The sequence below is a fragment of the Streptomyces diversicolor genome, from assembly GCF_057537855.1.
Genome location: NZ_BAAJXA010000012.1, coordinates 171,633 through 227,867 on the forward strand (window position 1 = coordinate 171,633; position 56,235 = coordinate 227,867).

A 56,235-nucleotide genomic window follows, 5' to 3' on the forward strand; every position below is an offset into this window, starting at 1 on the left:
GCGATACGCGCGGGACGTCCGGATTCCGCGGATAGCGAAGCCGGATGGGACACCGGTTCGCGCGGCGCCGGCGGCTGCACCACTCGTACCGATTCGCCCCGTTGGGGCTGATGTGATCCGTGCGACTGGTGTGACGGCTCGTGCCGTCGGTGGTCCCGCTCGGGCTCCGGGTCCAGTTCGGGCTCGAAGTCGTCGTCGGGGTCGAATCCGCGGCCGTCGTACCCATCGTCCTCCACGAGGCCGAGGTAGACCGCCATCTTGCGCATCGCGCCGGCCATGCTCTGAGTCCTCCGCTCTGTGGTGGATCGACTGACGACTGCCAAGTGCCCGCGATCCACGAGGTCGTTGCGCCGCCTTTCGGCGACATTGACCATATTTTCTGCTGTGGTCCGACTTCTTGGCGACGTTACCCGAGCCTGGGGCGGACTCCGAGTACCGCGGTGCCGACGCGCACATGTGTCGCCCCGGCCGCCACGGCCTGTTCGAGGTCCGCGCTCATCCCTGCGGAGACCATGGTGGCAGCCGGATGGGCTCGGCGCAGGTCAGTCGACAAATCCATCAACCGCTCGAAGGCGGCGCGTTGACGGCCGGCGTACTCGCCGGCGAGCGGAGCGACGGTCATCAGCCCGTCGAGCCGAAGCCCCGGCGCGCCGGCGACGAGGCCGGCCAACTCTGCGATTCCGCCCGGCGCCACACCGCCCCGCTCGCCTCCCGGAACCCCGCCCCGCGCCGGCGCCGCCGTGCCCACGGGCTCCGTCGCGTCGAGGGCGACCTGGATGAGGCAGCCCACCTCGCGTCCGGCGCGCGCGGCCTCCTTCGAGAGCGCCGTGACGAGCCGGGAGCGATCGACGGACTGCACGACATCGGCATAACCGACCACGGAACGCACCTTGTTGGTCTGCAACTGACCGACAAAGTGCCACACAAGGGGCAGATCCGAGCAGGCGGCCGCCTTGGGTGCGGCGTCCTGGTCGCGGTTCTCCGCCACATGACGCACACCGAGTTCCGACAGGATCCGTACATCGCTCGCCGGGTAGGTCTTGGTGACCACGATCAGGGTCACCTCCTCCCGCTTGCGTCCGGCCGCCGCACAGGCCGCGGCGATCCGTTCCTCCACTGTCGCCAGATTCGCGGCGATCTCATCCCTACGGTCCGTCATGCCCCATCAGTCCAGCCACACATAGCCCGCGAGCCGCCCGGTGGTGCGGTCGCGGCGGTACGAGAAGTGATCATCCGACTCCAGCGTGCACACCGGTGACTGCGCCCGGTCGCGCACCCCGAGCCGATCGAGTTGCGCGTGCACGCCGGCGCTCACGTCGACCGCCGGTGTGCCCCAGCTCGTCTCGGAGTGCGCCGCCGGTTCGACGGCACTCACCTCGGCGCGCATCGCCTCCGGCACCTCGTAGCACCGGCCGCAGACGGCGGGCCCGGTGCGGGCGACGATCCGGGACGGGTCCGCGCCCAGTTCCATCATCGCCCGGACCGCGGCGGGGACCACCCCGGCGACCAGGCCGGGCCGGCCCGCGTGGGCCGCGGCGGCGACCCGGGCGACGGGGTCGGCGAGCAGGACGGGCGTGCAGTCGGCGGTGAGCACGGCGAGCGCGAGCCCGGGCCGGACGGTGACGATGGCGTCGACCTCCGGCGCCGGCCGGTCCGCCCAGGGGGCGTCGACCACGGCGACACCGGCGCCGTGGACCTGGTTCATCCACACCACCCGCGCCGCGTCGAGCCCCAGCGCCTTGGCGGCCAGTTCGCGGTTGGCGCGTACGGCGTCGGGGTCGTCACCGACCGCTCCGCCGAGGTTCAGCTCCTCGTACGGAACGGCGCTCACCCCGCCCCACCTGTCGGTGAAGGCGAAGTGCGCGCCGTTCACGGTGTCGCGCTGTCCTATCACTTCAGGAAGTCCGGCACGTCCAGCTCCTCGGCCGCGCTGTCCGCGTAGGTGCGCGGCGCCGGGGGGATGGGCGGTGCGACCGGCGCCTCGCTGACCGGGGCGGGCGCGGGCTCCGGCTCCTCCTTCGGGGTCACGCTGCCGAGCGAGCCGAAGGACGGGCGGCTCTCGGGCTGCCGGGCCGGTGCGGGCTCCTCGCGGCGGCCCGATGCGGAGGCCGAGCCGAGCATGTTCTCCCGTCGGGCCGGCGGCTGGCCGCCGTCGAAGCCGGCCGCGATCACGGTGACCCGCACCTCGTCGCCGAGGGCGTCGTCGATGACCGCGCCGAAGATGATGTTGGCCTCGGGGTGGGCCGCCTCGCTGACCAGCTGGGCGGCCTCGTTGATCTCGAACAGACCGAGGTCGGAGCCGCCGGAGATGGAGAGCAGCACGCCGCGGGCGCCGTCGATGGACGCCTCCAGCAGCGGCGAGGAGATCGCCATCTCGGCCGCGGCCACCGCGCGGTCGTCGCCGCGGGCCGAGCCGATGCCCATGAGGGCGCTGCCGGCCTCGGACATGACCGACTTCACGTCGGCGAAGTCGAGGTTGATCAGGCCGGGCGTGGTGATGAGGTCGGTGATGCCCTGGACACCGGAGAGCAGGACCTGGTCGGCCGACTTGAAGGCGTCGAGCACCGAGACCTGGCGGTCCGAGATGGACAGCAGCCGGTCGTTCGGGATGACGATGAGGGTGTCGACCTCTTCGCGGAGCTCGGCGATGCCGTCCTCGGCCTGGTTGGCGCGGCGCCGGCCCTCGAAGGTGAAGGGGCGGGTGACCACGCCGATGGTGAGGGCGCCCAGGGAGCGTGCGATGTTGGCCACGACGGGCGCGCCGCCGGTGCCGGTGCCGCCGCCTTCACCGGCCGTCACGAAGACCATGTCGGCCCCCTTGAGGACCTCCTCGATCTCCTCGCGGTGATCCTCGGCGGCCTTGCGGCCGACGGCCGGGTTGGCGCCCGCGCCGAGCCCGCGGGTGAGTTCGCGGCCGACGTCGAGCTTGACGTCGGCGTCGCTCATCAACAGCGCCTGCGCGTCGGTGTTGATGGCGATGAACTCGACGCCCTTGAGACCGACTTCGATCATCCGGTTGATGGCATTGACACCACCGCCGCCGACACCGATGACTTTGATGACTGCGAGGTAGTTCTGCGGTGCTGCCACGTCGAAGGCCTCTCGCCTCGATTACGTGTCGCCGCCTCGCGGCCTTGCCGCGATCCGACGACTGATGCCGAATGGGACGGTCCGAGAGCCGACCCGAACCCTAACGCTGAAGTTTAGGGTTACCAGTGTGCCTGTTCCTTGGACTCTTCCGGACAGGACACTAAGTCGACAAGTGGCGCACGTTCAACGAACACGCCGAACCTCCCGTTTTTCTTTTCACCCTATGTGATCAGCCGTAGCGCTGCCCACCCAGGGTGCTGGCCTGCGCTGATGTGCGTCAACTCCCCGATGACGCCGGTGCGGTGGGCACCGTGACGTCGAAGTGCCGTGCGTCGGGAGCGGCTTTCATGAGGGCGGTGAGCGTGCGGGCCTTCGCCGGGCCGTTCTCGGCGCTCCCCCACGAGACCGTCCGGCCGCCGCCCAACTCCAGTGAGATGTTGTCGTAGGAGCGGACCTTGAGGGTGCGGGTGGTACGGGCGACGGCGGGCGGAATGTCGGCGGCGATCCGCACCGCCTCGCGCACCAGGCCGTCGGTGCCGAAACGCCGCAGGCCGGCCGCGGCCGTACCCGTCCGGGAGATGGCCAATTCCAGTACGGGAACGCCTTTCGGCGCCTGCGCGACCGTGGCGAAACGGACACCCTCGTGGTCCACTTCGACGAAGTCCCCGCCCTTGTGCATGACGAGAACCGCAGTGCGCTCGGTCACCTTCACGCTGATTTGGTGCGGCCATGACCGGACGACGTCGACGGAGTCAATTCGCGGCAGTTTCCTGCACAGTCGGGCCTCGATCGCGGCGGCGTCGATGGACACCAGCGGTGCCCCGACCGGAACGGCGGCGGTGGAACGCACCTGCGCGGGGGTCAGTACCCGGGTCCCGGAGACGGAGACGCGCTCCACGCGCAGCCACGGTGAGCCGTACAACAGCCAGACAGAACCACTCGTGAGGAGGACGGCGGCGACGGCCAGAATGACGATCGTACGAAGGCGGGGCCTCCTCGATCGCCCGGCGGGCGGCGGGCCGGACGACTCCTGCTGGCGTTCCCCGCGCTCGGCGGTGGTCGGTCCGGCCACGCTTGCTCCCTTTCTGGGCTCGGTTCACCTCCGGGGCGCCTCGGCCGGTCGCGAGAGCCCGGCCGTGCTCAGCCCTTCGGGCCTCCCCGCGCCCGACCTCTCGACACCGGCGCGCCCCTTCGGCTCACTCGCCGATCCGTTATGGGCGACGCGAGGCGATCGCCTCGTACACCATGCCGACGAGCAGGTCGTCGGCGTCCCGGCGGCCGAACTCGCCCGCGGCGCGGGACATCTCGTACAGCCGGTGCGGATCGGCGAGCACGGGCAGGACGTTCTGCTGCACCCACTCGGGCGTGAGTTCCGCGTCGTCGACGAGGAGCCCGCCGCCGGCCTTCACCACCGGCTGGGCGTTCAGGCGCTGTTCGCCGTTGCCGATGGGCAGCGGGACGTAGACGGCCGGGAGCCCGACGGCGGAGAGTTCGGCGACGGTCATCGCGCCCGCACGGCAGAGCATCATGTCGGCCGCGGCGTACGCGAGGTCCATCCGGTCCAGATAACTTACCGGGATATAGGGGGGCATCCCGGGCATCTGGTGGACCTGCGGCAGTTCGTTCTTCGGGCCGACCGCGTGCAGGATCTGGATGCCGGCCTGCTGGAGCCAGGGAGCGACCTGCTGGACCACCTCGTTGAGGCGGCGGGCGCCCTGCGAGCCGCCGGAGACGAGCAGCGTCGGCAGGTTCGGGTCCAGGCCGAACATCGCGCGGGCCTCCGGGCGCGCGGCGGCCCGGTCCAGCGTGGCGATGGAGCGGCGCAACGGGATGCCGATGTAGCGGGCGCCGCGCAGCTTGCTGTCCGGTGTGGAGACGGCGACCTGGGCCGCGTACCGGGAACCGATCTTGTTGGCCAGGCCGGGGCGGGCGTTGGCCTCGTGGATCACGATCGGCACGCCGAGGCGCTTGGCGGCCAGATAGCCGGGCAGGGCGACATAGCCGCCGAAGCCGACGACGGCGTCCGCTTTGGTGCGCTCCAGGATCTGCTCGGCCGCCTTGATGGTGCCGCGCAGCCGGCCCGGCACGGTGATCAGCTCGGGTGTGGGCTTGCGCGGCAGCGGCACCGCGGGGATCAGCGCCAGCTCGTAGCCGCGCTCGGGAACGAGCCTGGTCTCCAGGCCGCGCTCCGTGCCCAGGGCCGTGATCCCCACGGTCGGGTCCTGCCTGCGCAAGGCGTCCGCGAGGGCGAGCGCGGGCTCGATGTGGCCCGCGGTGCCCCCGCCGGCGAGTACGACATGCACCGAAATTCACCGCTCTCCGGACGAACGCGCCGCCGAGGCACGCCGTCGCATCGTGTTCCATCTCCGAGGCTCCCGGCCGAAGCCGGAGCCCCCCGCCCGCTTTCTACCAAAGCGAGGTTGCCGCATCGCAAGCGCCGCTCGCGCAGCGGGCTCGTCGCGCGCGAAGGCGATCAGCAGCCCGATGGCGAACATGGTCGGCAGCAGGGCGGATCCTCCGTAGGAGAACAGCGGGAGGGGGACGCCGGCGATCGGCAGCAGGCCGAGCACCGCACCGATGTTGATCACCGCCTGGGCGGTGATCCAGGTCGTCACGCCTCCCGCGGCATACCTCACGAAGGGATCCTCCGTGCGTCCGGCCACGCGGATACCCGCATAGCCTAGAGCCGCGAAGAGGGCCAGCACCGACAGCGTGCCCGCGAGGCCCAGTTCCTCACCGGTCACGGCGAAGATGAAATCGGTGTGGGCCTCGGGGAGTTGGCCCCATTTTTCCACGCTCGCGCCGAGCCCGGAGCCGAAGAGTCCGCCGGAGGCGAGGGCGTAGATGCCGTGCACGGCCTGCCAGCAGTCGGCGACGCCCTCCTTGGGTTCCGTGGCGCCGATGCAGGCGAGGCGGGCCATCCGGTTGTCGCTCGTCTTGATGAGGATCACACCGAGCGTGGCGGCGATCGACAGCACGCCGACGAACAGCCGGGTCGGCGCCCCCGCGACCCACAGCAGCCCGAACAGGATCGCCGTCAGGATGATCGCGGTCCCCATGTCGCCGCCGAGCATGATCAGCCCGAGCAGCAGGAAGGCGACCGGGACGAGCGGCACCAGCATGTGCTTCCACTGGGCCAGCAGCTTCTTGTCCTGCTTGCGCGCGATCAGGTCGGCGCCCCACAGCACCAGCGCGAGCTTGCCGAACTCGCTCGGCTGGATCTGGAACGAGCCGCCGAGGGCGATCCAGTTCTGGTTGCCCTTGACCGCCATTCCTATCCCCGGCACCTGCACCAGGGCCATCAGGAAGACGGCGCCCGCGAGGATCGGGTAGGCCAGCGCCCGGTGCAGCTTCACCGGCATGCGGGCGGCGGCGAACAGCAGCCCGCCGCCGATGGCGGCGGCCAGGAACTGCTTGCGGAAGAAGTACGAACCGGGCAGCGACAGTTGCAGCGCGGTGATCTGGGAGGCCGAGTAGACCATCACCAGACCGAGCACGGTGATCAGCAGACTGCCGCCGAGGATCAGGTAGTACGCGGTGAGCGGCCGGTCCCAGGCCCGCTTCGCGCGGTGGCGCAGGGCGCGCAGGGCGCGCAGCGGATGGTCCCTTGGGCCCTTGGGGGGTGCCGCGGGCCGCCGTACGGACCGCTGCACCGGAGGGCGCCCCGTGCGGCTACCGGGCATCGCCGGCTCCTGACCAGCCGCGGGGGGCACGCCCGCCGGGGGGCGCTCCGGTCCGTCCGGGCGCCGCCAGCCACTTCCGAGTCACGCGTCCCTCCATGGGTCCCGGAGCACCCGCCGTGGCCGAGAACCGCCGTCAGGCGCCCGCGCCGAGTTCGCGTACCGCCTCCGCGAACGCGTCACCGCGCTTGTTGTAGTTGGTGAACATGTCCATGGAGGCGCAGGCGGGCGCGAGGAGCACCGTGTCGCCGGGCCGTGCGAGCCGCTTCGCCTCCTGGACCGCCTGGAGCATCGCCCCAGTGTCGGTCCGGTCGAGGTCGACGACGGGTACTTCCGGCGCGTGTCGCGCGAGGGCTTCCCGGATCAGGGCGCGGTCCGCGCCGATCAGGACCGCGCCGCGCAGCCGCGCCGCCGCCCCGGCGACGAGTTCGTCGAAGGTCGCGCCCTTCGCGAGGCCGCCGGCGATCCACACGACGGACTCGTAGGCGGCCAACGAGGCTTGTGCCGCGTGCGTGTTGGTGGCCTTGGAGTCGTCGACGTACGCGACGCCGTCCACGTCGGCCACGTGCGCGATGCGGTGGGCGTCCGGGGTGAAGGCCCGCAGGCCGTCCCGTACGGCCTTGGCGGGCACGCCGTAGGCGCGCGCGAGGGCCGCGGCGGCAAGGGCGTTGGCGATGTTGTGCGGCGCGGGCGGGTCGATGTCGCCGACCTCCGCGAGTTCCTGGGCGTTGCGCTGCCGGTCCGCCACGAAGGCGCGGTCGACCAGGATGCCGTCCACGACGCCGAGTTGGGAGGGGGCCGGGGCTCCGAGCGTGAAGCCGATGGCCCGGCAGCCCTCCTCGACGTCCGCGGCGCGCACCAGGTCCTCGGTGGCCTTGTCGGCCGCGTTGTAGACGCAGGCGACCCGATTGCCCTGGTAGACGCGGCCCTTGTCGGCGGCGTACTCCTCCATGGAGCCGTGCCAGTCGAGGTGGTCCGGTGCCAGGTTCAGGACGACAGCGGAGTGGGCGCGCAGCGAGGGCGCCCAGTGCAGCTGGTAGCTGGACAGCTCCACGGCGAGGACGTCGTACTCGGCCTGCTCGGGGGAGCCGAGGACCGCGTCGAGCAGGGAGACGCCGATGTTGCCGACGGCGGCGGTGCGCAGGCCCGCCGCCCGGAGGATGGCGGCGAGCATCCGTACGGTGGTGGTCTTGCCGTTGGTGCCGGTGACGGCCAGCCAGGGCGGGGCGTCGGGGCCGCGCAGCCGCCAGGCCAGCTCCACGTCGCCCCAGACGGGCACGCCGGCCTGCTCGGCGGCGGCGAACAGCGGCTTGTCCGGCCGCCAGCCGGGCGCGGTGACGATGAGGTCGGTGCCCTCGGGCAGGGTGTCGCCGTCACCGAGGCGCACGGTCACGCCGAGTGCCGTCAGCTCGGCCGCCTGGGCGCGGGCCCGCTCGTCGTCGCCGTCGTTGACGACGGTGACGTGCGCGCCGAGGCCGTGCAGCACCCTGGCCGCGGGGACGCCGGAGACGCCGAGTCCCGCGACGGTGACGTTCCTGCCCTGCCAGTCGGTCACTTGTCCGCTGCCCATCCCGCATAGAAGAGGCCCAGTCCGACAATCACACAGATGCCTTGAATGATCCAGAACCGGACCACCACAAGGACTTCGGACCAGCCTTTGAGTTCGAAGTGATGCTGGAGTGGTGCCATCCGGAAGACCCGCTTCCCGGTGAGCCTGAAGGAGCCGACCTGGATGACCACCGACATGGTGATGAGCACGAACAGGCCGCCGAGGATGGCGAGCAGCAGCTCGGTGCGGGAGCAGATCGCGAGGCCCGCGAGCACACCGCCGAGCGCCAGCGAACCGGTGTCGCCCATGAAGATCTTCGCCGGCGAGGTGTTCCACCACAGGAAGCCGAGGCAGGCACCCATCAGCGCGGAGGAGACGACCGCGAGGTCGAGCGGATCGCGTACCTCGTAGCAGGCGTTGGGGTTGGTCAGGGTCGTCGCGTTGGCGCAGGACTCCTGGAACTGCCACACCCCGATGAACGTGTACGCGCCGAAGACGAGCACCGAGGCGCCGGTGGCGAGGCCGTCGAGGCCGTCGGTGAGGTTCACGCCGTTCGACATCGCGAGGATCATGAACAGCGCCCAGACCACGAACAGCACGGGGCCGATCGTCCAGCCGAAGTCGGTGATGAACGACAGCTTCGTGGACGCCGGGGTGTTGCCGCGGGAGTCCGCGAACTGGAGCGAGAGCACCGCGAAGGCGATACCGCCCAGCAGCTGGCCCGCCATCTTCGCCTTGGCCCGCAGACCCAGCGAACGCCGCTTGACGATCTTGATGTAGTCGTCGAGGAAGCCGACCAGGCCCATGCCGACCATCAGGCCGAGCACCAGCAGACCCGAGTAGGTCGGGGGGTAGCCGGTGATCACCTTGCTCAGGAAGTACGCGGCGACCGTCGCCAGGATGAAGGCGATGCCGCCCATGGTCGGCGTGCCGCGCTTGCTCGCGTGCTCGCGCGGACCGTCGTCGCGGATGTACTGGCCGTAGCCCTTGCGCGCGAGGAGCTTGATCAGCAGCGGGGTGCCGATCAGGGTCAGGAAGAGACCAATGACGCCCGCGAACAGGATCTGCTTCATCATCGCGCGGCGACCTCACCCTCGGTGCCGGCCGCGAGCAGCGCCTCGGCGATGCCCTCCAGGCCGACCGAACGGGACGCCTTCACGAGTACGACGTCTCCCGGGCGCAACTCGCTGCGCAACAGGTCGACCGCCGCCTGTGCGTCGGACACGTGCACCGACTCCTCACCCCACGAACCCTCGTTATATGCGCCCAGTTGCAGCCAGGACGCTTCCCTGCCCCCGACCGCGACGAGCTTGCTGACGTTGAGCCGGACGGCGAGCCGCCCGACCGCGTCGTGCTCGGCGAGCGCCTCGTCCCCGAGCTCGGCCATCTTGCCGAGCACCGCCCACGTGCGGCCCCCCTTTCGCCGTGAGGCTTCACCCATGGCTGCCAGCGCGCGCAGGGCGGCCCGCATGGACTCGGGGTTGGCGTTGTAGGCGTCGTTGACGATGGTCACGCCGTCCGGGCGCTCGGTGACCTCCATCCGCCAGCGGGAGAGGGTGCCCGCCTCGGAGAGCGCGGTGGCGATCTCTTCCGCGGACATGCCCAGCTCATGGGCGACGGCGGCCGCGGCGAGCGCGTTCGACACGTGGTGCTCACCGTACAGGCGCATGGTCACATCGCTTGCACCGGAGGGTGTGTGAAGCCTGAAGGAGGGCTGTCCGCTGTCCGTGAGTCGCACGTTCTCGGCGCGTACGTCCGCTTCGCCTGACTCTCCGAAAAGGATCACCTTCGCCTTCGTACGGGAGGCCATGGCCCGTACGAGGGGATCGTCGGCGTTCAGCACCGCCGTGCCGCCGTCCGCGGCCGCCGGCAGCGCCTCCACGAGTTCTCCCTTGGCCTGCGCGATCTGCTCCCGGCCGCCGAACTCGCCGATGTGGGCGGTGCCGACGTTCAGGACGATGCCGATCCTCGGCGGGGTGAGGCCGGCGAGGTAGCGGATGTGGCCCATCCCGCGGGCGCCCATCTCCAGCACGAGGAACTTCGTCTCCTCGGTGGCGGACAGGGCGGTCAGCGGCAGCCCGATCTCGTTGTTCAGTGAGCCCGGCGTGAACACGGTCGGCGCCTTGCGGCGCAGCACCTGCGCCACGAGGTCCTTGGTGCTGGTCTTGCCCGCGGAGCCGGTGAGGGCCACGAGGGTGGCGCCGAGGCGGGCCACCACGTGCCGGGCGAGGGCACCGAGGGCGCTCTGCACGTCCGCGACGACGATCGCGGGCACGCCGACGGGGCGCGACGCCAAAACGGCGACCGCGCCCGCCCCGACGACCGCTTCCGCGAAGTCGTGGCCGTCCACGTGCTCACCGACGAAGGCGACGAACAGGCTGCCGGGCTCCACCTCACGGGAGTCCCGGACCACCGGCCCGGTGACCTGGACGGACGGATCCGGTATGTCGTGTGTCTGCCCGCCGACGACTGCTGCGATCTCGGCGAGGGAGAGGGCGATCACAAGTTCATCCCTGGGTCTGCTGGATAGCTTCGCGAAGCACCTGGCGGTCGTCGAAGGGACGGACCACCCCGGCGATGTCCTGGCCCTGCTCGTGGCCCTTGCCCGCGACCAGCACGGTGTCCCCGGGCCGCGCCCGGCCGACCGCCGCGGCGATCGCGGCGGCCCGGTCCTCGAAGAGCAGCACCTCGCCCCGCTCGTGCGCGGGCACGGACGCCGCGCCTTCGAGCATGGTGGCGAGGATCGCCAGGGGATCCTCGGAGCGTGGGTTGTCGGAGGTCAGTACGGCCGTGTCGGCGAGCCGGGCCGCGGCGGCGCCCATCGGGGCGCGTTTGGTCTGGTCGCGGTCGCCGCCGCAGCCGAGGACCACGTGCAGACGGCCCTTGGTGACCTTCCGCAGGGCCTTGAGGACCGATTCGACGGCGTCGGTCTTGTGGGCGTAGTCGACGACCGCCAGATACGCCTGTCCGGCGTCCACCCGCTCCAGCCGGCCGGGCACGCCCGGCACGGCGGCGACGCCGTCGGCCGCGGCCTGCGGGTCGAGCCCCGCGGCGGCGAGCGCGACGACCGCGGCGAGGGTGTTGGCCACGTTGAACGGGCCGGGCAGCGGCGACCTGGCGGCGATCCGCTCGCCGTGCGGGCCGAGCACAGTGAACGTCGAGTCCAGGGGGCCGATCCGCACGTCCTCGGCGCGCCAGTCCGCGTCGGGGTGGCCCTCGGCGGAGTAGGTGACGACCGGCACGGACGCCTCCTGGGCGAGCCGCCGGCCGTACGCGTCATCGGTGTTGACGACGCCGAGCCTGCTGCGCGCGGGGGTGAACAGCTGCGCCTTGGCCTGGAAGTAGTCCTCCATGCCGGAGTGGAACTCCATGTGCTCCGGGCTGAGGTTGGTGAACACGGCGACGTCGAAGACGCAGCCGTCGACCCGGCCGAGGACCAGGGCGTGGCTTGAGACCTCCATGGCCACCGCCTCGACGCCGCGTTCGCGCATGACGGCGAACAGGGCCTGCAGATCGGTGGCCTCGGGGGTGGTGCGCTCGGACTTGATGCGCTCGTCGCCGATGCGCATCTCGACCGTGCCGATCAGCCCGGTGGACCTGACCGTCCGCAGGCCGCCCTCCACGAGGTAGGCGGTGGTGGTCTTGCCCGAGGTGCCGGTGATGCCGATCTGGAGCAGGTCGCGGCCCGGGTCGCCGTAGATCGTGGCCGCGAGCGCGCCCATCCGCGCCCGCGGGTCGTCGACCACCACGACCGGCAGACCGGTGGCGGCGGCCCGGTCCGCACCCGCCGGGTCGGTCAGCACGGCGACCGCGCCGAGACCGGCGGCCTGGCGGACGAAGTCGGCGCCGTGCAGGCGGGCCCCGGGCAGGGCGGCGTACAGGTCGCCGGGGCGTACGGCTCGCGAGTCATGGGTGATGCCGGTGACCTCGGCGGCGCCGGCCGGCGCGGCGGCACCCAGCTGATCGGCGAGTTCCGCGAGGGGTGTGGCGGAAACCCGTACCGGTCGTGGCGGCCCCGGCGATGTCACGGATGCGCCCTTCTGGGTGGTTTGGGACTGATCAGCGTGTGGCACGGCGGTGAGCGTACCGGGCGCGACCGCCTCGGAGCGAAGCGAGGCCGCGGGCGGTGTGTGGTTCCCGGGGTCGGGAGTGATCGTTGTCACGGGCTGGTTCCTGGTGGTCGTTCCCGGAGGTGCTGATCAGGGCTTGTAGGTCACCGGCAGGTTGGCGGCCCTGGCGCCGGTCGGCGGGACCTGGAGGGTCTTCAGGGCGAACTCCATCACCTCCTTGTAGATGGGCCCGCAGATCTGGCCGCCGAAGTAGCTGCCCGAGGTGGCGTTCTGGATCGCGCAGTAGACGGTGACCCGGGGCTTGTCCGCGGGTGCGAACCCGGCGAACGACGACGTGTAGCCGCGGTACTTCCCGGTGGCCGGATCCACGCGGTTGGCGGTGCCGGTCTTGCCCGCGACCCGGTAGCCGGGGATGCGGGCCTTGACGCCGGTGCCCTGCTCGTCGTCGACCACGGACTCCAGCATCTGGGCGAGGGTCTTGGCCGTCTTCTCGCTGACCACCCGGGTCTTCTTGGGCTCCGGGGCCGGGGCGAACCGCCCGTCGGCCCCCCGTTCGCCGCGCACCAGGGTCGGCTCGACGCGGACGCCGCCGTTGGCGATCGTCGAGTACACGGAGGCGGCCTGCATGGCGTTGATGGAGAAGCCCTGGCCGAAAGGGATCGTGTACTGCTGCGATGTCGACCAGTCTCCCGGGGCGGCCAGGATGCCCCTGGTCTCGCCGGGGAAGCCGAGCCCGGTGTAGCCGCCGATGCCGAACTTGCGCAGGTACGAGTAGAGGACCCGGTTGGCCTCCGGCTGGGTCTTGCCGAGCTGGCCGGTGGCCAGGATGGTGCCGATGTTGCTGGACTTGGCCAGCACGCCGTTGAGCGTGAGGTACCAGGTCGCGTGGTCGACGTCGTCCTGGAAGAGCCGGTCGCCGCGGTGCAGCCGGTTGGGCACCTCGACGTGGGTGAGGGGGGTGGCGGCGCCCTCCTCCAGCACGGCCGCCATCGACATGACCTTCGCCGTGGAGCCGGGCTCGTAGGCGTCCTGGAGGGCCGCGTTGCCCATCGCCGACGCATGGGCCTTCGACAGGTCGTTGGGGTCGAAGCCGGGTGAGTTGGCCATGGCCAGGATCTCGCCGGTGCGGGTGTCCTGGACGATCACATAGCCGCGGTCGGCCTTGGACTTCGCGACCTGCTCCGTGATGGCCTTCTGGGCGGCCCACTGGATGTCGCGGTCGATGGTCAGCTCGATGTCCGCGCCGGGCACCGCGGGGGTCTCGGTGGAGCCCGCGGTGGGCACCTGACGGCCGCCGGACTGGGCGTAGCGGATCTTGCCGTCCTTGCCGGCCAGCTTCTTGTTCAGCTGCTGCTCGATACCGCCGCCGCCCTTGCCCTCGGCGTTGACCCAGCCCAGTATCCCGGCGGCGAGATCACCGTTGGGGTACACGCGCTGGCTGCTGGGGTCGGAGAACACCCCGGCCAGCACGTTGACGGTGGACTTGTCCGCCTCGGCCTTCTTGGCGAGCGCGCTCCTGAGGTCCTTGATCTGCTTCCAGACCTGCGGTGTCTGCCGGCCGGCGAGCTTGACGTACCGCAGCTCCTTGTTCGCCGGGCGCAGCTTGCGGACCAGGTCGGCCTGGTCCTGACCGAGGATCGGCGCGAGGAGCGCGGCGGCCTGCTCGGGGCCGTCGTCGATGCCCAGCTGCTTGCGGGTGAACATCGTCGGGTCGGCCGTGATGTCGTCGGCGTCCTCGCTCACGGCGAGGGAGACGCCGTTGCGGTCGGTGATCCCGCCGCGCTCGGCGGTCAGGGTGTGCGCCACGTAGCGGTTCTGCTCGGCCTTCGCGGCGTACGCGCTGGCGTCGACGGCCTGGACCTGGAGCAGCCGGACGACGAAGGCGAGCAGGACGAGGGTCAGGGCGAGGCTGACCATGCGCAGACGGGGGCGGGGGCTGCCCAGCCTGAGGGCCGACGGTGCGGGCCGCGGCGGGCTCGGGCGCCGGGCCGGGCGGGCCCCGGGGCCTGCGGGGCGCCGGCCGCCGGGCCCGGCGCGGTGCGGGTCGCCCCGGTCCGCGCGGATCCGGGGCGGGACGGGCTTGGCGGGGCCGGGCACGCGGCGGCGCGGCGGTTCCCTGTCGGACACTTCCGTCACCTGCCGGGGGTCGGGGTCGAGACGGACCGGGGGGCGGAGGAGGGCGGGGCAGACGCCGACGCGGCGGACGCCGCGGCAGGCGGACCGGCCGCCGGGCCCGCGGGGCTCGCGGCCGGGCCGGACGGGCTCGCGTACGGGGAGCCCGCGCCGGCGTACGGGGCGCCCCGCTCGGCGTACGAGGGGGACGGACTCGCTCCGGGGGCAGCCGTGGGCGCGCCGGAGGCGGCCGGGCTCGCGCCGGGGGTGGCGCCGGTCAGTGCCTCCGGGGGCGCGGGCGAGCGCGGCGCGGACTGCCGGGCGGCCGGGCTGGGGACGCCCTTGACGGAGCCGTCCGGGCCGAGGAAGGCCGGGTCGCCGCCGGGCACCATGCCGAGCTCGCGGGCCCGCCGCTGAAGGGCGTCGGGCGCGGAGTAGGCGTCGATGTCGCGCCGCAGGGCCTGTTCCTCGTCGGTGAGGCTCTTGGTGCGCTTTTGCAGGTCGTCGAGCCGGAACGAGCCTTCGCTGAGTGCCGAGTTCAGCACGAGCAGACCGATGAGGCCACCGCCGAGGAGCAGGACGACGAGGAGGACGAACGGGGTGCGGGCCGCCCGGGCGCGGCCGGCCGGCAGCAGCCGGGCGAGCCGGGCGGCCCTGCCCCTCACTTCGGGTTTCCTACGCACATGTCCTCCGGTCGGTCCGGGGACCCCACTCGCTCACTCGGCGTCCTCCCTGATGCGCTCGGCACCGCGCAGCCGCGCCGGGGCCGCCCTGCGGTTGTCGGCGACCTCTTCCTCGGTGGGAAGTTCGGCACCGCGCGTGAGCAGCTTGAGCCGGGGCTGGTAGCGCTCGGGCACGACCGGCAGCCCAGGCGGCGCCGTGGAACCGGCACCGGCCGCGAACACCTGCTTGACCAGGCGGTCCTCCAGCGAGTGGTACGACAGGACGGCGATCCGGCCGCCCACGGCGAGCGCCTTCACCGCCGCGGGTACCGCACGCTCCAGGACGGCCAGTTCGCCGTTGACCTCGATGCGCAGCGCCTGGAAGGTGCGCTTGGCCGGGTTGCCGCCGGTGCGCTTGGCGGCCTGCGGCAGCGCGTCCCGGATCACCTCCACCAGGCGCGCGCTGGTGGTGAAGGGCTCCTTGTCGCGCTCGCGGACGATCGCGGCGACGATGCGCCTGGCCTGCTTCTCCTCGCCGTAGGCGCGCAGGATCCGGACGAGTTCGCCGGCCGGATAGGTGTTGAGGACCTCGGCGGCGCCGATCCCCGTCGACTGGTCCATGCGCATGTCGAGGGGGGCGTCCTGGGCGTAGGCGAAGCCGCGGTCGGCCTCGTCGAGCTGCATGGAGGAGACGCCGAGGTCGAACAGGACGCCCTGCACGCGCGCGAGGCCGAGCCGCGCGAGGACGTCGGGCAGCTCGTCGTAGACGGCGTGCACGAGGGTGGCGCGCTCGCCGTAGGGCGCGAGCCGCCGCGCGGACAGGCGCAGGGCCTCCTTGTCGCGGTCCAGGGCGACGAGCCGGGCCTGCGGGAACCGGCTCAGCAGCGCCTCGCTGTGCCCGCCGAGTCCCAGCGTGCAGTCGACGACCACGGCTCCCGGCCGCTCCAGGGCGGGCGCCAGCAGGTCCAGGCACCGCTGGAGCATCACCGGGACGTGTCGACTCTGGCTCAAGGGGCCCTCTCAGATCCGGCGCGGGCCGTACGCACCGCCGGGTCCCCGCCCGCTCGTGAAGGGGAGACCTGCCGGCGCCGAAAGCGTCGGCCGGCCGGGAGCGGGAGGAGGCCGAGCCGTACGTACGCGCCGCGCACGTGGGGAGACGGACCGCGCGCGTGCCGGGGTCTCCTGGTGAATTCAGTCCAGCGGGGAGAGATGCGCCTCCCGCTTCGCGTCACTTTAGTCGACCGTCTGTCGCGGTCAATCAACCGGCCTGCGCGTCGCGCAGCGCACTCCGGTCAGCGGCGCGATCCGGGAAGAATCACCTGTACGACTCGGCATTCTCCTCCGTGTGGGTTAATTCACACCACGCGATGATGACCTTCTTTGTCCCTCCCCTAGCAGGACCGATCGCCCAGTGACCAGTACCGTCGTGACTATGACGACTTCTGCAGCAGTTCCCGCCGGGTCCGAGGGCGCCACAACGGGCAAGGGCACCGTGACGGACCGTCTCGTAGAGGCCAACGAGCGGTACGCCGCCGCGTTCACCGATCCCGGGATGGACGCCCGTCCCGTTCTGCATGTCGCGGTCGTGGCCTGTATGGACGCCCGTCTCGACCTGCACGCCGCGCTCGGTCTGGAGCTCGGCGACTGTCACACCATCCGCAACGCGGGCGGTGTCGTCACCGACGACGTGATCCGCTCCCTGACGATCAGCCAGCGGGCCCTCGGTACCCGCAGCATCGTCCTCATCCACCACACCGGCTGCGGCCTGGAATCCCTCACCGAGGAGTTCCGGCACGAACTGGAGATGGAGGTGGGCCAGCGCCCCGCCTGGGCGGTGGAGTCCTTCCGGGACGTCGACCAGGACGTGCGGCAGTCCATGCAGCGGGTGCGCACCTCGCCGTTCCTGCTGCACACCGATGACGTGCGCGGTTTCGTATTCGACGTCAGGTCGGGCCTGCTGCGCGAGGTCGACCCCGCCTGAGCGCCCACGGCCGCCCCGTGAACGGCCGGCGTACGGCGCCGCACGGGCCGCTCGAAGGGGCCTGGGACCGACAGGGTGCGGGCAGTTGTCCACAGGCGAGTGACACGAATCGGTAACGGCAGGAAGAATGCGGGTGTGGCGTCACGCGGAACTTTTCCCGTGTGGTGTCCGTGTTTCGGGGTGGGCCGGTCCGCAGCTGACAGCGACGGCCCGGAGTGAGAACGGGCCGAGGAGGGCCGGGTGACGACCTATGACGATCGAGCGAGCCTCACTGATCTGACCGCCACTGTGGAGCGTGTCCGCAGCTCGGTGGAAGGAGTGATCGAGGGCAAGCCCGAGGTCGTACGGCTTTCGCTGACCGTACTGCTCGCCGAGGGGCATCTTCTGATCGAGGATGTCCCCGGCGTGGGCAAGACGATGCTCGCCAAGGCGCTGGCGCGGTCCATCGACTGCTCCGTGCGCCGCATCCAGTTCACCCCCGACCTGCTGCCGTCGGACATCACGGGTGTGTCCATCTGGGACCAGCAGCGCCGGGACTTCGAGTTCAAGCCGGGCGCGATCTTCGCGCAGATCGTGATCGGCGACGAGATCAACCGCGCCTCCCCCAAGACCCAGTCGGCGCTGCTGGAGTCCATGGAGGAGCGGCAGGTCACCATCGACGGGCAGACCTATGAACTGCCCAGCCCCTTCATGGTGGTGGCCACGCAGAACCCCGTCGAGATGGAGGGCACGTACCCGCTGCCGGAGGCCCAGCGCGACCGCTTCATGGCCCGCGTCTCCGTCGGCTACCCCAGCGTCGAGGCCGAGTTGCAGATGCTGGACGTGCACGGCGGCGCCTCGCCCCTGACGGACCTCCAGCCGGTCGCCCACGCGCACGAGATCGTGAAGCTGGTCGAGGCCGTCCGCGGGGTGCACGTCGCGGAGACCGTCCGGCGCTACGCGGTCGACCTGGTCGCCGCCACGCGCAGCCACCCCGATCTGAGACTCGGCGCCTCCCCGCGCGCGACGCTGCACCTGCTGCGCGCGGCGAAGGCCGCAGCCGCCCTGGCCGGCCGGGAGTACGCGCTGCCGGACGACATCCAGGCCCTGGCCGTGGCGGTCCTCGCGCACCGGCTGCTGCCCACCGCTCAGGCCCAGCTCAACCGGCGCACCTCGGAACAGGTGGTCCAGGAGATCGTGCAGCGCACGCCGGTGCCCGCGGCGCCGCGGCAGAGCGGCTTCGGCGGGCTGGGTGCGACCGCGTACGGCCAGCAGCCGCCGCGGAGGCTGTGATGAGCGGCGGGGGGACGGGCCGGCCGGAGACCGAACGCGACGACAAGGGCGGTGTCCGCACGGCGCTGGCCGGGCTGACCACGCGCGGCCGTTCGTTCCTGGCGGCCGGCGTCGCCGCCGCCGTCTGCGCCTATGTGCTCGGGCAGGGCGAACTGCTCCGGGTCGGCCTGCTGCTGGCCGCGCTGCCCCTCATCTGCGCGACGGTGCTCTACCGCACGCGCTACCGGGTGGCGGGCAGCCGCCGGCTCTCCCCCTCGCGGGTGCCCGCGGCCGCCGAGGCCCGGGTCCATCTGCGCATGGACAACGTCTCACGGCTGCCCACGGGCCTGCTGATGCTCCAGGACCGGGTGCCGTACGTGCTCGGGCCGCGGCCCCGCTTCGTGCTCGACCGGGTGGAACCCGGCGGTCGCCGTGAGGTGTCCTACCGGGTCCGCTCCGACCTGCGGGGCCGCTATCCGCTCGGTCCGCTGCAACTGCGCCTGACCGACCCGTTCGGGATGTGCGAGCTGACCCGCTCCTTCTCGACGTACGACACCCTGACGGTGATCCCGCGCGTGGAGGCGCTGCCTCCGGTGCGCTTCAGCGGCGAGGCGAAGGGGTACGGCGACGGGCGGCAGCGCTCGCTGGCCCTGGCCGGCGAGGACGACGTGATCCCGCGCGGCTACCGGTACGGCGACGATCTGCGCCGCGTCCACTGGCGCTCCACCGCGCGCTACGGCGAGCTGATGGTGCGCCGCGAGGAGCAGCCGCAGCGCTCCCGGTGCACGGTGCTGCTGGACACCCGGGGCATCGCCTTCGCGGGCGCGGGCCCGGACTCGGCCTTCGAGTGGGCGGTGTCCGGCACCGCGTCCGTGCTGGTGCACATGCTCGAACGCGGCTTCTCCGTACGCCTGTTGACGGACACCGGCAGCTCGGTGCCCGGCGAGGGGACCGACGGGTTCGCCGGCGCAAGCCAGGAGACGGCGGACGCGGCCGGGATGATGATGGACACCCTCGCCGTGATCGACCACTCGGACGGCGCGGGCCTGTCCCGTGCCTACGACGTGCTGCGCGGCGGCAGCGAGGGCCTGCTGGTGGCCTTCCTCGGCGAACTGGACGAGGAGCAGGCCGCGGTGGTCGCCAAGATGCGCCGGCGCAGCGGCGGCGCCGTCGCCTTTCTGCTGGACCCGGACACCTGGGTGCGGGAACCGACGGACGTGCCAGGACCGGGAAACGCTCAGGCGGATCGGGTGCGGCTGCTGCGGGAGGCGGGCTGGACGACCGTGAGCGTGCCGCGCGGCGCCTCGCTGGAGGAACTGTGGCGCCGGGCGGACCACGAACGCAGGGGCGCGGCCGCGCTGAGCGGCGGGGAGGCACGGTCATGAACGGTGACGGGACCCGGCCGGAACGGACACGGCGGGGCGGGGCATGCGCGGCTGGGGCCGTGGGGGCGCCGGGCGCCGGTGGCGGAGCGCACGGGCGGGAGGTGACGGCATGAGCGGGCGGGCCCGACTGGCGATCGGCGCCGCCGTGGCCACGATGATGGCGGCGTGCGCGCTGCTGCCGCTGGTCTCCCCGACGACCTGGATCTTCCAGGCTGGCCTTCTGGTGGCGGTGCAGGCGGGCGTGGGCGCGGCGACCCGGCGGGTGCCGCTGGCCCGGTCGCTGACCGTGGCGATCCAGGCCCTGGTGAGCCTCGTGCTGCTGACCCTGGTCTTCGCGCGGGAGCAGGCGCTGCTCGGGCTGATCCCCGGGCCCGACACCTTCCGCTACTTCGCCGACCTGCTCCAGCAGGGTTCGGACGACGTGAGCCGGTTCGCGATCCCGGCGCCGCTGTCCGACGGCATCCGGCTGATGCTCGTCGGCGGTGTCCTGGTGATCGGGCTGATCGTGGACCTCCTCGCGGTGACGCTGCGCAGCGCGGCCCCGGCCGGGCTGCCGCTGCTGGCCCTGTACTCGGTCGCGGCGGGCCTGTCCGACGGCGGCACCGACTGGCTGTGGTTCCTGGTCGCCGCCGCGGGCTATCTGATGCTGCTGCTCGCCGAGGGCCGGGAGCGGCTGTCCCAGTGGGGCCGGGTCTTCGGCGGCGCCGCCCGCTCCCCCGGCGGGCCGGCCGGCGGCGCGGTGGCGCCCGTCCGCACGGGCCAGCGCATCGGCGCGGTCGCGCTGGGCGTCGCCGTGGTGGTGCCCCTGGCCCTGCCGGCGATGCGGGGCGGCCTCCTGGACGGCACCGGAACCGGGGTGGGCGCGGGCAACGGCAACGGCGGCACCATCTCCGCCGTCAACCCCCTGGTGTCGCTGCGCGACAGCCTGAACGTGGACGAGGACCGCCAGGTGCTGTCCGTGCGGACCAGTTCCAACGACATCGCGGACCTGTATCTGCGGATCGTCTCCCTGGACGACTTCGACGGCACCACCTGGAAGCCGTCCCAGCGGCACATCGTCGGCGTACCGGACCCGTTCCCCACGCCCGCCGGGCTGGGTGAGGACGTCAGGCGCTCGCAGGTCAGGACGAGGATCACGGCCGCCGACTGGTACGCGCAGGACTGGCTGCCGATGCCGTACCCGCCGAGCGGTGTGCGGATCGCCGGCAAGTGGCGCTACGAGCCGGTGGGCATGACGCTGGTCGGTGACCACGGCCAGAACACCCGCGGTGCGGCGTACGAGGTGACCAGCCTGGACGTGCAGCCGACCGCGGAGCAGCTGGCCTCGGCGCCGGAGCCGTCGCAGGCGTTGCGGCGCGAGTACACCAAGGTGCCGGGGTCGCTGCCGTCGGTGGTGGCGAGCACGGCCGAGCAGGTCACCGCGGGGGCGACGAGCCACTACGAGGAGGCGGTCAAGCTCCAGGACTACTTCGCCGTGACCGGCGGCTTCCAGTACGACACCGAGGTGCAGGTCGGCCGGGGCCCGGACGCGATAGCGACCTTCCTGGAGAAGAAGCAGGGCTTTTGCATCCACTTCTCCTTCGCGATGGCCGCGATGGCCCGCACCCTGGGCATTCCGGCCCGGGTCGCGGTCGGCTTCGCGCCCGGTACGCCGCAGTCGGACGGCACGGTCTCGGTCGGTCTGAAGGACGCGCACGCCTGGCCCGAGCTGTACTTCGAGGGCGTGGGCTGGACCCGTTTCGAGCCGACGCCGACCCGGGGCACGGCGCCCGAGTACACCCAGTCGGACACGCCCGGCACGTCCCTGCCGGATGTGACGCGTCCTTCGCAGGAGGCGTCCGACGCGCCCTCCGACGCGGCTTCGCCGAGCGAGAGCTGCACGGCGCAGATGCGCAAGCTGGAGGCGTGCGACAGCCCGTCGCTGCCGGCCGCGGCGGCGGGCGGCGGTGACGGTCCCAAGTGGTGGCAGTCGGGGCTGTGGGCCGCCGGCGGGCTCGCCGTGCTGGTCCTGCCGTTGTCGCCGCTGCTGTGGCGCAAGCGGCTGCGGGCGGTTCGGCTGGGCGGGCATGCCCGCACCGAGGAGGGCGCGGCGGCGCATGCGCTGGCGGCCTGGCAGGAGCTGACCGACACCGCGTGGGACTTCGGGATCCTGCCGGACGAGTCGCTGACGCCGCGCCGGGCGGCGGACCGGATCGTCCGGCTCGGGCACCTCGATGCGGTGGCCGGTGCCGCGGTGCACCGGGTGGCGGACGCCCTGGAGCAGGTCCTCTACGCGCCTCGGCCGCGGCCGACGGCCGGGCTCGCGGAGGATGTGCGCCGGGTGGCCGGGGCGCTGGGCGGCGCGGTCAGCCGCGGTACGCGACTGCGCGCGCTGTTCGCGCCGCGCTCGGCCGTGCGGGCGCTGTGGGCGGTGTCGGCGTGGTCGGCGGCGCTCAGGGCGCGGGTGGCGGCGGCACGGCCGGCCCTGCGCAAGCCGTCCGGCCAGCAGAGCTGAGGCGCGACCCCGGCTGTCCCAGATGTCCCGGACAGCCGGGGTGGGCTCCCCGGGCAGCCGGAACAGCCGGAAAGGCGCCGGCCGGGCTCTCCGGGGCCGGCCTGTGGGCGGGTCCGCGTGTCGGGCCGGGCCGCCGGGCCCTGCGGTGGCCGCACGAGACATGACTGAGGGGTGACCACCCGTGACGGATGGTCACCCCTCAGTCATGTCCGTATGGGTGGCCCTGTTCTCCCTGCGGCGCCCTCTAGCGGCCGCCCTGCTCGTCGCGGCGGCGCTGCCAGCGCTGTTCGATACGGTCCATCAGGGACCGCTTCGGCCGTGCCTGGCGCCGCGTGTGCGGGGCGCCAGCGGCGGGCTGCTCACCCGGCTTGGGGGCCTTGCGCCAGCCCGTGACGGCGAGTACCGCACAGCCCAGCATGACGAGGAAGCCCACCACGCTGACCCAAATCTGCTGCGCGACCATTCCGGCCATGAGGAGCGCGATACCTACGAGGAAGCCTGCGACCGCCTGGTAGACCCGTCGCCGGGTGTACGTACGCAGCCCGTTTCCCTCAAGCGCTGTCGCGAACTTGGGATCTTCGGCGTACAGCGCTCGCTCCATCTGCTCGAGCATGCGCTGCTCGTGCTCCGAGAGCGGCACGGAGTCCTCCTCATCGTGCAGTCGCCGGGGCGACCCGGGGGGTCCCTTCAGGATAGGCAGGGAATCGCCCCCGTGAAACCCGCCCCTCTAGGCCAATTGGCCAACCGGAACCCGCCATGGCCGTCCCGGCTCGCTGAGGCTTCCATTCCCCAGCGGCCGACCCGTCATGCCGGGCGGTCTCCTTCGATCATACGGCGCGAACCCCGCGATCGGGGGGCCTGTGGCGTACTCCATCTGCTGTCGCGTCGCTGATCAGCGGTGTGGCCCTGAAGGCCGCTCAGGTCTCGTCGGCCCCGTGGGTCTCGCCGAGCACATGCAGCTGTGTGGCCACGGAGTGGAACGCCGGCAACTCGGCCGCCGCCTCCTCCAGCTTCAGCAGGGAGTCGAGCGCTCCGGGCTCGGTGTCGACGAGGACTCCGGGCACCAGGTCGGCGAAGATCCGCACGCCGTGCACGGCGCCGACCGCGAGTCCCGCGCCCTCGACCAGCGCGGTCAGCTGCTCGGCGGTGAAGCGCCGGGGCATCGGGTCGCCCGCGCCCCAGCGGCCGTCGGGGTCGGCGAGGGCGTGCCTGGCCTCCGTGAAGTGTCCGGCCAGGGCGCGGGCGAGCACGGCACCGCCGAGCCCGGCCGCGAGCAGGCTGAGCACGCCCGCGGGGCGCAGGGCGGCCACCGCGTTGCGGACGCCCTCGGCCGGGTCGTCGGCGTACTCCAGGACGCCGTGGCACAGCACGACGTCGAAGCCGCCGCGCGCCACGACGTCGAAGAGGCCGTGGATGTCGCCCTGGACGCCCCGGACCCGGTCGGCGACCCCGGTCTCGCCGGCCCGCCGCTCCAGCGCGAACAGCGCGTTGGGGCTCGGGTCGACCACGGTGACGCGGTGCCCGAGGCGGGCGACGGGCACCGCGAACTTGCCGCTGCCGCCTCCGGTGTCGAGGACGTCCAGCGAGTCCCGACCCGTGGCCTTGACCCGGCGGTCGAGGGCGTCCTGAAGGACCTCCCAGACCACGGCGGTACGGAGGGAGGCGCGGGGGCGCATCGGGTCCGACACGACAGTTGACTCCTCGGCGCGGCACCGCCTGCTGACCGGCGGCGCGAACGGGGTCCCTCCCCCGCCCGGGGCGCGGGAGGAGGGAAGGCTTCAGGCGCTGTCCACCCTATTGCCTCCGGCGCCGTACCTGGTCATCGTGGGGGCGCGCGGCCTGCGCGTCCCCCTGGGCGTCCCCCGGGGCGGACCGGTCCCCGGCGTCCCCTTCCCGCGTGGCCCGGGGGCGGCCGCGCGCCGCGGGGCGGTCATCCCGCGTCCGGCATGTCCCGGTCCGTGAGGTCCGTGCCGGCGGTGCGGGCGGCCGGTTCGGCGGCTTCCTGACGGGGCTGTGGCAGGACCGGCTGGAGCACCAGCATCCGCTCCACGATCCGGACGAACATCGCCACGTCCCGTATCAGATCGTCGGCGTCGCGGCGGCTTGCCGCGTCCCGGATGCCCGCCTCGGCGCGGGCGCGGCGGGCCGCGCCGGAGGCGAACAGGGCGCTCCACTCCGTGAGTTCGGGTGCGATCTCGGGAAGCACCTCCCAGGCGCTGCGGATCCGTGCCCGGCGCCGGGCGGTCGGCTCCGGGCGGCCCCGGGCGGCGAGGACGGCGGCTGCGGTGCGCAGGGCGGCGAGATGGGCCGTCGCGTAGCGCTCGTTGGGCGTTTCGAGGACGGCGGCCTCGTCGAGTCCGGCACGGGCCTGGGCGAGCAGGTCGAGGGCGGCGGGCGGGGCCGTGGCCCGGCGGAGCACGGGGTGCACATCGCCCGCCGGGCCGGTCAGTGAGGGGGCAGGGCCGGTGGCGCGGCGCCGGTGGGCGGCTGCTGCGGACGAGCTGGCCATGACGAACCTCCTGTCGTCTGTTGACGGCACACCCGCTACGGGGTGCCGTATGTGCCCATCGTGCGGTATGCCACTGACAATCCGTTCTGACCTGGGAATGTGCCTCGATCGACAGTTCGATCACGGGCCGGTCCGGTGCGTGGCCGGCGCCTGCCGCGGTCACCGGTCCCGCGTCCGCGGTGTGCCGGTACGGCCCGGCGCTGAGCCCGTTGCTGTGAGAATCGGCGCCATGGAAAGCAGCAGTGCCGCGCGCGGCGGCAGCACCCGCCGCGAGGTCACCCGGCAGCGGCTCTACGAGGCGGCCGTCACGCTCATCGCCGAGCAGGGCTTCTCCGCCACGACGGTGGACGAGATCGCCGAGCGCGCCGGGGTCGCGAAGGGCACGGTCTACTACAACTTCGCCAGCAAGTCGGTCCTCTTCGAGGAGGTGCTGCGGCACGGCGTGGGCGTGCTCACCGACTCCCTGCGGGAGGCGGCCGAGCGGACGGCACGCGAGGGCGGCGGCACGGTGGCCGCGCTGGACGCGATGATCCGCGCCGGTCTCGTCTTCATCGACCGCTACCCGGCCTTCACCCAGCTGTATGTGGCCGAGCTGTGGCGCACCAACCGCGCCTGGCAGTCCACCTTGCTGGTGGTGCGGCAGCAGGCCGTCGCGGTCGTCGAGGGAGTGCTGCGCGCGGGTGTGGCGGGCGGCGAGTTCGGCGCGGAGATCGATGTGCCGCTGACGGCGGCAGCCCTGGTCGGCATGGTGCTGGTGGCGGCCCTGGACTGGAAGTCGTTCCAGCCGGAGCGGTCCCTGGACGACGTGCACGCCGCCCTGTCCCGGCTGTTGCAGGGCCGGGTGACCGGCAGGAGCTGACGGGAAAGCGCCGGTCCGCCGTGGCCGCGTCCCCCGCGGGCCGCCTCGGACCGGCGCTTCCCCCTGCTCCCCCGTGTTCCCCCGTGGGAACCCCCGTTGCGGTCTTCCCCCTGGGTTCCCCCGTGTCCTCGCTTCCGCCGACGAGTCGGCGGAAGGAGCGGCTTGGGACGGTCGCGGTTCCGCCGCCCCGTGTCGGCGGTGCCGGTCCCTGTCCTGCTGCCGTGCCTCCACTGTCCCGTTCCACCAGTTCCCAGCCCATCCGCGCGCGTACTCAACTCACCGCCTAGGTACGCCTACTCAGCCGCCCGCGCGCAGGCGCAGGACGCGGCGCCGCCCACTGGTTACGATCGCCTCCGTGTCCGTACTCCCCCTGGTGTTCACCAGCGGCTGGGCCAGCGGTGTCAACGCCTACGCCGTGGTGCTGCTGCTCGGCCTGTTCGGTGCGACCGGAGTGAGCGACGACGTTCCGCAGACGCTGCACCGCCCCGACGTGCTCATCGCGGCCGGCGTGCTGTTCCTGTGCGAGGCGGTCGCCGACAAGATTCCCTATGTCGACTCGGTGTGGGACGCCGTGCACACCGTCGTGCGGCCGCTGGCGGGCGCCTGGGTCGGGGCGCTGCTCGCCGGGCAGAGCGGTGCGCTCCCGGACGTGGCCGCGGGTCTGCTCGGCGGTTCGACGGCGCTCGCCAGCCATGCGGTCAAGGCCGGGACGCGGATGGCGGTCAACGCCTCGCCCGAGCCCTTCAGCAACATGATCCTGAGCACGGCCGAGGACGTCGGCGTGGGCGCCGTCGTCTCCTTCGCCGTGTTCCACCCGAAGGCGGCGGCGATCGTCGCGGCGGTGCTGCTGGCCACCGGTGTGGCGGCGCTGTGCTTCCTGGTCTCCCGGATCCGGCGGTTCCTGCGCCGCCGGGCACGGCGCCATGCGGAGCACCATGCGGAGCGCCGGCCGGCCGCCGGGGCGGCACCGCCGCCCGACTGACCGCCCGTGGCCCCGGCTGTCAGTGGCGGTCGATAAAGTCGCAGGCATGGCACGGATTGCGGTGATCGGCGCCGGGATGGGCGCGATGGCGGCCGCCGCCCGGCTGGCCGTCGCGGGCCACCGGGTGGTGGTGTACGAGCGTACGGAGACGTACGGCGGAGCGGTGCGCCGGTTCGAGCGGGACGGCTTCGGCTTCGACACCGGCCCGGGTGTGCTGCCGCTGCCCGCGGTGTGGCGCGATCTGTTCCTCAAGACCGGCAAGGAGCCGCTGGAGGACCAGGTCCGGCTCACCCAGGTCGACCCGTCGTCACGGCATGTGTTCGCGGACGGCACGGAGGTGTCGTTGCCGAACGCCTCGCGCGCGGGTGTCGTCGCGGCCCTGGACGAGGCACTGGGGTCCGGCGCCGGGCAGCGCTGGGGTGACTTCCTGGTGCGTGCCCGTGAGACCTGGGACCGCACCCGCCGGCCCCTGCTGGAGGAGCCGCTGTGGCCCAACTGGTCGGTGCTGGCCGAGCGCGAGCCCTATCCGGCGGTCCCCCACAAGCGGCTGCTGCGCACCCGGCGGGCCGCCACGCTGGCCGAGATCGGCGCGTGGGAGTTGCGGGACCCTCGGCTCGCCGCCCTGCTGGCGGGGCATGCGCTCGGGTACGGCCTGGACCCCGGGACCGCTCCGGCCGCCGCGGCCGTGCTGCCGTACATGGAGCACGCCTTCGGCGTCTGGTATGTAGGGGGCGGCATACGGGAGTTGGCGCGCGCGGTGTACGAGCGGTGCGTGCGGCGCAGGGTCGAGTTCGTCTTCGGGGCGGAGGTCACCCGGATCCTGGAGAAGGACGACCGCGTGGCGGGCGTCGAGTGGACAGAGGGCGGCCCCGGGGGCGGGACGGTCGCGGAGGCGGACGCGGTGGTCACCACGGGCCCCTGGCGGCTGCGCGGCCTGCTGCCCGGCCGGGAGCCGTACGGGCCGGGCGCCGTCACGCCGACCGCTGAGGGGCTGTGCCCGGGCCGGGTCGTGGTGTGCCTCGCGCTGCGCGGCGGCCGGGAGCCGGGGGCCGCGCACCGCACGGTGGTGCACTCCCCGGACGCGACGGCCGAGTTGGATCTGTTCACGGCGGAGGGGACGCCCGAGCGGCCCACGGTCCGCGTCGACCGGCCGGACGACCCCGCCCTGCGCCCGGACGCGGCGCACGAGTCCGTGGTGGTGACGGCGACGGTGCCGTCCGCGACGGGGTACGACTGGAGCGCGCCGGGCGCCGCCGACGCCTTCGCGGACCGGATGGTCGCCGCCGCCGAGCGGGCGGTGCCGGGGCTGCGGGAGCGTGTGCTGTGGCGCGAGGTGCGCACACCGGTGCACACCGAGCGGGAGACGGGGGCCGAGGGCGGGGCCGTGCCCCCGCCTGCGCTGGCCGCGGCCGAGGGCACCCTGCATCCGTCCAACAGCACGGAGATACCTGGCCTGTTCGCGGTCGGCGGCTGGTCGCATCCGGGGGGCGGGCTCGCGCACGCCGGCATGTCGGGCGCGCTGGTCGCCGGGCTGATCGTGGAGGGCCCGGACTTCCGGGGCTCACAGTGAGCGGGGCGCTCGGCTCACGGTGAGCGGGACGGCTCGGCTCGCGGGGGCCGGGGGGCTCGGGGGGTGACGGTGTCGCGGGGGCGGTCTGTCAGAAGCAGGAGCGGTCTGTCAGAAGCGGTAGTGCTCGTCGTATCCGGTGCCGGTGCCGTTGCCGTTGCCCTGCTGTTGCCCGTTGTTCTGGTACGGGTAGGGCTGCTCCGGCGGGAGTTGGCCGCCGTAGGTCTCGTCGGTGCGCTGCTGCGGGACCCAGACGCCACCGGGCGGGGTCTCGCCGTAGCCGCCGGTGCCGTACTGGTCCTGGCCGTAGGGGGGTTGGCCGTACTGCTGGCCGTCGTAGCCGGGATCGTAGGCGGCGTCGCCGTGGCCTTGGGCACCGACGTACGGGTCTGAGTAATTGGCGTACTGCTGCTGGCCGTTGATGTCGTAGCCGTACTGCTGCTGGCCGTAGCCCGAGTAGTCGTAGGCGTAGCCCTGGTCGGCGCCCTGGGCCGCCGTCGCGTAGGTCGGGTCCTGGTGCTGGGCGGCGGCCGCGTGGGCCGCGTCGCCGTATATGCCGTAGGAGCCGGTGTCGTCGGGCAGGGGCTGCGGTTCGTAGACGGTGGTGGCCTCGGCGGCGGAGGGCTCGGCCGCGCGCGGGGCGGGCGCGAACACGTCGTCGCGTTCGTAGTCGTCGTCACGGCCGTACGGGGTGCCGTCGCCGCCGTAACCGGCGTCCGGTCCGTACCCGCCGTCCGGTCCGTACCCGCCGTCCTGGCGGTGACCGTCGTCGGGCCGGCCGTGGCCGGTCTCGGCCGCCTCCGGGTCCAGGACCTCCGGCGTGGGCTCCGGGTGGTCCGGCTGCTCGCCCCGGCGCTTGCCGCCGCCCTCGCCGCGGCGGCTGACCGCCCAGCCGTCGGTGAAGCCGCGACGGAACGACAGCGTGACGTATGTCTGGCCGACCGCGAAGGCCACCGCGCCCAGTGCGATGACGACGACGGCGGAGATCAGCACGCCGAGCACGACGCCGACGAAGCCGACGAACGCCAGCAGCCGCCAGCGCAGCCGCGCCTTGTACTGCAGCAGCACCTCGCCGAGCAACCACAGCGCGACGATGCCGAACGCGATGTAGAGGACCGTCCAGCCCATGTACGCCCCTCTCCCAGTGACCGCTACGCAGTGTGTCGTATACCGGTGTGGCCGGTCTAGGCCCGCGGGGGGTGGTGCAGGCCCAGGTTCTCGTAGATCTCCAGCGGCGCCGTGGAGTTGTTGAGCGTGATGAAGTGCAGGCCGGGCACTCCCTCGGCCAGCAGCCGCGCGCAGAACTCCGTGGCGAACTCGATGCCAATGGAGCGTACCGCCGCCGGATCGTCCTTCGCTGTGAGGATCCGCTCTTTCAGCACCTCGGGGAAGCGGGCGTTGCTGAGCTGGGGCAGCCGCTCCAGCATCCGCACGCTCGTGACCGGCAGGATCTCGGGGATGACCGGGGTCTCGCAGCCGGCTGCCGCGACCCGGTCGCGCAGCCGCAGATACGACTCCGGCTCGAAGAACATCTGCGTAATGGCGTAGTCGGCGCCCGCACGGCACTTGTCGACGAAGTGTGTGACGTCCGTGTCCCAGTCGCTGGAGCGCGGATGCATCTCCGGGAAGGCGGCGACACCCACGCAGAAGTCACCGGACTCCTTGATGAGCGAGACGAGTTCGGCCGCGTAGGTCAGGCCCTTGGGGTGCGGCACCCACTCGCCCATCGGGTCGCCGGGCGGGTCGCCGCGGACGGCGAGCATGTTGCGGATACCGGCGTCCGCGTACTGGCCGATGATGTTGCGCAGTTCCGCGACGGAGTGGTTGACGGCCGTGAGGTGGGCGACCGGCGTCAGCGTGGTGTCCACGACGATCTGCTGGGTCTCCTTGACCGTGGTCGCGCGGGTGGAGCCGCCGGCGCCGTAGGTCACGGACACGAAGTCGGGAGCCACCGCCTCGACCCTGCGCAGCGCGTTCCACAGGGACCGCTCACCCTTGGGCGTCTTCGGCGCGTAGAACTCGAACGAGTACGTCGTCTTGCCGGTACGCAAGATGTCACGCACAGTGCGTGCGCGGTCGGTCCTGGTGGACGCGGTTCCAAGGGCCATACCCGCAGGTTAGCCAGGGGCGGCCGGTCCCCCAACCGTGCGCCGGAAATTTGCCCGATTTGCCGATTTCTTGTCCACCCCTTGGACAGCCTGGGCTAGGCCCGCCGCAGTCGCTCGGCGAATGCGGCCGCCGCCGCTCCCGGATCGTCGGCCTCGGTGATCGCGCGGACGACGACCACCCTGCGGGCACCGGCGTCGAGCACCTGGTCGAGGTTGCCCAGGTCGATGCCGCCGATGGCGAACCAGGGCCGGTCGGTGCCCAGGGCGGCCGTGTACCGGACCAGGTCCAGGCCGGGCGCCGCCCGGCCGGGCTTGGTGGGGGTGGGCCAGCACGGGCCGGTGCAGAAGTAGTCCACGCCGTCCTGGACGGCCGCGGCGGCGGCCTCCTGCGGGGCGTGCGTGGAGCGGCCCATCAGCACGTCGGCGCCCAGGATGGCGCGGGCCGCGGGCACCGGGAGGTCGCCCTGGCCGAGGTGGAGCACGTCGGCGCCTGCGGCGTGGGCGACGTCGGCGCGGTCGTTGACGGCGAGGAGCTTGCCGTGCCGGGCGCAGGCGTCGGCGAACACCTCCAGGTGCGCCAGTTCCTCGGCCGCCTCCATGCCCTTGTCGCGCAGCTGCACGATGTCGACGCCGCCGGCCAGGACCGCGTCCAGGAACTCGGCGAGGTCGCCCTGGCGCTTGCGGGCGTCCGTGCACAGGTAGAGCCGCGCCCCGGCAAGCGCCACGCGCGCGGCGGTGTGGACGTCGCTCACAGAATCAGACATACGGTGCGTCCCCCTGAGTGGTGTCGGCAGAAACCTCGGCCCGACGCCCGGGCCGACACGCCAATCTACGGGCGGTTGGTTCTGACCCTGCGGGCGCCGGTACTACGGCTGCCGGCGGTGCGACTGTCGGTGCGATGGGTGTGGGTGGTGCCGTGGGGCTGCCGCTGCGGCTGCGTTTGCGGTGGCCATGGGCACCGGAGCCCGTGGGGCAGCTGGAGATGGTCCGGGGCCGCCCCGGAAGGCTCGGCCGGGACCGGGGTGCCCCCGGTCCACCCCGACCACAGCGGACCCGCAGCCGAGACCGGACCGAAGACCGCCCCGACCACAGCGAACCCACAGCCGAGACCAGACCGGAGACCGCCCCGGCCACAGCGGACCCGCGGGCGAGACCCCACCGGAAACCGGCCCCAGCCACAGCCGAAGAGCGGCCCCGGCCACGGGGAACCCGTAGGCAGAGCCCCGCCGGGGACCGCCCCCAGGCGAAGCTGCCGCCAGGGAGTTGACCCGCGGCAAAGCCCCGCAGGGAAGACCCCGCCAGGGAACGCCCCTGGTCGCAACGCACCCGTAGCCGAAACCCCACCGGGACCCGCCCCGCCCGCAGGGCACCCGCAGTCGAAGCCCGCCGGGGAGCGGCCCGCAGGGAGGCGGACCGGCCGCAGTGGGCCCGTAGCCGAAGCCCCCGCCAGGGAGCGGACCCGGCCGCAGTGAACCCGTAGCCGAAGCCCCCGCCGGGCGGTGGGACCGGCTGCGGTGGGTCCCTGGACAAAGCCCCCGCCGGGAGGCGGACCGGCCGCCGTGAACCCGTAGCCGAAGCCCCCGCCGGGGAGCGGGGCCGGCCGCGGTGAAGCCGTAGCCGAAGCCCCCGTGGGGAAGTGGGGCCGGCCGCGGTGGGGCTGCGGTCGGGGCCGTGGGTCAGACGGCTAGGGCCTGGGCTCGGCGTTTTACCTCCGTGCCTCGGTTCTCGCTCAATGCCTGCGCCGGGGTACCGGGCAGGGTGGGGTCGGGGGTGAACAGCCACTCCAGCATCTCTTCGACCGTGAAGCCGTCGTCCCGCAGCAGCGTCAGGGTCCCGGACAGGCCCTTGACGACCTTGTCCCCGTCGATGAAGGCGGCGGGAACGTGCAGCGCGCGGTTCTCGCCACGGCGCACGGCGATGAGCTGGCCCTCCTTGACCAGCTGCCGCACACGTGTCACCTCGACGCCGAGCTGTTCGGCGATGTCGGGCAGGGTGAGCCAGGCGGGGACGAGAGCATCGATCTTTGCGTCAATCTCGGTCACGAGAACCAGCGTGCCATCTGGGACTGACAGTCGGAAGCCGGGCCCGTCCACCTGGGGTGTCCGCGCGTCACGCGGTGGCCTCCTTGAGGGGCCGCGCCGGGTCCGCCAGCAGCTCCGGAGCCATCGGCGTGCCCGCCTCGATCAGCCGCCGCCCCTGCGCCAGGTCACGCGGACGGCCCACGGCCAGCAGAGCGACCAGCCGGTCCGCACGCAGCCAGCAGACGGTCCAGGCGGGCCCCGTGGGGTCCCCGCGCCACAGCAGCGTGTCGGCCGCGGGGTGATGGCCGACGTACTGCACGAAGCGGCCGAACTGCTCGGACCAGAAGTACGGCACCGGGTCGTAGACCGCCGGGGCCTCGCCGATGATGTTCGCGGCGACCGTGCGCGGCCCCTGGAGGGCGTTGTCCCAGTGGTGCACGAGCAGCCGCTCGCCGTAGCGGGCCGAGGGGAAGGAGGCGCAGTCGCCGACCGCGTACACGTCCTGCGCGGAGGCGCGCAGATACGCGTCGGCCACGACCTCCCGGTGGGCGCCCAGTTCGATGCCGGAGCCGGCCAGCCACCCGGTGGCGGGGCGCGCGCCGATGCCGACGACCACGGCGCCCGCGGGCAGCCGCGAGCCGTCGGCGAGCAGCACCGCGCCGGGCTCGACGCTCGCCACGCGCGCGTTGGTGCGCAGTTCGGTGCCGCTGTCCGCGTACCAGGCGGTCATCGGCGCCGCGACCTCGGCCGGGAGCGCGCCCGCGAGCGGGCGGTCGGCGGCCTCGACCACGGTGACCGCGCAGCCCGCCTCGCGGGCCGCCGTGGCGAACTCGGCGCCGATCCAGCCCGCGCCGACGACCACGATGTCGTGCTGCCGGGCGAGCACGGGCCGCAGCCGCTGGGCGTCGTCCAGGGTGCGCAGCAGATGCACGCCGGGGACATCCTCGGTGCCGGGCAGCCGGATCGGTTCGGCGCCGGTGGCGAGGACCAGGACGTCGTACGGCACGGGTCCGGTGGCGGTGTCCAGCTCGTGCTCGCCGGGGCGTACGCCGGTCGCCTCGCGGCCCAGTTCGAGATCGATGCCGAGCGCCGTGAAGTCGACCTCGAAGGCGGAGCCCTCGGCCTTGCCGAGCAGCACGGCCTTGGACAGGGGCGGCCGGTCGTAGGGCTGGTGGGGTTCGGCGCCGACCAGGGTGATCGTGCCCCGGTGGCCCTGTTCCCGCAGGGCGACCGCGGTCTGCACCCCGGCCATGCCCGCGCCGACGACGACCACGCGCCGCCCCGGTGCCGGGCTGGGTTGCTGCGTCTGCTGGCTCACGTGATCACCATAGTCACCTGACAATTTGTCAGTCAGGGGGCGTGCTGGGTGACCTGTTGCACAACGGGATCACCGGTGGCCGCCGGGGTCTGCGCGACCTGCTCGACGACGCTCGTCCCGCTGCCGGCCTGCGATTCCCATTCCCACGTCTCCGTGAGCCGCACCCGGCCGTCGGGCAGCTCGCCGACGGTCGACACGCAGTGCCCGCAGGACGTGCCGCCGTCGTGCTTGAGCTGGACGTACCGGAAGTCCAGCCGGTCGCCGCGGCGGGTGCCGACGAGATACCCGCGCACGATGTCGCCGCCGGCGTAGTCGGCCCAGATCTCGCCGTCCTTCTCGTGGTACGTGAACCGGGTGCCGGTACCCACCTGACCTGGGGCCTGGTCCGTGACGGGGGCGAGGACGAGACCGTCGAGCGAGCGGGCCATGAACGGAGGCTCCCTTACTGAGGCGGGCGGTGGCGGGCTAGGGTGGCCACCGTACAAGCACTCGCGGGAGCCCGGACGCACCGGGCTGAGAGGGAGGCTGGCGGCCTCCGACCGTACGAACCTGATCCGGGTCATGCCGGCGAAGGGAGGGGCTGGACGCCCATGTCGTCACGTACGTCGGACGTTCTCGTCATCGGGGGCGGAATCATCGGCCTGGTCACGGCCTGGCGAGCCGCGCAACACGGGTTCACCACGGCCGTCGTGGACCCCGAACCGGGCGGCGGGGCCGCGCGGGTGGCGGCCGGGATGCTGGCCGCGGTCACCGAACTGCACCACGGCGAGCAGACACTGCTCGGCCTGAACCTGGCCTCGGCCCGCCGCTACCCGGACTTCACGGCCGAGCTGACCGAGCTGACCGGCCTGGACCTCGGCTACCGCCGGTGCGGCACGCTCGCCGTCGCGCTGGACGCCGACGACCGGGCCCATCTGCGCGACCTGCACGCGTTGCAGCAGCGCTCCGGGCTGGAGTCCGAGTGGCTGTCCGGCCGGGAGTGCCGCCGCCTGGAGCCGCTGCTCGCGCCCGGCGTGCGGGGCGGGCTGCGGGTGGACGCCGACCACCAGATCGACCCGCGCCGGCTGGCCGCCGCGCTGCTCGCGGCGTGCGAGCGGGCGGGCGTGGTCCTGCACCGGGCGTGGGCGGAGCGCTGCACGGTGCGCCGGGGCCGGGCCGTCGGGGTGATCACAGGGGACGGCACGGAGCTGGGCGCGGACCGGGTGGTGCTCGCGGCCGGCAGTCTGAGCGGGCGGCTGGCGGGCCTGCCGCCGGACGTGCTGCCGCCGGTGCGGCCGGTGAAGGGGCAGGTGCTGCGGCTGACCGTGCCGAAGCGGTACGCGCCGTTCCTGAGCCGCACCGTGCGGGCCGTGGTGCGCGGCAGCCAGGTGTACCTGGTGCCGCGCGAGAACGGCGAACTGGTCGTCGGGGCGACCAGCGAGGAGCTGGGCTGGGACACGACGGTGACCGCGGGCGGCGTGTACGAGCTGCTGCGGGACGCGCACGAACTGGTGCCGGGGATCACCGAGCTGCCGCTGACCGAGACCCGGGCCGGGCTGCGGCCCGGGTCCCCGGACAACGCGCCGCTGCTCGGCCCGACCGCGCTCGACGGGCTGTTCACGGCCACCGGGCACTATCGCAACGGCGTGCTGCTCACCCCGGTCACCGGGGACGTCATGGCGCACGCCCTGGCCACCGGGGACCTCCCCGAGGAGGCCCGTCCGTTCACGCCCGCGCGCTTCGGCGCCGCCGCCCGCACGGAGCAGCCCGCATGATCATCTCTGTCAACGGGGAGCGCCGGGAGATCGCGCCCGGCACGGCCCTCGACACCGTCGTCCGAACCCTCACCAGCGCGCCCGGCGGGGTGGCCGCGGCCCTCAACGAAACCGTCGTGCCGCGCGCCCAGTGGCCGTCCACCGCCCTCAGCGAGGGCGACCGCGTCGAAGTCCTCACCGCCGTCCAAGGAGGCTGAGCCATGGCCGACGATCCCTTCGTCCTCGGCGGTACGTCGTTCACGTCCCGGCTGATCATGGGTACGGGCGGTGCGCCCAGCCTCGATGTGCTGGAGCGTGCGCTGGTCGCCTCCGGCACGGAGCTGACGACCGTGGCGATGCGGCGGGTCGACCCCGATGTACACGGCTCCGTGCTGTCGGTGCTGCAACGGCTCGGCGTCCGGGTGCTGCCGAACACCGCGGGCTGCTTCACCGCGGGCGAGGCGGTGCTGACCGCGCGGCTGGCCCGGGAAGCGCTCGGCACCGATCTGGTGAAGCTGGAGGTGATCGCCGACGAGCGGACGCTGCTGCCGGATCCGATCGAGTTGCTGGACGCGGCGGAGACCCTGGTCGACGACGGGTTCACGGTGCTGCCGTACACGAACGACGACCCCGTGCTGGCGCGGAAGCTGGAGGACGTGGGGTGCGCGGCGGTGATGCCGCTCGGCTCGCCGATCGGTTCGGGGCTCGGGATCCGCAACCCGCACAACTTCCAGCTGATCGTGGAGCACGCGCGTGTGCCGGTGATTCTGGACGCGGGAGCCGGTACGGCGTCCGATGTGGCGCTGGCGATGGAACTCGGGTGCGCGGGGGTGATGCTGGCGTCGGCCGTCACCCGGGCGCAGCAACCGGAGCGGATGGCTGCCGCCATGCGGCACGCGGTGGACGCGGGGCGGCTGGCGCGGCTGGCGGGGCGGATTCCGCGGCGGCATTTCGCCGCGGCGTCGTCTCCTGCGGAGGGCTTGGCCGTGCTCGATCCGGAGCGGCCTGCGTTCTGAGCGGGGTGGTTGTGGCCGGGCGCCGGTGCTTGTTGGGGGTGCGGGAGCGTTGGCGGGTGCGGGTGGGTGGGGGTGCGGGCGGGGTGTTCTCCCACCCGCGCACCACCCGTTTGCTGTCGGCCGAGCGGTGGACGTCTTGGGCGGGGGCGGGGCGACGTCGGCGGGTGCGGGTGGGTGGGTGGGTGAAGGGGGCGGCCGAGGGGTGGTGGCTCCCTTTGAGGGGGCTGAGCGACGTCGGCGGGTGCGGGTGGGTGGGCAGGGCATTCGGCCGAGTGGCTGGCGTCTTGGGCGGGGGCTGGGCGTCGGCGGCGGGTGCGGGTGGGTGGGGGATTCGGCCGAGTGGCTGGCGTCTTGGGTGGGGGCGGAGCGTCGTCGGCGGGTGCGGGTGGGTGGGTGAAGGGGGCGGCCGAGGGGTGGCTCCGGTTGAGGGGCTGAGCGTCGGCGGCGGGTGGGGTGCGTCACAGGTTGGCTGTAGTCGTGCTGTTGTGACGGTGGAACCAGGGGCGCTGTCGGTCTCGGATCGTAAACTCACCAGCGTGGATACGACCCTTCAGGACCCTCTCGTCGGGCAGGTGCTCGACGGCCGTTATCGCGTCGAGGCGCGGATCGCGGTCGGCGGGATGGCCACGGTCTACCGGGCCCTGGACACCCGCCTCGACCGCATCCTCGCCCTCAAGGTGATGCATCCGGCGCTGGCGGCCGACGGGTCGTTCGTGGAGCGGTTCATCCGGGAGGCGAAGTCGGTGGCCCGGCTCGCCCACCCCAACGTCGTGCAGGTGTTCGACCAGGGCACGGACGGGTCGTATGTCTACCTGGCCATGGAGTACGTCGCCGGCTGCACCCTGCGCGACGTGCTGCGGGAGCGGGGCGCGCTCCAGCCACGGGCCGCGCTGGACATCCTGGAGCCGGTGCTGGCCGCGCTCGGCGCCGCGCACCGCGCCGGGTTCGTGCACCGGGACATGAAGCCCGAGAACGTGCTCATAGGCGACGACGGGCGGGTCAAGGTCGCGGACTTCGGGCTGGTGCGGTCGGTGGACACGGTGACCAGTACGACGGGAGCCGTGCTGGGGACCGTGGCGTATCTCGCGCCCGAGCAGATCGAGAACGGGACCGCGGACCCCCGTGTCGACGTGTACGCGTGCGGTGTGGTCCTGCACGAGATGCTGACCGGGGGGAAGCCGCATGACGGTGACTCCCCCGCGGTGGTGCTCTACAAGCACCTCCACGAGAACGTGCCGCCGCCCTCGGCCGCCGTGCCGGGACTGCCGTACGAGCTGGACGAGCTGGTCGCCTCGGCCACCGCCCGCACGGCGGCGGTCCGGCCGCATGACGCCGTGGCGCTGCTGGCCCAGGTGCGGGAGTGCCGCGCGGCGCTCAGCGACGAGCAGCTGGACGCGGTGCCGCCCCAGGCGCTCGCCGCGGACCACGACATCGCCGAGGACCGTACGAGCGTGATTCCGCGTTCGCTGACGGTGCCCCGGCTGCTGCCCGTCAACCCCGTCAACGAGGACGACGGTCGCGGTGCGGGCGACAACCGGACGGCCCGGTTCGAGTCCCCGGCCGTGCCGCCCCGGCGGCGGTCCGTACGGCCCGGGCGGGGACTGGTCACGCTGGTCGTCGCCGTGCTGGTGGTCTTCGGTGTCGGGGCCGGCGTCTGGTACATCAACTCCGGGCAGTTCACGAAGGTGCCGCCGCTGCTGTCGAAGACCGAGGCGCAGGCGCGGGAACGGCTCAAGGAGGCCGGGCTCGACGTCAAGCGGGTCGAGCACGCCTACAGCGACACGGTGCGGCGCGGCACGGTCATCAGCACCGACCCGAAGGCCGGTGCCCGTATCCGCAACAACGACTCGGTGACGCTGACCGTCTCCGACGGCCCGGAGACCGTGAAGGTGCCCGATCTGGCGGGCCGCGGGCTGGCCGACGCGAAGGCGCTGCTCAAGAAGGGCGGGCTGGAGCCCGGCATGGTCACGCGCGCGTTCAGCGACAGCGTGCCGAAGGACGCGGTGATCGGGACCGATCCGGCGGCCGGCACCGAGCGGCACGCGGGGTCGGCGATCATGCTCACCGTCAGCAAGGGCAGCCCGATCGACGTGCCGGACGTCACCGGTGAGGACCTGGACAGGGCGCGGGCGGAGCTGGAGGACGCCGGGCTCAAGGTGGAGGTCTCCGCGGAGCAGGTGAACTCCGAGTTCGACAAGGGCGAGGTCGCCCGGCAGACCCCGGCCGGCGACAGCGAGGCGGCCGAGGGCGACACGGTACGGCTGACGCTGTCCAAGGGACCGGAGATGGTCGAGGTGCCGGACGTGGTCGGGGCCAGCGTCGGTGACGCGAGGAAGCTGCTGGAGGGCTCCGGCTTCAAGGTCTCGGAGGACCGCGGGCTGCTGGGCCTGTTCGGCGACACGGTGAAGAAGCAGTCGGTCGACGCGGGCGAGACGGCCCCGAAGGGCTCGACGATAACGATCACCATCCGCTGACCTCCGAGCGGACTGCCTGCCGCTGCCGTACGGCGATCGGGCCTGCCCCCGCGTCCGCCGGGCTCCCACGGCCGGGTTCGGGGCCCGTCGGCGTCGCCGTTCGGCAGCATGGGGCCCGCGCCCGATGTCGCGGTCCCCTCGCACCCGCCCTGACCCGGGGGCCGCGGAGCCGGGCCGCCCCGCCCGACGCACGATCGCCCCTCGGACATCGCTGCCCAGCGCCGACCGCTGCGCGCCCGCCGGACCGCGCCTGTCCCGCACCGGCCCGATCCCAGCCCCGGGGCCGGTCGCCGTACTGCCCCGCGTGACCGCCTCCGCCCCAAGGGGCGTGGGGGTGTTTTTCGTGGGGGGTGGTTGGCGTGGCAGGGTGAACGGGTGATGAGTCAGCAGTCCGGGTCCGTCGTGCCGCCCGGTCCCTCCCGTAATCCGATCGGCGGTCATGTCCCCGTGGCCGGCGGGCTGCACTCCGTGGGCCTGGCGTACGCCCGCGCGCTGAAGGCGGAGACCGTGCAGGTCTTCGTCGCCAATCCGCGCGGCTGGGCCACCCCGGCCGGGAACCCACGGCAGGACGAGGAGTTCCGCGCGGCCTGCGCGGAGGACTCGATCCCGGCGTATGTGCACGCCCCGTACCTGATCAACTTCGGCTCGCACACCGAGGCGACCGTGCAGAGGTCGGTGGAGTCGCTGCGGCACTCGTTGCGCCGGGGACGGGAGATCGGCGCGCTGGGCGTGGTCGTGCACACGGGCAGCGCGACCGGCGGGCGGCCCCGGGAGATCGCGCTGAAGCAGGTGCGTACGCGTCTGCTGCCGCTGCTGGACGAGCTGACCCATGACGACGACCCGTTCCTGCTGCTGGAGTCGACCGCCGGGCAGGGCGCCTCGCTGTGCTCGCGCACCTGGGACTTCGGGCCGTACTTCGAGGCGCTGGACGCCCACCCGAAACTGGGCGTGTGCCTGGACACCTGCCATGTCTTCGCCGCCGGGCACGATCTGACCGGCCCGAGCGGCATGCACCAGACCCTGGATCTGCTGGTGGACACGGTGGGCGAGGGCCGGCTGAAGCTGATCCACGCCAATGACTCCAAGGACGTGGTGGGCGCCCACAAGGACCGGCACGAGAACATCGGCGCCGGGCACATCGGCGAGGACCCGTTCCGGGCGCTGATGACGCATCCGGCGACGGCCGGCGTGCCGCTGGTGATCGAGACGCCCGGCGGCAGGGAGGGGCACGCGGCGGACGTGGCACGCCTGAAGGGGCTGCGGTCTCCCGGCTGAGCATCTGACGGGAATACCCCCGTGGGGTATACGGGTTCCTTCTCGTCGTACGAGGAACCGTCACTCGACACCGGGGGCACCCATGGGCCACGAGGCACACGTTCACACCCACCACCACGGCGACCACGGCCACCGGCACGGCGAGGCGCCCGCGGCCGGCTGGCCGATGGCCGTCCAGGCCACCCTGCACTGCCTCACCGGGTGCGCCATCGGCGAGGTGCTGGGCATGGTGATCGGCACCGCGCTCGGCTGGGGCAATCTGCCGACCATGGTCCTGGCGATCGTGCTGGCGTTCTTCTTCGGCTACTCGCTGACCCTGCGCGGGGTGCTGGCGGCCGGTGTCGGCCTGCGCACCGCCGTACGGGTGGCGCTGGCCGCGGACACCCTGTCGATCGCCGTGATGGAGCTGATCGACAACGGCGTGATCGCGCTATGGCCGGACGCGATGGACGCGCATCTCGGCGACCCGCTGTTCTGGTCCTCGCTGGCGATCTCGCTCGCCGCGGCCTTCGTGATCACGACCCCGGTCAACAAGTGGACGATCGGGCGGGGCAAGGGGCACGCGGTGGTGCACCAGTACCACCACTGAGGCGCAGGTCAGAGTTCCGGGCCGTCTCCGGGCCGCTCCTGGTAGGAGTAGCGCTGCTCCTGCCAGGGGTCGCCGATGTTGTGGTAGCCGCGTTCCTCCCAGAAGCCGCGGCGGTCGGCGGTCATGTACTCGACCCCGCGGACCCACTTGGGGCCCTTCCAGGCATACAGATGGGGGACCACGAGCCGGACCGGGAAGCCGTGCTCGGCGGTGAGCAGTTCACCGTCCTTGTGCGTGGCGAAGATGGCGCGCTCGGCGGCGAAGTCGTACAGGCGGAGGTTCGAGCTGAAGCCGTATTCCGCCCAGACCATCACATGGGTGACATTCGGCGCGGGCGGGGCGATCTCCAGGATCGTGCTCGCCGGGACGCCGCCCCACTCGGCCCCGAGCATGCTGAACTTGGTCACGCAGTGCAGATCGGCCACCACGGTGGTGTACGGCAGGGCCGTGAACTCGTCGTGGTTCCAGCAGTGCTTGTCGCCGTCGGCGGTGGCGCCGAAGACCCTGAACTCCCAGCGCTCGGGCCGGAACTTGGGCACCGGCCCGTAGTGCGTGACCGGCCAGCCGCGCTGCAGCCGCTGCCCCGGCGGAAGCTCGGACCGTACACCTTCTCCCGACACTCCAGACCCGCGCTCCACCGGATGACCCATGTCTCCATCCTGACAGACCAGGAGCGGTGCACCCGACCAGTGATCCCCAAGGGGACAAAAAAGACGATGCATGAGCTTAACGGCTAAGTACACACTTACTGGACGATCTTCCCAACCGGTGCAATCATGCCGCCGCAACCTCCCGCCATCCCCCGTCCGGAAGGAGCCTCTGCGATGCAGGGCGACCCCGAGGTCATCGAGTTCCTCAACGAGCAGCTCACCGGCGAGCTCACCGCGATCAACCAGTACTTCCTGCACGCGAAGATGCAGGAGAACTTCGGCTGGTACAAGCTCGCCGAGTACACGCGGCGCGAGTCGTTCGACGAGATGCGGCACGCCGAGGTGCTGACCGACCGGATCCTGTTCCTTGAGGGGCTGCCGAACTACCAGCGGCTGTTCCATGTGCGGGTGGGGCAGACCGTCAGGGAGATGTTCGAGGCGGACCGGCAGATCGAGGTGGAGGCGATCGACCGGCTCAGGCGCGGGATCAAGGTGATGCGCGACAAGGGTGACATCACGTCCGCGAACATCTTCGAGTCGATCCTGGCGGACGAGGAGCACCACATCGACTACCTGGACACCCAGCTGGAACTGGTGGACAAGCTCGGCGACGCGCTCTACATCTCGCAGATCATCACACAGCCGAAGAGCTGAGCGAAGCGCCCCCAAGGGGCGACACAGCGGAGCGCCTACGCCGCTTCGACGCGGGCCGGTGCGGGCACGCCCCGCTCGGCCGGTTCACGCCGCGGGCACGCGCCGCGCCCCAGCAGCGCCTGGATCCGGCGCACGCACGATCCGCAGTCGGTGCCCGCCTTGCAGGCGGAGGCGATCTGGCGGGGGGTGCGGACGCCGTCCCCCGCGTGCTCCTTCACCTGCTGCTCCGTGATGCCGAAGCAACTGCAGACGTACACGCGGTTCACCTCTCACCGGGATCGGTCATGTGCGCCATCCCGCTGATTCGGTGAGGCAACCCTAACCTTACCCATGGCGCGGGGCCCGGAAAAGCAGGAGGGGCGCGGATCGCATGTGATCCGCGCCCCACCTCACATCCCGGGGACGTGCCCGTGCGTCACTGGTCCCGGTACATCTCGGCGACGAGGAAGGCCAGGTCGAGGGACTGGCTGCGGTTCAGACGGGGGTCGCAGGCCGTCTCGTAGCGCTGGTGCAGATCGTCGACGAAGATCTCGTCGCCGCCGCCCACGCACTCGGTGACGTCGTCACCGGTCAGCTCCACGTGGATGCCGCCGGGATGCGTCCCCAGCGACTTGTGGACCTCGAAGAAGCCCTTCACCTCGTCCAGCACGTCGTCGAAACGACGCGTCTTGTGCCCCGAGGCCGCCTCGAACGTGTTGCCGTGCATCGGGTCGGTCACCCATGCCACCACCGCGCCCGACGACGTGACCTTCTCCACCAGCTCCGGCAGCCGGTCACGGATCTTGTCCGCGCCCATCCGCACGATGAACGTCAGCCGGCCCGGCTCCCGCTCCGGGTCCAGCCGGTCGATGTAGCGCAGCGCCTCCTCCGCCGTCGTGTTCGGGCCCAGCTTGATCCCCAGCGGGTTGCTGATCCGCGAGGCGAACTCGACATGCGCATGATCCATCTGCCGGGTGCGCTCGCCGATCCACACCATGTGCGCCGACACGTCGTACAGCCGCCCCGTGCGGGAGTCCACCCGGGTCAGCGCCGACTCGTAGTCCAGGAGCAGCGCCTCGTGCGAGGAGAAGAACTCGACCGTCTTGAACTCCTCCGGATCCGCACCGCACGCCCGCATGAAGTTCAGCGCGTTGTCGATCTCCCGGGCCAGCTGCTCGTAGCGCTGCCCCGACGGGGACGACTTCACGAAGTCCTGGTTCCAGGCATGCACCTGCCGCAGATCCGCGTATCCGCCGGTGGTGAACGCGCGCACCAGGTTCAGCGTCGACGCGGAGGCGTGGTACATCCGCTTCAGCCGCTCCGGGTCCGGGATCCGGCTGGCCTCGGTGAAGTCGAAACCGTTGACCGAATCACCCCGGTACACCGGCAGCGTGATCCCGTCACGCGTCTCGGTCGGCTTGGAACGCGGCTTGGAGTACTGGCCCGCGATCCGGCCCACCTTCACCACCGGCACCGACGCCGCGTACGTCAGTACGGCGCCCATCTGCAGCAGCGTCTTCAGCTTGTTGCGGATGTGATCGGCGGAGACCGCGTCGAATGCCTCCGCGCAGTCGCCGCCCTGGAGCAGGAACGCCTCACCCCGGGCGACGGCCGCCATCCGGGCGCGCAGCTGGTCGCACTCGCCCGCGAAGACGAGCGGCGGATACGACTCCAGCTCCGCGATCACTGCGCGCAGAGCCTCGGCGTCGGGGTACTCGGGCTGCTGCGCCGCGGGCAGGTTTCGCCAGGTGTTGCCAGCGCTCGCGCTGGTCTTAGCGTTCACGGTCACCTCGTAAACATTACGGGGTCGTGTCGCCATGTTTTCCTCCGGCTCGACTGGTGAGACGGACCGACTGGCCCGTGGACGACGAGGCAGTGCGGTAGGGTTCCCGGCATGTTCGCGCATTCGACCCGCACCTGGTGGTGGACCGCTCCTTCGGCGGCCCACTGACTGCGCGTACGCACGACTTCGCGAAGGCCGCCCGAGGGGCGGCCTTCGGCGTTTCCCGGGGCCGTCCGTCTCCATCGACCTCCATCGACCTCCATCGAGATCACCGAGAAGGACGACGCACCCATGGACCTGCTGGATCTGCTGCACGACCACCGCCCCTTCGCGCTGCTGCGCCGCCGCACGCCCGGCCGCGACGAGGACACCGTGGAACTGCTCGTCGGGCCGGTGCGCGCCTGCGACCGGCTCGCCGACCTGCCCGACGAGGGGCTGGCCCTCGTGCCCTTCCGGCAGATCCGGGAGCGCGGCTTCGACGTCCGCGACGACGGGACGCCGCTGCTCGTGCTCACCCCCGAGGAGACCCACGCGTTCCCGCTCGCCGAGGCGCTGGAGCATCTGCCCGGCCACGCCGTGCACGTCACCGGCGGGGGCTTCGACGTCGGCGACGAGGAGTACGCCGGGATCGTCGGCCGGGTGCTGCGCGAGGAGATCGGGGCGGGCGAGGGAGCCAACTTCGTCATCCGGCGGACCTACGAGGGCGAGATCCGGGACTTCGCACGGGCCGACGCCCTCGCCCTGTTCCGGCGGCTGTTGGAGGGCGAACGGGGCGCGTACTGGACGTTCCTCGTGCACACCGGCGATCGGCAAGGGTCCCAACGGCCTGCCTCGGAGGAGCCGGGGCGGGCGGCCGGCGGGCGGACCCTGGTCGGCGCCAGCCCCGAGGTGCATGTGCGGATGTCCGGCGGCACGGTCGTGATGAACCCGATCAGCGGCACCTACCGCTACCCGGAGGGCGGTCCGACCCCTGAGCATCTGCTCGGCTTCCTCGCCGACGGCAAGGAGATCGAGGAACTGTCGATGGTCGTCGACGAGGAACTGAAGATGATGTGCACCGTCGGCGACATGGGCGGGGTGGTCGTCGGCCCCCGGCTCAAGGAGATGGCGCACCTCGCCCACACCGAGTACGAACTGCGCGGGAAGTCGTCCCTCGACGTGCGGGACGTACTGCGGGAGACCATGTTCGCGGCCACCGTCACCGGGTCCCCCGTGCAGAACGCCTGCCGGGTGATCGAACGGCACGAGGCCGGCGGGCGCGGGTACTACGGCGCCGCGCTGGCCCTGCTCGGCCGGGACTCCGGGGGCGCGCAGACCCTGGACTCGCCCATCCTCATCCGCACCGCCGACATCGACGCGGCCGGCCGGCTGCGGGTCCCGGTCGGCGCGACGCTGGTACGGGGCTCCGACCCGGCCGGGGAGGTGGCCGAGACGCACGCCAAGGCGGCGGGCGTGCTGGCGGCCCTCGGCGTGCGTCCGGCCCGGCCGCGCGCGGAGGCGGCGCTGCCCCGGCTGGCCGACGACCCGCGCGTACGGGCGGCGCTGGACGGGCGCCGGGCCTCGCTCGCGCCGTTCTGGCTGCGGATGCAGGAGCACCCGGCGGCCCGCAGCGGCCATGCCCTGGTGGTGGACGGCGAGGACACCTTCACCGCGATGCTGGCGCACGTGCTGCGCGCCGGCGGTCTCGACGTGACCGTACGGCGGTTCGACGAGCCGGGGTTGCGGGCGGCCGTGCTCGGGCATGCGGGGCCGGTGGTGCTGGGGCCCGGGCCCGGCGACCCCTCGGACCTGACCGACCCCAAGATGCGGGCGCTGCGCGGGCTGACCGCCGAGGTGATCGGCACGCACCGGCACGGGGTGCTCGGGGTGTGCCTCGGGCATGAGCTGATCGCGGCCGAGCTGGGGCTTGAGATCGTCCGCAAGGCGGTGCCGCGCCAGGGGGCGCAGGTCGCGATCGATCTGTTCGGGCGCCGGGAGACCGTCGGCTTCTACAACAGCTTCGTGGCGCGCTGCGACGAGGACGCCTACCGGGAGCTGGGCGCGCACGGCGTCGAGGTGAGCCGGGCGGCCGACGGTGACGTGCACGCCGTGCGGGGGCCCGGGTTCGCGGGGGTCCAGTTCCATCCCGAGTCGGTCCTGACGCTGAACGGGGCGGCGATCGTAGGGGAGCTGACGGCCCAGTTGCGGAACGGTTGCTTTGATGGCGGGGGGTTGGGGAGTTCGGGGGGTTCTGGTGGCGTTTCGGGTGCGGACCGTAGGCGCTAGGTTTTTTTTGGGGGACCTCTCGTGGTCTTTCGGGTGCGAGTGCGTGGGGGCTGATCGCGCAGTTCCCCGCGCCCCTGGGGGGCGGTCGCTCTCGTTGCGTTTCGAGCGCGAGTGCGTGGGGGTTGATCGCGCAGTTCCCCGCGCCCCTGGCGGGGCGCGGGGTGGGGTGGTGGGGGTCAGCCGAAGAAGACGCCCACTTCCTTGTACAGGGACGGGTCCACCGTCTTGAGTTTGGCCGTGGCCTCGGAGATCGGGACGCGGACGATGTCGGTGCCGCGCAGGGCGACCATCCGGCCGAAGTCGCCGTCGCGGACGGCGTCGATGGCGTGCAGGCCGAAGCGGGTGGCCAGCCAGCGGTCGAACGCGCTCGGCGTGCCACCGCGCTGCACATGCCCGAGGACCGTGGTGCGGGCCTCCTTGCCGGTCCGCTTCTCGATCTCCTTGGCCAGCCATTCGCCGACGCCGGAGAGCCGCACATGCCCGAAGGAGTCCAGCGATTCGTCCTTGAGCACCATCTCGCCGTCCTTGGGCATGGCGCCCTCGGCGACGACCACGATCGGGGCGTACGAGGCACGGAAACGGGACGTCACCCAGCCGCACACCTGGTCGACGTCGAAACGCTGCTCGGGGATGAGGATGACGTTGGCGCCGCCGGCGAGCCCGGAGTGCAGGGCGATCCAGCCGGCGTGACGGCCCATCACCTCGACGACCAGGACGCGCATGTGCGACTCGGCGGTGGTGTGCAGCCGGTCGATCGCCTCGGTGGCGATGCCGACGGCGGTGTCGAAGCCGAAGGTGTAGTCGGTGGCGGAGAGGTCGTTGTCGATGGTCTTGGGGACGCCGACGCACGGCAGGCCGTACTCGTCGGACAGCCGCGCGGCCACGCCCAGCGTGTCCTCGCCGCCGATCGCGATCAGTGCCTCGACCTCCTGCTTGGCGAGGTTGTCCTTGATGCGGCGGATGCCGCCCTCGACCTTGAGCGGATTGGTGCGTGAGGAGCCGAGGATGGTGCCGCCGCGGGGCAGGATGCCGCGCACCGCGGGGATGTCGAGGCGGACGGTGTCTCCTTCGAGGGGGCCCCGCCAGCCGTCCCGGAAGCCGACGAAGTCATAGCCGTACTCCTGCACGCCCTTGCGGACGATGCCCCGGATGACGGCGTTGAGCCCGGGGCAGTCGCCGCCTCCGGTCAGTACTCCGACCCGCATGGAAATGTCCCTTCGCCGCGGTTGCCTGGTGAAGGAAGACGCTAATAGTGATCCAGGTCACTCCGTGATGGGTGGGAAGGTCAATTCCACCGAATTGAGGCCCAGTTGATCATTCCGGACCCGTACAGATCCACTCGAAAGAGTGGACATCGGGACATGTCCCTCACGCGTCGTCGAGGCCGCGCTCGATCGCGTACCGCACCAGCTCGACCCGGTTGTGCAACTGGAGCTTGCCGAGGGTGTTCTGCACATGGTTCTGGACGGTGCGGTGGGAGATGACGAGGCGTTCGGCGATCTGCTTGTAGCTCAGGCCCTTGGCGACCAGACGCAGCACCTCCGTCTCGCGGTCGGTCAGCCGTGGCGCCTTCGGCTCGTCGGCGTCCGGGGCCGGCCCCGGCTCGGCGGCCAGCCTGCGGTACTCGCCGAGGACCAGTCCGGCGAGGCCGGGCGTGAACACCGGGTCGCCGACCGCGGTCCTGCGCACCGCGTCCAGCAGTTCCTCCGTGGACGCCGACTTGAGCAGATAGCCGGTCGCGCCGGACTTCACGGCCTCCAGGACGTCCGCGTGCTCACCGCTCGCCGACAGCACCAGGACGCGCAGCCGCGGATCGGCGCCGACCAGTTCCTTGCACACCTGGACCCCCGGTTTCGCCGGCAGGTTGAGGTCAAGGACCAGCACGTCCGGACCGGTCGCCAGGGCGCGCCGCACCGCCTGCTCGCCGTCCCCGGCGGTGGCGACCACCTCGAAGCCGGACTCGGACAGGTCCCGGGCGACCGCGTCGCGCCACATGGGGTGATCGTCGACCACCATGACCTTGATCGGGTCCTGCTGCTCGCTCATCGCTTCTCCGCCTTCCCCCACGCCTGCGCGGCGTCCTTCGGAACCTTCAGTTCGACCTCCGTGCCCTGCCCGGGCACCGAGATCAGCTCGGCGCTGCCGCCCAGGTCACGCAGCCGGCCGCGGATCGACAGGGCCACCCCGAGCCGCCCCTCGCCCTCGGCCTGGGCGAGCCGCCCCTCGGGGATGCCCGGACCGTCGTCCCGTACGGTCACGACGATCTCGCCGGGCTCGTCCTCGACCAGGATCCAGGCCCGGGCGCCCTCACCGGCGTGCCGGCGGACGTTGTCCAGGGCGGCGCCGACGGCCGCGGCCAGCTCCCGCGCGGCGGCCGGCGGCAGCGGCACCGGCGCGCCGGGCTCGGCCAGGCTGACCCGGGCGCCGGCGTACGGGGCGAGCAGCGCACGCAGGTCGACGGGGCCGGCAGGGTCGTCCGGCTCCGTCACGGCCGCTACGACCGTGCCCCCGGCGGTGTCCTGCGAGGTCCGCGCGAGCGGCACCAGCCCCCCGGAGACCAGCGTGCGCAGCGCCACCTCCTGCTCGCCGGCCAGCCGGCCCAGCTCGGCCGCCTCCCCGCCGATGACCGCGCCGCGCCGCTGCACCATCGCCAGCACCTGGAGCACGCTGTCGTGGATGTCCCGGGCCAGCCGCTCCCGTTCCCTGGTCGCGGCCTCGATCTCCAAGGCGCGGGCGAGGGTGCGCTCGGAGGCGCGGGCGACCTCGACGACGTAGCCGATGGCGATGGAGGCGACCCACACGAGGATCACGTTGTGCACGGTGTCGCGGGCCGGGCTGCCCCGCTCGACCAGGTTGGCGGCGGCGACGGCCGTGGAGGCGAACCCCGCCCAGCGCCAGCCGCCCTTGACGGCGAAGGCCAGCACCGAGCCCGCGGTCCATATCGAGGGCAGCGTGGGACCGCCGTCGGCGACCCGCTCGTGGGCGTCGGCGACCGGCGTGAGGAGGATGCCGACGAGCGCGATCGTCAGGTCGGCGGCGAGGAACCGCCTGGTGCAGCTCGCCGCGTTGCGCACCCTGGGCAGGGTGGCGAGGGTCCACACGGACAGGACGCCGTAGTAGGCGAGGGCGAGCCAGGGCCGCGTGAACCGGTCGTAGGCGGTGGCGAACAGACCGATGGCGTACAGCATCGTCAGGACGCGGTAGGCGGCGAGCGCGCGCCACAGCGGCTGCTCGACCGACATCCTCATGACCCGTTCGCGTCCGGGCATCTCCCCCACCCCCCGGCCCGGCCGTCCCGCCGGGGCCTGCGTCCGGCGCCCCTACGCCGTTTCCTGCTGGTCCCGCTGGTCCTGCTGGTCCTTCTCGTTCTTCTGGTCCTTCTCGTTCTTCTGGTTCTTCTGGTCGCGCTGGTCCTGCTTGGCCGCCTTCGCGGCCTCCGCGATCTGCCGCTTGGCGGCCGTCGCGTAGATGTCGACGTACTCCTGGCCGGACAGCTTCATGATCTCGTACATGACCTCGTCGGTCAGCGCGCGCAGCACGAAGCGGTCGTGCTCCAGGCCCTGGTAGCGGCCGAAGTCCAGGGGCCTGCCGATGCGGATGCCCGGCCGCATCAGCTTCGGGACGGCCTTCCCGGGCGGCTGGATCTTCTCCGTGTCGATCATCGCGACCGGGATGACCGGCGCGCCGGAGGCGAGCGCCACCCGGGCCAGGCCGCCGGGCTTGCCCCGGTACAGGCGGCCGTCGGGCGAACGCGTGCCCTCCGGGTAGATCCCGAACAGCTCGCCGCGCTCCAGCACCTCAAGGCCGCTCCTGACCGCCGCCTCGCCCGCGCCGCGCCCGCCAGAGCGGTCCACGGGGAGTTGCCCCAGGCCCTTGAAGAACGCGGCCGTCAACCGGCCCTTGACCCCGGGGGTGGTGAAGTACTCGGCCTTGGCGATGAAGGTGACCTTGCGGTCGAGGACCGCGGGCAGGAAGAACGAGTCCGAGAAGGACAGGTGATTGCTCGCCAGTATGGCGGGGCCCACGGCCGGAATGTTCTCCAGGCCCTCCACCCAGGGTCTGAAGGCGACCTTCAGCGGCCCCCCGATGGCGACCTTCATCGTCCCGTACAACAACCGCGTGCCTCCCGTGTCCGTCGTTCAGACCTTAACCCGCGGGACCGCCAATGGACCCGACGGCCCTGGTCGGTGTCAGTGCGGTCGCGTACGGTGAAGCAGAACCCGAAGTCGTTCACGTCCCTCTCAGGAACAGGAGACACACGTGCCGGTTCTGCCCGGAGCCGAGCCGTACCGCCACGAGGGCGGGGAGGTGGGTGTCCTCCTCTGCCACGGCTTCACCGGCTCGCCCCAGTCGCTGCGCCCCTGGGCGGCGCACCACGCCGCGCACGGCCTGACCGTCTCGCTGCCCCTGCTGCCCGGACACGGCACGCGCTGGCAGGACATGCAGCTCACCACCTGGCAGGACTGGTACGCGGAGGTGGACCGCGAGCTGCGGCTGCTGCGCTCGCACTGCCGGCTGGTGTGCGTGGCGGGCCTGTCGATGGGCGGGGCGCTCGCCCTGCGGCTCGCGGCCCGGCACGGGGACGGGGTGGCGGGCGTCGTGGCCGTCAACCCGGTGAACAGGATGCGCGGCCCGGCGACGCACGCCCTTCCGGTGGCCCGGCACCTGGTGCGCTCGGTGCGGGGAATCACCGACGACATCGCGAAGCCGGGCGTCACGGAAGGGGGGTACGACCGGGTGCCGCTGCACGCGGCGAACTCCCTGCGCACCTTCCTGCGTCTGGTCGACGGTGAGCTGCCGCAGGTCACCCAGCCGCTGCTGCTCCTGCGCAGTCGGCGGGACCATGTGGTCTCGCCCGCCGACCCGGTCCGGGTGCTGAGCCGGGTGTCCTCGACGGACGTGACGGAGGTCGTGCTGGAACAGAGTTACCACGTCGCGACGTTGGACCATGACGCGGACCGGATCTTCGAGGAGAGCCTTGCCTTCATCGGCCGGCTCGCATCCAGTGTCGGCAAGGAAGGGACGGCCGCAGTTGGCTGAGCACGAGTCCGACCGCGAGGACCGCGAGCCGGACGAGAAGGGCGTGCCCTTCGACGAGGACGCCGCCTGGGCGGCCATCGTCGCCGGGTACGGCGAGGAGCCGCCGGACCCGCCGGGCGCCAAGCCGTTCAAGTCGGTCGAGGACCTGGCGCTGCTCGAAGCGGACACGAACGACGGCGACGACGGTACCGCCGACAAGGGCGACGCCGGCAAGGACAGCGGCGAGGGTGCCGGTGCGAAGGGGCCCGCCAAGCCGCTCGGCAGCTCCGTGTCCTTCGCGCCCGGTGTCGGCCCGCGTGACTACACGCCGTCGGAGGCGTCCGACGACGACTTCGACGAGGACGACGAGGGCCACTTCGTGCCGCCCGAGCCGCCCCCGCTGCCCGCCGCCGACACGACCGCCAAGTTCGCCTGGCTCGGCGTGGTCGGCGGCCCCCTCCTGCTCCTGCTGGCGGTGCTGCTCGGCTGGGACATGACGTGGTGGCTGGCGACACTGGGCATCGGCGGCTTCCTGGGCGGCTTCATCACCCTGGTGACCCGCATGCGCACAGACGACGACGAACCCGACGACCCGGGCCGCGGCGCAGTGGTCTGACCCCAGCCCCCACGCCCCGAAAGGGGCGCGGGGAACTGCGCAACCAGCCACAACGACGCCGCACCCAACCACCAACCCCTGCCACACCAGGGGCGCGGGGAACTGCGCGACCGGCCACAACGAACCCGCACTCGACCGACAGCCCCAGCCCACCCAGACCTACACGGCAGCCGGAACTCGCAGCGCGCCAAGCACCGGCAGGTGATCCGTAGCCGCCCGGAGATCCCCCTCTGTCACCCCGGGCAACCCCAGCGGCACCCCGCAGCCCAGCACCTCAACCCCCTTGGTCGCGAAGATCGCATCGATCCGCTGGTGCGGATCGAGCGGCGTCGAGGTGTACTCACCGCCCCAGGGCGCCGCGACCCGGCAGTCCCGCAGCCCCTCGGCCAGCCTCCGGAAGGTACGGCCGTCGGGCCGCTCGTTGAGGTCGCCGCCCGCGACCGCGTGTTCCACGCCCATCCCGGCCAGCCGGTCCAGCAGCATCCCGCCCTGCTCGTACCGTTCGTCCGACCGCAGGCTCAGATGGCAGCTCAGCACGCCGAGCCGGGCGCCGCCGAACCGTACGACCGCGGTGGCGAAGCCCCGCCGGTGCAGTCCGGGGGTGAGCGGGAGCAGCACGTCCTCGGTCCGTTCGACGGTCGCCCGCAGGGTGCACAGAATGGCCGGTCCCGCCGCCGTGCCGCCCCCGGAGAGGATCACCTGTCCCGAGGCGGCCGCGAGCCGGGCGAGCTTCTTGCGCCAGCGGAAGAACCGGGGGGCCTCCTGGAGGAGTACCAGGTCGGGGGCGCAGGCGCTGATCACCCGGGCGAGGGCCGCGGTGTCGTCCCGCATCGAGCGGATGTTGTAGCTCAGGACCCGGATGATCGCGGAACCGTCGGGTTCGGTCCGGGACGTGGGCAGTGGCGGCGGTGTCGGCATGTGGATCAATCTAACGGGGGCGCGCTCCGGGACGCCCACCAGCCCGGGGCGCGGGGTTCCGTGCGGTCCGCCGGCTGTCCTCGGCTCGCCGTGCGGTCCCCCGCGCCCCTCACCCGGGCGTCACATGATCGGGTCGGGTTCCCGGGCCAGGTCCGCCGCACCGACCAGGCCCGCCTCGTTGCCCAGTTGGGCGGCGATGACCTCGGCGACCGGCCGCCAGTTGCCGCCGACCAGCCAGCGCCGGTAGGACTTGCGGATCGGGTCCAGGACCAGTTCGCCCTCGTCGGACAGGCCGCCGCCGACGATGAACGCGGACGGGTCGAACAGGGAGGCCAGGTCGGCGAGTCCGGCGCCGGCCCAGCGGGCCAGCTCGCGGTAGGAGTCGACGGCGACCGGGTCGCCCTGGCGGGCGGCCATGGAGATGTGCTTGCCCTCGATGCCGTCGGGGGTGCCGTCGCCGAGGCCGAGCAGTATCTCGGCGTTCTCGGGGGTGGCGTTGGCGCGCTGCTTGGCGTATCTGACCAGGGCGCGGCCCGACGCGTACTGCTCCCAGCAGCCCTGGGAGCCGCAGCCGCACAGCAGGCCGTCCGGGACCATCCGGATGTGGCCGAACTCGGCGGCCACGCCGAAGTGTCCGCGGCGCAGCTTGTTGCCGATGATGATGCCGCCGCCGAGGCCGGTGCCGAGCGTGATGCAGATGACGTTGCGGTGGCCCTTGCCCGCGCCGAACTTGTACTCGCCCCACGCGGCCGCGTTGGCGTCGTTCTCGACTACGACCGGCAGGCCGACGCGGGCCTCGACCTTTTCCTTCAGCGGCTCCTGGCGCCAGTCGATGTTGGGCGCGAAGTAGACGGTGGAGCGCTGCCGGTTCACATATCCGGCGGCGCCGATGCCCACGCCGACGATCTCGTGCCCGGCGCGCGCGCCCTCCACGGCCGAGGCGATGGCGTCCACGATGCCCTCGGGCGTGCCCGGGGTCGGCACCTTGTGGGTCGAGAGGATGTTGCCTTCCTCGTCGACCACGCCGGCCGCGATCTTCGTGCCGCCGATGTCGACGCCGATGGTGAGTCCCATGAATCCCTCAGTTTCGGTCGAGCCCCGCTACGGCCAACCGTACCCGAGGGGGCTGTCAGTCCAAGTCGATGTGTTCGCCGGGACCGGTGCCCTCGCCCCGGTCATCGCGGTCGCCGCGGCCCTTCGGGGCGTCCTCGGGAGTCGTCCAGCGGCGTTCCTGGGACTGGACGGCCGAGCGGTAGGCGGCGAGCAGTTCGTTTCCGGCCGCGGCCAGGTGGTCGAAGACGTCCGGGTTGCGCTCTATCACGGGTTCGACGGCCGCCTTGGCCTGCTGCACGACCTGCCGCACCACCTGTTGCGCGGCGGGTCCGGCGACCGCCCCGAGGAGCGGGGTCTGCAGACCGGACAGCCGGTCGGCGACGGCGTCGACGAACCTGCGCAGTTCCTCGGCGGCGGAGCCGGGGGGCGGGCCGTACTCGGCGCGGCGGCGGGCCTTCTCCGCGGCGAGGTCTTCGGCGCAGGCGGTGGCCCAGGCGTCGGCGTCGGTCGCCCGTGCCTCGTCGGCCGGCTGCGGTTCCAGGGCGTCCGGTGTGGGGCGCTCTTCGCTCATGGCGGACTCCTGACTGCGGTTCGTCCTTACGACGTTACCCGAACGGGCGCGGGTGGTTCACCGCTCGCGGGGCCACAGCTGCGGGTCCGGTGCGAAGCGGATGCGCAGGGTGCCGTCCCGCAGCCCGGCCCCCGCGACGGTGCAGCGGCGCAGGGCGGACGGGAGCGGCACGATCCGGCGGAACGGGCCCGCGGTGACGACGAGTTCGTCGCCGCGCCGGACCAGGTCGAGGTCGTCGCGTATCGCGCCGGGCAGCGGGATGTGCCAGACGAGCACGCCGTCCTCGGCGATCCGGTCGGTGACGGGCCACTCGACGGGGTCGGGGGCGGCGTCGACGCCCGGTACGGCGAGCGCGGCGAGGTCGTCGGCGCCCCGCGGGTCATGGCCGAGGTGGGCGATGGGGTGGACGTCGTACGACTGCCGCCAGTCGGCGAGGGCCTTGCGCTGCTGGGCGAGCAGCCCGGCAGGCCAGGTCTCGGGACCGGTCTCGGGCAGCACCCGGTTGGCGACCAGGCCGTCGGTGCGCAGCCCGCGCAGGGCGAGGCCGAGGACGGTGGTGTGCACGGCGTCGGCGCCGGCCGGGCCGGGTTCGGCGACGAGCCGCACGGTGGTGGCGCGGTCCCGCACGACGGCATCCACGGCGGCGAGTTCGGCGTCCCAGCGTGCCGCCGTCTCGTACAGCCACTCGGCGGGCATCGGGACGCCCGCGAGGCGGCCGAGGACGGGCCGCAGGGCGCGGGCCGCCTGGCGCTCGGGCGGCAGCAGCCGGCGCAGGTAGCGGCGCAGTTCCTCGGGGAGGGCGAGCAGGTCGAGGGCGCGCGGGGCGGGCGGCAGGTCGACGACGAGCAGGTCGTGGCGTTCGGCGAAGGCGGCATCGCGCAGGGCGCGCAGGAGGGACAGCTCCTCGGCGCCGGGGAGCGGGGTGACCTCCTCCGCGTCGAGGCGGGCGGCGCCGAGCAGGTCGAGGAAGCCCGCGGCGCGGCTCTGGAACGCGGTGAGGTCGTCGCGGAACCGGGCGGCGGGGTCGGGGCGCCAGGCGGTGAGGCCGGGTGCGGCACCGCGGGGGTCGGGTCCGGTCGGCGTGCCCAGCGCGGCGCCGAGGGTGTCCGTGCGGTCGGCGCTCAGGACGAGGGTCCGGGTGCCGGCGCCCGCGGCGCGCAGGGCGGTGGCGGCGGCGACGGTCGTACGACCCGAGCCGCCCGGACCCGTGATCAGGATGGTGCGCATGGGGGTGAACGCTACCCGCGCGTGCCCGCCCGGCACGCTGCCGCTACTTCTCCCCGGACTCTACCCGCTTCTTCAGTCCCGCGAGCGCGCGGTCGATGATGACCTTCTCCGCCTTGCGCTTGATCATGCCGAGCATCGGGATCTTGACGTCCACGGTGAGCCGGTAGGTCACCTCGGTGGCGCCGGGGCCGGCCGGTTCGAGGAGGTAGGAGCCGTCGAGGGAGCGGAGCATCTGGGACTTCACCAGGGTCCAGGAGACCTCCCGGTCGCCGGTCCAGGTGTAGGCGAGGGTCTGGTCGTCCTTGATCGCGCCGGCGTCCATGACGAGGCGGACCTGTTCGGCGCGGCCCCGGCCGTCGGACTTGAGGACTTCCGCCTCCTTCACCTCACCGGTCCAGTCGGGGTAGCGGGCGAAGTCGGCGATCACCTCCATGACGTCGGCGGGTGCCGCCTCGATGGTGATGCTTGAGCTGGTGTGTTCCGCCATCGCCGTGGCTCCTCCGGGTGCGGGCCGGTGCAGACCGGTACAGAGAGGTCGTCGTGCGCACGTGTGTGCAGCGTGAAGGCTACCGCGCACGCGACCACCGGTTTCACCCCGTCCGCGCGCCCCCTCACCATTCGAGCGCCCAGGGCCTGCCCGAGCCGGCGAAGTGCCCGACGTTGACGCATTCGGTGGCGCCGATCCGCATCCGCCGCACGAGCGGCTGGTGGACGTGGCCGAACAGCGCGTAGCGGGGCCGGGTGCGGCGGATGGCGTCGAGCAGCGCCCGGCTGC

54 protein-coding genes and 1 riboswitch (2 of these 55 running past the window's edge) are annotated in these 56,235 nt (G+C 72.6%); of the genes, 18 read left to right on the forward strand and 36 right to left on the reverse strand.

The window, feature by feature from the left end; translation table 11 throughout:
* From AC27LF_RS16700 to rsmH, 14 genes are all read right to left on the reverse strand, one after another.
* A protein-coding gene (locus tag AC27LF_RS16700) for a cell division protein SepF (RefSeq protein ID WP_479657687.1) crosses the window boundary here: on the reverse strand, nt 1-278 show its start. 364 nt of this gene lie to the left of the window's left edge; only the first 278 of its 642 coding nucleotides appear in the window; it begins with the start codon at nt 276-278; its stop codon lies off the left edge, out of view.
* A 128-nt stretch (nt 279-406) separates the two neighbouring features.
* Nucleotides 407-1,159, reverse strand: a complete 753-nt coding sequence (locus AC27LF_RS16705; RefSeq protein WP_479657688.1) for a YggS family pyridoxal phosphate enzyme — start codon at nt 1,157-1,159, stop codon at nt 407-409.
* Between the two features lie 6 nt (nt 1,160-1,165).
* Nucleotides 1,166-1,894, reverse strand: a complete 729-nt coding sequence (pgeF, locus tag AC27LF_RS16710) for a peptidoglycan editing factor PgeF (RefSeq protein WP_479657689.1) — start codon at nt 1,892-1,894, stop codon at nt 1,166-1,168.
* On the reverse strand, nt 1,891-3,090 hold the full coding sequence (ftsZ, locus tag AC27LF_RS16715) for a cell division protein FtsZ (RefSeq protein WP_479657690.1): 1,200 nt from the start codon (nt 3,088-3,090) through the stop codon (nt 1,891-1,893). The genes pgeF and ftsZ overlap by 4 nt, the downstream gene beginning before the upstream one ends.
* A 277-nt stretch (nt 3,091-3,367) precedes the next feature.
* A complete protein-coding gene (locus tag AC27LF_RS16720; RefSeq protein ID WP_479657691.1) occupies nt 3,368-4,162 on the reverse strand; it encodes a cell division protein FtsQ/DivIB in 795 nt (264 codons plus the stop codon).
* A 139-nt stretch (nt 4,163-4,301) separates the two neighbouring features.
* Nucleotides 4,302-5,393: an undecaprenyldiphospho-muramoylpentapeptide beta-N-acetylglucosaminyltransferase gene (gene murG / locus AC27LF_RS16725; RefSeq protein ID WP_479657692.1), complete on the reverse strand. Its 1,092-nt coding sequence runs from the start codon at nt 5,391-5,393 to the stop codon at nt 4,302-4,304.
* Nucleotides 5,394-5,399: 6 nt separating this feature from the next.
* On the reverse strand, nt 5,400-6,773 hold the full coding sequence (gene ftsW, locus AC27LF_RS16730) for a putative lipid II flippase FtsW (protein ID WP_479657693.1): 1,374 nt from the start codon (nt 6,771-6,773) through the stop codon (nt 5,400-5,402).
* A gap of 133 nt (nt 6,774-6,906) precedes the next feature.
* The gene (murD, locus tag AC27LF_RS16735; protein ID WP_479657694.1) at nt 6,907-8,340 is read right to left on the reverse strand and encodes a UDP-N-acetylmuramoyl-L-alanine--D-glutamate ligase; all 1,434 of its coding nucleotides are present in this window, start codon (nt 8,338-8,340) and stop codon (nt 6,907-6,909) included.
* Entirely contained in the window at nt 8,322-9,392 is a 1,071-nt protein-coding gene (gene mraY, locus AC27LF_RS16740; protein ID WP_404026593.1) for a phospho-N-acetylmuramoyl-pentapeptide-transferase, read from the reverse strand. The genes murD and mraY overlap by 19 nt, the downstream gene beginning before the upstream one ends.
* Nucleotides 9,392-10,822 (reverse strand): UDP-N-acetylmuramoyl-tripeptide--D-alanyl-D-alanine ligase, encoded by a 1,431-nt coding sequence (locus AC27LF_RS16745; RefSeq protein ID WP_479657695.1) that lies wholly within the window; start codon nt 10,820-10,822, stop codon nt 9,392-9,394. Before AC27LF_RS16745 ends, mraY begins: the two co-directional genes overlap by 1 nt.
* A gap of 4 nt (nt 10,823-10,826) precedes the next feature.
* Nucleotides 10,827-12,347, reverse strand: a complete 1,521-nt coding sequence (locus AC27LF_RS16750) for a UDP-N-acetylmuramoyl-L-alanyl-D-glutamate--2,6-diaminopimelate ligase (protein WP_479657721.1) — start codon at nt 12,345-12,347, stop codon at nt 10,827-10,829.
* Nucleotides 12,348-12,518: 171 nt separating this feature from the next.
* Nucleotides 12,519-14,516, reverse strand: a complete 1,998-nt coding sequence (locus tag AC27LF_RS16755; RefSeq protein WP_479657696.1) for a peptidoglycan D,D-transpeptidase FtsI family protein — start codon at nt 14,514-14,516, stop codon at nt 12,519-12,521.
* Between the two features lie 5 nt (nt 14,517-14,521).
* Complete coding sequence (ftsL, locus tag AC27LF_RS16760) at nt 14,522-15,184, reverse strand: cell division protein FtsL (RefSeq protein WP_479657697.1); 663 nt, start codon at nt 15,182-15,184, stop codon at nt 14,522-14,524.
* 33 nt (nt 15,185-15,217) lie between these two features.
* Complete coding sequence (gene rsmH, locus AC27LF_RS16765; RefSeq protein ID WP_479657698.1) at nt 15,218-16,174, reverse strand: 16S rRNA (cytosine(1402)-N(4))-methyltransferase RsmH; 957 nt, start codon at nt 16,172-16,174, stop codon at nt 15,218-15,220.
* 421 nt (nt 16,175-16,595) lie between these two features.
* Here rsmH and AC27LF_RS16770 point away from each other — a divergent pair, with 421 nt between their 5' ends.
* The 4 genes from AC27LF_RS16770 to AC27LF_RS16785 all read left to right on the forward strand — a co-directional run bounded on the left by AC27LF_RS16770 (nt 16,596) and on the right by AC27LF_RS16785 (nt 22,274).
* Nucleotides 16,596-17,144, forward strand: coding sequence for a beta-class carbonic anhydrase (locus tag AC27LF_RS16770; protein ID WP_479657699.1), 549 nt, complete (start codon nt 16,596-16,598; stop codon nt 17,142-17,144).
* A gap of 240 nt (nt 17,145-17,384) precedes the next feature.
* The gene (locus AC27LF_RS16775) at nt 17,385-18,416 is read left to right on the forward strand and encodes an AAA family ATPase (RefSeq protein WP_404026448.1); all 1,032 of its coding nucleotides are present in this window, start codon (nt 17,385-17,387) and stop codon (nt 18,414-18,416) included.
* A complete protein-coding gene (locus tag AC27LF_RS16780; protein WP_479657700.1) occupies nt 18,416-19,780 on the forward strand; it encodes a DUF58 domain-containing protein in 1,365 nt (454 codons plus the stop codon). The genes AC27LF_RS16775 and AC27LF_RS16780 overlap by 1 nt, the downstream gene beginning before the upstream one ends.
* Before the next feature lie 109 nt (nt 19,781-19,889).
* Nucleotides 19,890-22,274, forward strand: coding sequence for a transglutaminase TgpA family protein (locus AC27LF_RS16785; RefSeq protein WP_479657701.1), 2,385 nt, complete (start codon nt 19,890-19,892; stop codon nt 22,272-22,274).
* 244 nt (nt 22,275-22,518) lie between these two features.
* On the opposite strand, the gene AC27LF_RS16790 is transcribed toward AC27LF_RS16785, so the two are convergent.
* The 3 genes from AC27LF_RS16790 to AC27LF_RS16800 all read right to left on the reverse strand — a co-directional run bounded on the left by AC27LF_RS16790 (nt 22,519) and on the right by AC27LF_RS16800 (nt 24,783).
* A complete protein-coding gene (locus AC27LF_RS16790) occupies nt 22,519-22,914 on the reverse strand; it encodes a DUF3040 domain-containing protein (protein ID WP_479657702.1) in 396 nt (131 codons plus the stop codon).
* A gap of 277 nt (nt 22,915-23,191) precedes the next feature.
* Nucleotides 23,192-23,962, reverse strand: a complete 771-nt coding sequence (locus AC27LF_RS16795; protein WP_479657703.1) for a methyltransferase — start codon at nt 23,960-23,962, stop codon at nt 23,192-23,194.
* Nucleotides 23,963-24,204: 242 nt separating this feature from the next.
* Nucleotides 24,205-24,783 carry an SAV_6107 family HEPN domain-containing protein gene (locus AC27LF_RS16800; RefSeq protein ID WP_479657704.1) on the reverse strand — a complete coding sequence of 193 codons (579 nt, stop codon included), beginning with the start codon at nt 24,781-24,783 and terminating at the stop codon, nt 24,205-24,207.
* Between the two features lie 229 nt (nt 24,784-25,012).
* Between AC27LF_RS16800 and AC27LF_RS16805 the strand changes: the two genes are divergently transcribed.
* From AC27LF_RS16805 to AC27LF_RS16815, 3 genes are all read left to right on the forward strand, one after another.
* Nucleotides 25,013-25,642: a TetR/AcrR family transcriptional regulator gene (locus AC27LF_RS16805; RefSeq protein ID WP_479657705.1), complete on the forward strand. Its 630-nt coding sequence runs from the start codon at nt 25,013-25,015 to the stop codon at nt 25,640-25,642.
* 355 nt (nt 25,643-25,997) lie between these two features.
* Nucleotides 25,998-26,624, forward strand: a complete 627-nt coding sequence (locus AC27LF_RS16810; RefSeq protein ID WP_479657706.1) for a DUF4126 domain-containing protein — start codon at nt 25,998-26,000, stop codon at nt 26,622-26,624.
* Nucleotides 26,625-26,670: 46 nt separating this feature from the next.
* Nucleotides 26,671-28,194, forward strand: coding sequence for a phytoene desaturase family protein (locus AC27LF_RS16815; protein WP_479657707.1), 1,524 nt, complete (start codon nt 26,671-26,673; stop codon nt 28,192-28,194).
* A gap of 108 nt (nt 28,195-28,302) precedes the next feature.
* Here AC27LF_RS16815 and AC27LF_RS16820 read toward each other — a convergent pair whose 3' ends face one another.
* The 6 genes from AC27LF_RS16820 to AC27LF_RS16845 form a co-directional block, all read right to left on the reverse strand.
* Nucleotides 28,303-29,319, reverse strand: coding sequence for an SCO2102 family sporulation regulator (locus AC27LF_RS16820; protein WP_479657708.1), 1,017 nt, complete (start codon nt 29,317-29,319; stop codon nt 28,303-28,305).
* Nucleotides 29,320-29,375: 56 nt separating this feature from the next.
* On the reverse strand, nt 29,376-30,299 hold the full coding sequence (metF, locus tag AC27LF_RS16825; protein ID WP_479657709.1) for a methylenetetrahydrofolate reductase [NAD(P)H]: 924 nt from the start codon (nt 30,297-30,299) through the stop codon (nt 29,376-29,378).
* Between the two features lie 95 nt (nt 30,300-30,394).
* The gene (gene thiE, locus AC27LF_RS16830) at nt 30,395-31,063 is read right to left on the reverse strand and encodes a thiamine phosphate synthase (RefSeq protein WP_479657710.1); all 669 of its coding nucleotides are present in this window, start codon (nt 31,061-31,063) and stop codon (nt 30,395-30,397) included.
* 912 nt (nt 31,064-31,975) lie between these two features.
* A complete protein-coding gene (locus AC27LF_RS16835; protein WP_351728252.1) occupies nt 31,976-32,341 on the reverse strand; it encodes an Rv2175c family DNA-binding protein in 366 nt (121 codons plus the stop codon).
* A 67-nt stretch (nt 32,342-32,408) separates the two neighbouring features.
* Nucleotides 32,409-33,638, reverse strand: a complete 1,230-nt coding sequence (locus AC27LF_RS16840) for an NAD(P)/FAD-dependent oxidoreductase (RefSeq protein ID WP_479657711.1) — start codon at nt 33,636-33,638, stop codon at nt 32,409-32,411.
* Between the two features lie 32 nt (nt 33,639-33,670).
* Nucleotides 33,671-34,066: an avidin-fold protein gene (locus AC27LF_RS16845; protein ID WP_479657712.1), complete on the reverse strand. Its 396-nt coding sequence runs from the start codon at nt 34,064-34,066 to the stop codon at nt 33,671-33,673.
* A 53-nt stretch (nt 34,067-34,119) separates the two neighbouring features.
* Nucleotides 34,120-34,231: riboswitch (TPP riboswitch) on the forward strand.
* Here AC27LF_RS16845 and thiO point away from each other — a divergent pair.
* From thiO to AC27LF_RS16875, 6 genes are all read left to right on the forward strand, one after another.
* Entirely contained in the window at nt 34,229-35,392 is a 1,164-nt protein-coding gene (gene thiO, locus AC27LF_RS16850; RefSeq protein WP_479657713.1) for a glycine oxidase ThiO, read from the forward strand. It overlaps the preceding riboswitch by 3 nt.
* Nucleotides 35,389-35,589 (forward strand): sulfur carrier protein ThiS, encoded by a 201-nt coding sequence (thiS, locus tag AC27LF_RS16855; RefSeq protein WP_479657714.1) that lies wholly within the window; start codon nt 35,389-35,391, stop codon nt 35,587-35,589. Before thiO ends, thiS begins: the two co-directional genes overlap by 4 nt.
* Before the next feature lie 3 nt (nt 35,590-35,592).
* On the forward strand, nt 35,593-36,387 hold the full coding sequence (locus tag AC27LF_RS16860; RefSeq protein WP_479657715.1) for a thiazole synthase: 795 nt from the start codon (nt 35,593-35,595) through the stop codon (nt 36,385-36,387).
* Nucleotides 36,388-36,923: 536 nt separating this feature from the next.
* On the forward strand, nt 36,924-38,861 hold the full coding sequence (gene pknB, locus AC27LF_RS16865; RefSeq protein WP_479661704.1) for a Stk1 family PASTA domain-containing Ser/Thr kinase: 1,938 nt from the start codon (nt 36,924-36,926) through the stop codon (nt 38,859-38,861).
* Nucleotides 38,862-39,239: 378 nt separating this feature from the next.
* Complete coding sequence (locus AC27LF_RS16870; protein ID WP_479661703.1) at nt 39,240-40,136, forward strand: deoxyribonuclease IV; 897 nt, start codon at nt 39,240-39,242, stop codon at nt 40,134-40,136.
* An 82-nt stretch (nt 40,137-40,218) separates the two neighbouring features.
* Complete coding sequence (locus tag AC27LF_RS16875; protein WP_479661702.1) at nt 40,219-40,725, forward strand: DUF4396 domain-containing protein; 507 nt, start codon at nt 40,219-40,221, stop codon at nt 40,723-40,725.
* A gap of 8 nt (nt 40,726-40,733) precedes the next feature.
* Here the strand turns inward: AC27LF_RS16875 and AC27LF_RS16880 are convergent, their stop codons facing one another.
* Entirely contained in the window at nt 40,734-41,375 is a 642-nt protein-coding gene (locus AC27LF_RS16880; RefSeq protein WP_479661701.1) for a sulfite oxidase-like oxidoreductase, read from the reverse strand.
* A 174-nt stretch (nt 41,376-41,549) separates the two neighbouring features.
* Here AC27LF_RS16880 and bfr point away from each other — a divergent pair, with 174 nt between their 5' ends.
* On the forward strand, nt 41,550-42,029 hold the full coding sequence (bfr, locus tag AC27LF_RS16885; protein WP_479661700.1) for a bacterioferritin: 480 nt from the start codon (nt 41,550-41,552) through the stop codon (nt 42,027-42,029).
* Nucleotides 42,030-42,064: 35 nt separating this feature from the next.
* On the opposite strand, the gene AC27LF_RS16890 is transcribed toward bfr, so the two are convergent.
* Both AC27LF_RS16890 and AC27LF_RS16895 read right to left on the reverse strand, forming a co-directional pair.
* Nucleotides 42,065-42,295, reverse strand: a complete 231-nt coding sequence (locus tag AC27LF_RS16890; RefSeq protein ID WP_479661699.1) for a (2Fe-2S)-binding protein — start codon at nt 42,293-42,295, stop codon at nt 42,065-42,067.
* Nucleotides 42,296-42,444: 149 nt separating this feature from the next.
* Nucleotides 42,445-43,797 carry a class II 3-deoxy-7-phosphoheptulonate synthase gene (locus tag AC27LF_RS16895; protein ID WP_479661698.1) on the reverse strand — a complete coding sequence of 451 codons (1,353 nt, stop codon included), beginning with the start codon at nt 43,795-43,797 and terminating at the stop codon, nt 42,445-42,447.
* Nucleotides 43,798-43,902: 105 nt separating this feature from the next.
* Between AC27LF_RS16895 and AC27LF_RS16900 the strand changes: the two genes are divergently transcribed.
* Both AC27LF_RS16900 and AC27LF_RS16905 read left to right on the forward strand, forming a co-directional pair.
* Nucleotides 43,903-43,959: a trp operon leader peptide gene (locus AC27LF_RS16900; protein WP_121888102.1), complete on the forward strand. Its 57-nt coding sequence runs from the start codon at nt 43,903-43,905 to the stop codon at nt 43,957-43,959.
* A gap of 123 nt (nt 43,960-44,082) precedes the next feature.
* Nucleotides 44,083-46,056 (forward strand): anthranilate synthase family protein, encoded by a 1,974-nt coding sequence (locus tag AC27LF_RS16905; RefSeq protein ID WP_479661697.1) that lies wholly within the window; start codon nt 44,083-44,085, stop codon nt 46,054-46,056.
* 176 nt (nt 46,057-46,232) lie between these two features.
* Here AC27LF_RS16905 and AC27LF_RS16910 read toward each other — a convergent pair whose 3' ends face one another.
* From AC27LF_RS16910 to AC27LF_RS16925, 4 genes are all read right to left on the reverse strand, one after another.
* Nucleotides 46,233-47,261, reverse strand: coding sequence for a 6-phosphofructokinase (locus tag AC27LF_RS16910; RefSeq protein WP_479661696.1), 1,029 nt, complete (start codon nt 47,259-47,261; stop codon nt 46,233-46,235).
* A 163-nt stretch (nt 47,262-47,424) separates the two neighbouring features.
* Nucleotides 47,425-48,102, reverse strand: a complete 678-nt coding sequence (locus AC27LF_RS16915; protein WP_404026513.1) for a response regulator — start codon at nt 48,100-48,102, stop codon at nt 47,425-47,427.
* Nucleotides 48,099-49,325: a MacS family sensor histidine kinase gene (macS, locus tag AC27LF_RS16920; protein ID WP_479661695.1), complete on the reverse strand. Its 1,227-nt coding sequence runs from the start codon at nt 49,323-49,325 to the stop codon at nt 48,099-48,101. The genes AC27LF_RS16915 and macS overlap by 4 nt, the downstream gene beginning before the upstream one ends.
* Nucleotides 49,326-49,376: 51 nt before the next feature.
* Nucleotides 49,377-50,156: a lysophospholipid acyltransferase family protein gene (locus AC27LF_RS16925; protein ID WP_479661694.1), complete on the reverse strand. Its 780-nt coding sequence runs from the start codon at nt 50,154-50,156 to the stop codon at nt 49,377-49,379.
* A 160-nt stretch (nt 50,157-50,316) separates the two neighbouring features.
* Between AC27LF_RS16925 and AC27LF_RS16930 the strand changes: the two genes are divergently transcribed.
* Both AC27LF_RS16930 and AC27LF_RS16935 read left to right on the forward strand, forming a co-directional pair.
* Nucleotides 50,317-51,096 (forward strand): alpha/beta hydrolase, encoded by a 780-nt coding sequence (locus AC27LF_RS16930; RefSeq protein ID WP_479661693.1) that lies wholly within the window; start codon nt 50,317-50,319, stop codon nt 51,094-51,096.
* A complete protein-coding gene (locus AC27LF_RS16935) occupies nt 51,089-51,691 on the forward strand; it encodes a hypothetical protein (RefSeq protein ID WP_479661692.1) in 603 nt (200 codons plus the stop codon). The genes AC27LF_RS16930 and AC27LF_RS16935 overlap by 8 nt, the downstream gene beginning before the upstream one ends.
* Nucleotides 51,692-51,850: 159 nt before the next feature.
* Here the strand turns inward: AC27LF_RS16935 and AC27LF_RS16940 are convergent, their stop codons facing one another.
* The 6 genes from AC27LF_RS16940 to AC27LF_RS16965 form a co-directional block, all read right to left on the reverse strand.
* A complete protein-coding gene (locus tag AC27LF_RS16940; protein ID WP_479661691.1) occupies nt 51,851-52,609 on the reverse strand; it encodes an endonuclease/exonuclease/phosphatase family protein in 759 nt (252 codons plus the stop codon).
* Nucleotides 52,610-52,729: 120 nt separating this feature from the next.
* A complete protein-coding gene (locus AC27LF_RS16945; protein WP_479661690.1) occupies nt 52,730-53,683 on the reverse strand; it encodes an ROK family glucokinase in 954 nt (317 codons plus the stop codon).
* Nucleotides 53,684-53,738: 55 nt separating this feature from the next.
* Nucleotides 53,739-54,233, reverse strand: coding sequence for a DUF5304 domain-containing protein (locus AC27LF_RS16950; protein WP_479661689.1), 495 nt, complete (start codon nt 54,231-54,233; stop codon nt 53,739-53,741).
* 57 nt (nt 54,234-54,290) lie between these two features.
* On the reverse strand, nt 54,291-55,460 hold the full coding sequence (locus AC27LF_RS16955) for an ArsA family ATPase (RefSeq protein ID WP_479661688.1): 1,170 nt from the start codon (nt 55,458-55,460) through the stop codon (nt 54,291-54,293).
* Nucleotides 55,461-55,503: 43 nt separating this feature from the next.
* Complete coding sequence (locus AC27LF_RS16960) at nt 55,504-55,947, reverse strand: SRPBCC family protein (protein ID WP_479661687.1); 444 nt, start codon at nt 55,945-55,947, stop codon at nt 55,504-55,506.
* Between the two features lie 124 nt (nt 55,948-56,071).
* Nucleotides 56,072-56,235, reverse strand: partial view of a metallophosphoesterase family protein gene (locus tag AC27LF_RS16965; protein WP_479661686.1) — the 3' end only. Its footprint extends 634 nt past the window's final position; only the last 164 of its 798 coding nucleotides appear in the window; the start codon falls outside the window, past its right edge; its stop codon occupies nt 56,072-56,074.

What these genes read in the sequence shown, in the direction of transcription:
- AC27LF_RS16940 (WP_479661691.1), bottom strand. Translation starts at nt 52,609, where the DNA reads ATGCCGACACCGCCGCCACTGCCCACGTCCCGGACCGAACCCGACGGT.
- AC27LF_RS16770 (WP_479657699.1), top strand. Translation starts at nt 16,596, where the DNA reads ATGACGACTTCTGCAGCAGTTCCCGCCGGGTCCGAGGGCGCCACAACG.
- macS (WP_479661695.1), bottom strand. Translation starts at nt 49,325, where the DNA reads ATGCCCGGACGCGAACGGGTCATGAGGATGTCGGTCGAGCAGCCGCTG.
- thiS (WP_479657714.1), top strand. Translation starts at nt 35,389, where the DNA reads ATGATCATCTCTGTCAACGGGGAGCGCCGGGAGATCGCGCCCGGCACG.
- thiO (WP_479657713.1), top strand. Translation starts at nt 34,229, where the DNA reads ATGTCGTCACGTACGTCGGACGTTCTCGTCATCGGGGGCGGAATCATC.
- AC27LF_RS16880 (WP_479661701.1), bottom strand. Translation starts at nt 41,375, where the DNA reads ATGGGTCATCCGGTGGAGCGCGGGTCTGGAGTGTCGGGAGAAGGTGTA.
- AC27LF_RS16785 (WP_479657701.1), top strand. Translation starts at nt 19,890, where the DNA reads ATGAGCGGGCGGGCCCGACTGGCGATCGGCGCCGCCGTGGCCACGATG.
- AC27LF_RS16815 (WP_479657707.1), top strand. Translation starts at nt 26,671, where the DNA reads ATGGCACGGATTGCGGTGATCGGCGCCGGGATGGGCGCGATGGCGGCC.
- AC27LF_RS16915 (WP_404026513.1), bottom strand. Translation starts at nt 48,102, where the DNA reads ATGAGCGAGCAGCAGGACCCGATCAAGGTCATGGTGGTCGACGATCAC.
- AC27LF_RS16870 (WP_479661703.1), top strand. Translation starts at nt 39,240, where the DNA reads ATGAGTCAGCAGTCCGGGTCCGTCGTGCCGCCCGGTCCCTCCCGTAAT.
- metF (WP_479657709.1), bottom strand. Translation starts at nt 30,299, where the DNA reads ATGGCCCTTGGAACCGCGTCCACCAGGACCGACCGCGCACGCACTGTG.
- AC27LF_RS16780 (WP_479657700.1), top strand. Translation starts at nt 18,416, where the DNA reads ATGAGCGGCGGGGGGACGGGCCGGCCGGAGACCGAACGCGACGACAAG.
- AC27LF_RS16845 (WP_479657712.1), bottom strand. Translation starts at nt 34,066, where the DNA reads ATGGCCCGCTCGCTCGACGGTCTCGTCCTCGCCCCCGTCACGGACCAG.
- AC27LF_RS16955 (WP_479661688.1), bottom strand. Translation starts at nt 55,460, where the DNA reads ATGCGCACCATCCTGATCACGGGTCCGGGCGGCTCGGGTCGTACGACC.
- AC27LF_RS16805 (WP_479657705.1), top strand. Translation starts at nt 25,013, where the DNA reads ATGGAAAGCAGCAGTGCCGCGCGCGGCGGCAGCACCCGCCGCGAGGTC.
- AC27LF_RS16905 (WP_479661697.1), top strand. Translation starts at nt 44,083, where the DNA reads ATGGACCTGCTGGATCTGCTGCACGACCACCGCCCCTTCGCGCTGCTG.
- murD (WP_479657694.1), bottom strand. Translation starts at nt 8,340, where the DNA reads ATGGGCAGCGGACAAGTGACCGACTGGCAGGGCAGGAACGTCACCGTC.
- mraY (WP_404026593.1), bottom strand. Translation starts at nt 9,392, where the DNA reads ATGAAGCAGATCCTGTTCGCGGGCGTCATTGGTCTCTTCCTGACCCTG.
- AC27LF_RS16820 (WP_479657708.1), bottom strand. Translation starts at nt 29,319, where the DNA reads ATGGGCTGGACGGTCCTCTACATCGCGTTCGGCATCGTCGCGCTGTGG.
- AC27LF_RS16875 (WP_479661702.1), top strand. Translation starts at nt 40,219, where the DNA reads ATGGGCCACGAGGCACACGTTCACACCCACCACCACGGCGACCACGGC.
- AC27LF_RS16705 (WP_479657688.1), bottom strand. Translation starts at nt 1,159, where the DNA reads ATGACGGACCGTAGGGATGAGATCGCCGCGAATCTGGCGACAGTGGAG.
- AC27LF_RS16910 (WP_479661696.1), bottom strand. Translation starts at nt 47,261, where the DNA reads ATGCGGGTCGGAGTACTGACCGGAGGCGGCGACTGCCCCGGGCTCAAC.
- AC27LF_RS16945 (WP_479661690.1), bottom strand. Translation starts at nt 53,683, where the DNA reads ATGGGACTCACCATCGGCGTCGACATCGGCGGCACGAAGATCGCGGCC.
- bfr (WP_479661700.1), top strand. Translation starts at nt 41,550, where the DNA reads ATGCAGGGCGACCCCGAGGTCATCGAGTTCCTCAACGAGCAGCTCACC.
- AC27LF_RS16960 (WP_479661687.1), bottom strand. Translation starts at nt 55,947, where the DNA reads ATGGCGGAACACACCAGCTCAAGCATCACCATCGAGGCGGCACCCGCC.
- ftsW (WP_479657693.1), bottom strand. Translation starts at nt 6,773, where the DNA reads ATGCCCGGTAGCCGCACGGGGCGCCCTCCGGTGCAGCGGTCCGTACGG.
- AC27LF_RS16950 (WP_479661689.1), bottom strand. Translation starts at nt 54,233, where the DNA reads ATGAGCGAAGAGCGCCCCACACCGGACGCCCTGGAACCGCAGCCGGCC.
- AC27LF_RS16800 (WP_479657704.1), bottom strand. Translation starts at nt 24,783, where the DNA reads ATGGCCAGCTCGTCCGCAGCAGCCGCCCACCGGCGCCGCGCCACCGGC.
- thiE (WP_479657710.1), bottom strand. Translation starts at nt 31,063, where the DNA reads ATGTCTGATTCTGTGAGCGACGTCCACACCGCCGCGCGCGTGGCGCTT.
- AC27LF_RS16860 (WP_479657715.1), top strand. Translation starts at nt 35,593, where the DNA reads ATGGCCGACGATCCCTTCGTCCTCGGCGGTACGTCGTTCACGTCCCGG.
- AC27LF_RS16925 (WP_479661694.1), bottom strand. Translation starts at nt 50,156, where the DNA reads ATGAAGGTCGCCATCGGGGGGCCGCTGAAGGTCGCCTTCAGACCCTGG.